Below are 46,655 nucleotides of genomic sequence, written 5' to 3' on the forward strand. Positions count from 1 at the left end.
CGCGCCACCCGCCCAGCCTGGCCACTCCCCGTCACCACCACCACATCCACAGCGTGATCACCCAAACACGGTTTCAGACGTAGTGCGCAGAGCCTGATATCTGACTGGGCCAGGCCGACGCGCATCCCGATCCCTGGCTGACTCGCCCCGGCGTACCGCTGTACCAGCCGGAAGAGGGAACCGATGTCCCTCATCTGCAGGCTCTCGGCGACCTGGGTCCGATCCCAGAATTCCGCCGGTATGACGAACGCGGACGGATCATGACGCACGTCGACTCACCCCGCCATCTGCCGCCATCTGTAGCTGATCGTAGTCGATGAGAGCCGGTCCAGGGCCGGAAAACGAGTGCTCGGCGCCATGCCTCGAAGCACTGCTCTTCGGGGACTGCGGCATGCCGCCGGGAACTGTCCTGCCGATCCCGTCCGGGTCATGATTACGGACATCGACACGACCTCCCCGATTTACCCACCGGACCATACGCCCGACCGGGGAGGCTCGCGAATCGATACCGGAATCAACGGAGAGCCCGAAAGGACAGTGAGCCATGCTCGCCACGAAACCCGAATACCCCGCAGCTTTCTCGGTGGAAATGAGCGAACCGTTCACGCCCACCTGGAACCGTCTCCCGGGCATCACGGTGAACGGGACCACGGTCACGGTCGAGCCGGACCGGTACTTCGTCCGTCGCAGTACCGCGCCGGTCTGGATGCTCGTCGACTGGGACCTGGTGACCGAGCGCCTGCTGTCGGAGGACGAGACCGAGGAGGCCGCTGTCGAACAGCAGACCTTGGAGTTCGTCCGTGCCTACGGTCAGCGGACGTCCGAGCCGGCGGACGTGCTGCGCACCGCCGACCGGGTCTACCACCACCTGTTCTCCGCCGAGCGGCTGGACGACCCCGACCTGTCCGACGTCACCGACGACGACCTGCGCATCCTGCGGGAGTCCGCGACGCTCGCGGCGCTGAACCGGGTCGAGCTGTCCGGGGAGATCGCCGACATCGGCCCGGCCTGGTTCTTCCCGGCCACCGCCCGCGTCGTCTACGACCTGGACGCGGACGGAGCCGAGCGGGTCGACGACCTGTACCACGGCGGCTTCTTCAACGAGTACCGCCGGGTGGAGGCGGTCAAGGCGCACGCTGCGCTCGGTTTCAGCCTCGCCCGTCCACATTACGATCTTGATCGATGCAGGATCAAGAGAGCCGTCACAGGCGCGGCCACAAGTGGACCACCGAGATCATAAAAGATTCACCTGCCGGTGGGTCGACAGCAACTCCTCGGGTTGCCACGCTGTGCAGCAGAGCCGACACGACGGTGCTGTGGGGGTGACCGGTGCGACTGGCGTCGTTCAACGTGGAAAACCTGTTCGAACGGATCCGGGCGATGGACCTGCCCACCTGGGACGAAGGCCAACCGGTCCTGGCCGCATTCGACCGATTCATCACCCTCGCCCAGCACGAGGTCTATACCGTTCAGAACAAGACCGACATGCTCGCCGACCTGGAAACGATGGAGATCCTGACCCGCACCAGCGAGGGTCGGCTGCAGCTCAACCGGGATCCACAGCCGCGGTGGGCCCGGCTTCGTGAGAACCGCGGGAACTTCCTCACCCAACCCCCCGGTAAGGACGCTGTGATCGACGCGACCGGGCGGCAGGATTGGATCGGCTGGGTCGAACTGGTCACCGGCCCCGTCGACGAGACCGCGATCCGCTCCACTGCCCAGGTCATCACGGACATCAACGCCGACGTTCTCGCCGTGATCGAAGCCGAAAACCGTCCGGCGCTGGTCCGGTTCAACACCAGTCTGCTCGCCGGCCTGTACGCCCACGTGATGCTCGTCGACGGCAACGACCCCCGCGGCATCGACGTCGGCCTGCTGGCCAAACCCGGCCACACGATCGGCTCGATCGTCAGCCACGTCGACGACCCCGACCCGGCCCGCCCCGACCGGCCGCTGTTCAGCCGCGACTGCCCCGCCTACGAACTGCACACCCCCGCCGGCAACACCATCTGGGTACTGCCGAACCATTTGAAAAGCCAGTCCTGGACCTCCGGAAACCCCGACCCGCTACGCCGCCGGCAGGCCCACCGGGTGGCGGAGATCTACACCGCGCTCCGCGACGCCGGCGCCCGGTACATCGCCGTCGTCGGTGACCTCAACAAGCCACCCCCGCCCGCGTTCCCCAGCCTCGAACCCCTCCTCGGCCCCGACAGTCCACTCGTCGACGCCGCCAGCCGGGCCGGATTCGACACCGGCCCCCGACCCGGTACCTTCCAGTCCTGCACCGCCCGTAACCGACTCGACTACATCCTGCTCTCCCCCGACCTCGCCGACCGGATGACCGGCGGGCAGATCGTCCGCACCGGCCTGTGGGGCGACCCCGACAACAAACACCCATCCGCCCAGTGGGTGATCCACCCCAAGATCACCCGAGCCGACCAGGCCGCCTCCGATCACGCCGCCCTTTACGTCGACCTCGATATCTAAAAACACCGCGGCATCTAGAACACCAGGCGACACTCTGTTGTGCCGCTGAGCGGACGCCTGCCCCGCCGCTCGATTTGACCCCGCCCCCGAACCATCCGAGGAATCGCCAGCAGAGGTGGGCGATGTCGTGGATGCGTTCGCCCGGTGCGGCGAGGTCCCAGTCGTCGCCGTGGTCGAACGGAACCACGAACCCGGCGCAGCCGTACTCTCGACCGATCCGGCGAGCGGCCCGGGTCGGCGACCGCGGCCGGGTCCGCTCCCACCCGCGGCCTCGACGACTGCCAGGTCCGCGACTACCGGGCCCGGTACGCGCACATCACCTTGTCCAGGCTCGCCTACCGATAGTCGCCCTACAGCACAGTTTATCACTCCAGCCAGCCGCTAGAGATCGCTGTCCGTACGACACGTCGGTGGATGCCACTCGTATCTTCCGAATACTAGACTTAAGTTATGAAAATAGCCCATAACGCCCCACTGTGAGATAGCCAACACCGTAGAGACTTCAACGGAGGTTGACGGTCACCGGAAGCGCTGGTCAGCCCGCTGCGGGCACAGATTACTTGCTATTAAGCAGCAGCATAATTTTTCTTCTCAACAACCAATGGCCCCTCCTTCCTCGTAGACCTCGCCAGTTGGTTGTGGTTAGACTGACGACCGAGCGATTCCAGGAGACGTTACAAGAACAGTAAGTCGCGGCTTCGCCTACTTGACGGCACGGATGCGACGCATGGCGACACGGGGGGTGCGACAACGTAGCGCTGGAGTGCGCAACGGCCGCTACTGTAACTACAGTAAGCGCGCCCAGGCCGCGCGCATGCCTGGAGAATCACGGCCGGCCCGGCCCTGTCGAATTCATCCACAGCTGATGATGATGATGATAATCAGAAAAACGATCATTGACGCGGGCATGCACGCCGTTCCACGGAATATCGACGGGCATCGCTGGCATATTTCTAATACCAAAAGGTCGTTGACAGCTCCTACCAGTGATCCGGCCGCATCGCCATGCGGACATTCCCTGCTGGAAAAGGAAGTAGATGACTGCGCAAACCGCACGACGGGTGCTTTTGACGGGGGCGTCGGGCGTGCTCGGTCAAGAGCTCCTGAGCCAGTTGAAAAGAGTTCCTGACATCGAGCCGGTGTGCCTGGTGCACCGCACCGTCCTGGCCGACCAGACGATTACCACCGTGCGCGGTGACATCGCTCGTCCACAACTCGGCCTGGATGGATCGGAGTACCGATCCCTGGTCGACAGCGTGGATGCGGTGGTGAATTCAGCCGCCGTGGTCGCATTCAACGGTACCGAGAGGACATTAAGGTCGATCAACGTCGAGGGAACTTCGCGGATAGCGCAGCTGGCCGCGGCGGCAGACGCACCCCTCTACCATGTGAGCACCGCCTACATTGGCGCCCGCAGCGACGGCGCCGGCGAGTCCGGTGCTCGCTACGCCAGCAGCAAGCGCGAGGCCGAGGACGTAGTGCGCGGCGCGGGGGTCCCCTATGCCATCCTCCGGCCCTCGATCATCGTCGGCCACTCCGATACCGGTGCCATAGCCAGCTTCCAAGGCTTCTACCAGATGGTGGCCAGATTCCTGCACGATAAACTACCGATAATACCCTTCTCCCCGGACTCTCGGATCGATCTGGTGCCCGTTGATTATGTAGCCGAGGCAGTTGTTGCCGCTGTACGTAAGGAGGCGCTGGGCAGCGAACTCTGGCTCGCTAATGGGCCGGCGGCACTGACCCTCACCGACGTCGTTGACATGGCGCTCGATATTGGCCGTGATTTTGGCTATCCGGCCAAGCCCCCGATGCTGATATCCGGTACTGTCCTGGATGAATCCGCCATCACGGATCCGGCACTATACGCGGGGATAATGAAGGCAGTAGCCTATTTCTCTGCATACGTCCGCTCAAGCCTGATACTGCCGACATCGGCTGATGAGCTCGCCGCCCTCGGCGTCCGGCCGCTCCCCGACGCCAGGACGGTCGCGGATCGGAGCATGCGCTACTGGGCGGCCCGCGACGCTCGGTCGAACCAGGGCACGACAAAGATCGACCGAGCGGCCGTTGCTGGGAGCAGCCGGCCGTGACCCGTAGCAGCAGCACAGGGGTCGCACAGACGCGATCCGTCGCGGAGCCCACTTTGGACGTGCTGACCCGGCACGCTCACAACCCATCTGCATACCTGGCGCTGAACGAAGGAAATCTGACGTTCGAGGTGGATGGAATCGACGGCGTCGTCATCTACCGGCCAAGCGGGAGGTTCCTGATCCAGTTCGGCGGAGTCTTCGCGCCGCCGGACCAGCAGGCTGAGCTGCTGACTGAGTTCGTCCGTTGGGCCAGGCAGAACCGCCGTCGGGTGATTAGCGTCCAGCTGATGCCCGAAGATACTGACATCTACCTGCGTGCCGGTTTTGGCGTGAACCAGCTCGGCGCCTCCTACGCCCGTTCACTGGACGGGTTCAGCATGTCGGGGAAACATTTCGTGAAGATCCGGAATAAGATCTCTCGAGCTAATCGGGACGGCGTCCGGGTACGCGAGGTGGCGGCGGTCCGTGAGCGGACGCCGCAGCTGATGGAGGCACTGAACGAGGTGGACTGGGTATGGTTGAAGGCAAAAGGTTTTGGCGTCGCCGAGATCGACTTTATGATCGGCCAACGGGGCGGTTGGGCCGAGCGCAGGCGCCGGTTGTTCGTTGCCGAGCACGCCGGCCGGCTGGTGGGCTACCAGGTATTCTCGCCGGTCTTCGGGCGGCACTCCGGTTGGCTGCATGACCTGAGCCGGCGGATACCGGACGCTCCCACCGGAGTCAGCGAGCTGATCCTGTCCACGGCCGTACGGCAGTTCGTCGGGGAGAAGACGCCGTACCTGCACTTTGGTCTCACTCCCTTCACTTCGCTCGATCCGAAACATCGACTTCCTGGACACAGCCCCTTCGTGGACCGTTTCGTGCGCTGGCTCGGCACTCGCGCCGAGTGGATCTACCCCGCCCAGTCCCAGGTGGCATACAAGCTGAAGTGGCAACCAGACCTGATCCAGCCGGAGTATGTCGCGTTCCAGGACGGCGTCTCGCTCTCCGCCGTCTGGCGGTTGATGCGGGTGACGAAGGCCGTCTCGCTGCGCCGGGGCAGGAAGAGCGTCACACGTCGCCCAGCGAGTCCCCATGAGTGATAAAATTCTTTCTCGCGATGCCGGAAATAAAGATCAAGTCCTTCGCTCCGCCCCGAACGCGGTCCCGAACGGGAGCGGGACGGCGAAGTCGGGGGTGACCGGGTCCGGTCGGGTCCCAGGCCGGCGGCTCCCGCGTTACGAAGCGCGGCCCGTGCTTGTCGCCTGCGTTGTGTTCGCCATCCTCGGAACGCTACGTATTGCCGGCGCGTTCGACGAGTGGCTCATGGTGTTCTCTATCGTGCTCACCCCGTTCGCGCTGTTCGTCGTGCCGCGGCGAATGTGGTCGGATGTCGGCGTGCAGGCCATATCCTCGCCACGGCAGTTGGCCCGCGGGATCGGGGTGGTGACCGCCGGCTACCTGCTGACCCTCGTCGCCTGCCTGACGCTGCTCGGGCGGGGTGAGGACAACTGGGCGGCCCTGCTGCCCGGCCTCTTCCGCGAGATGTTCCCGGGCTCTCCGGCGCTCGCCTATATCTCCTTGTTCCTCTGTATGGGTTTGCTCGTCCCGATCGCTGAGGAGGTCTTCTACCGAGGCGTGCTGCTGCACGCCGCCTCCCGGCGCATGGGGCTCTGGAGGTCCGTCGTCACGGTCAGTGCCGGCTGGGCACTCGTGCACCTCGGCGATTACGGACTCAATCCTTTCAACCCGCTGGTCCTGGCCGGGATGATCCCCTCGGTCTTCGTGATGGGCCTCGCCCTGGGTTATTGCCGGATGGTGACGGGATCGGTGGTCGGTACGACCATCGCGCAGGGTGTGGCCAACGTTCTGTTCACCATCTGGGCAATCTCGCTCTAACGTGATCGGAGAAGGCGAGATGGCTGCCAGCCAGGACGCGGTCGAGACGAACTCCACCGCGGTTCGCCACGACGTATTCAAGGTGACCGCCGCGACCTGTGGCGCGCTGTTCGTGGACAGCCTGCTCTACAGCATCGTGGTACCTGTCCTGCCGAACTACGCGGACCAGTTCGATGTGGGGTCGGCCGGGGTGAGCCTGCTGTACGCCGCGTACGCGGTCGCCCTGCTGGCGGGGACTCCCCTGATGGGCCGGGTCGGCGACCGGTTCGGGCATGAACGGCCATTCCAGGTCGGTGCCGCCGGTCTGCTGATCTCGACGGTCGGTTTCGCGCTGGCTCGTAGTTATCCCGAACTTCTGGCTGCCCGCACGCTCCAGGGAGTCGCCGCGGCGGCGCTGTGGACGAACGGAATCGCTCTGCTCGCCCAGCGGGTGCGGCCCCCCAGGGCCGGCGGCGCGATGGGAGCGGCGATGTCCAGTATGTCCGTCGGTATGGTCGCTGGCCCAGTGATCGGCGGGCTGCTGGCCGAACGCTTCGGCGACGCGGCGCCGTTCGTGGTGTGCACGGTGCTCACCGCGGTACTCGCCGCCGTCCTGCCGTGGCTGGTCCGCGGCGCCGCGCAGCCGGTACGTGAGCAGCAGCCATCCGGCTGGCGTTCGCTCCTGCCGACCCTGCTCGCTGTCGCCTTCGGAGCGGCGACGCTGAGCATGCTGGAACCGCTGCTCCCGCTGCACCTGGCCGACCGGTTCGGCAGCGGCCCGGCCACGCTGGGTCTGATCTTCGGGGCGGCGACGCTGGCGCACGGGCTCGCCGGGGTGCCGGTCGGCCTGCTTGGGGACCGGCGGCCGGATCTGCCGTTGATCCCGGGCGGGTTGCTGGGGATGAGCGCCGTCCTGCCGCTGCTCCCCAGGTTCGACGTTGGCTGGACGACGGTGCTGCTGGTGACGTTCGCCGTTTGCTTCTCCTTTGTCCTCATCCCTGCGCTGGGGATTCTCACCGCAGCGGCGGAACGGCGGGGGGTCGGGCATGGGGCCATCTTCGCGATGTTCAACATCGCCTATGCCGTGGGGATGATGAGCGGCCCTCTGCTCGGCGCGCTGGGTACCGGCTTCAGCAGCGTCACCACCGCGCTTACCGGCATGGCGGCGGTTCTCGTCCTGGGCGCCGTCCTGATCCTGACCGCGGCGCAGCGCCGCTCCGTCACCTGACGTCCGAGCCAGGATGCCCGGCTGCGGTCGGGCATCCACCTCACCGAAAAGACATCCCGTCCTTCTGCTCGCGATCCACTGGGAGTTGCTATGAGCCGAGCCGGTCTGGCGCTGCGCGCCGCCCGTCTCCTACTCACCCGCGCCGTTGCCGACACCACACCTGATTACGACATCGCCAGCAGCACCTATGACGAGGCGTTCACCGCCCTCATGGGCCCGAACTCGACGGCGATGCTGGACCTGGTGGGGATCGCCCCGGGGATGGACGTCATCGAGCTGGCATGCGGCACGGGTCACCTGTCCGAACAGATTCGGATCCGGCAGCAGGGCCTCGGTTCGCTGCGGGTGATCGAGAAGTCCCCGGGGATGCTGGCCGTCGCGAAGGCCAAGATGGAGACGCTCGGCCAAGCCTCCAAGGATGTCAGCTGGCAGCAGGGCGACATGCTGGAGTTCCTCAAGGCCCAGGCGACCAACAGCGCCGACGCGATCGTCTGCGGTTGGGCGATCTGCTATAGCAAGCCCTCCCAATTGTTCCGCGAGGCGCGGCGGGTGCTCCGCCCAGGAGGTCGGATCGGCATCATCGAGTCCCGCGCGGACGCATTGGCCTCGCTGCGCAAGGCTTTCGAAGACGTCGTCGCGGACGAGCCGACTCTGCTCACCGCGATGGTGCGGGTGGCCCTGCCGAAGGACGCCGAGACGGTGGCCAGGTGGATGCGCAAGGGCGAACTGCGGGTAATCAACCAGTATGAGGGTGAACAGCGCTGGCCGGTGGCCACCGCCGAGGAAGCCGTAGAGTGGGTGGAACGGTCCGGCGCCGGCGCCGGCTTCCGGGACTCGTTCGACATGTCCCGCGAAGACGACGTCAGAGGCAAACTGACAGAGGCGCTACGCAAGCAGGCCAGCCGGCCGGGGGGCCTCACACTCCTCCATCCGTTCGTCGTGGTCGTCGCCGAGACCACACCGGAGCCGGCAGCTCCCGTCCAGCCGGGCGTCACCAAGGCGAATGGGATCCAGTGAACTCTGGGACTGGCGGGATCGGATCGGAGTCGACGCCTTCCCCTTCCGCCCATCCGGTGCTGGGACGGATCGCCCGGGCCGTGGTCAGACACCCCGTGGTCGTCATCGTCCTCTGGCTCGTCGCTATCGGGGCCTGCGCGCCGTTCGCGCTCAAGCTCTCCGAGGTACAGTCCCGGCAGGGCAGCTCGAAGATCGTGCCCGGCTCGGTCGGCGACGCCGTAGCGCAACGGCTCGTACAGGCATTCCCGCATCACTCCGAGCGGGAAACCCTCATCGTGCTCAGTGCGCCCGATGTGACCGCCGCGAGTTCGCGGCGGCTGATGGGCATGCTGGACGCCTCGCTACAGCCACTCGTCCACGATGGCTCAGTCATGAGCACGACGTCGCCGTACACGCTGCACCGCGACGCTCTCCTGGCCGCGATGCGCCACGTGCTCGCGCCGGCGGGTACGCCGCCACCGAGCACCGAGGAGGCCATGGGCCGCCTGGCCCAGGCGCGGGCCACGGGTCAGGTGCCCGCGGCGCTGGTTCCACTCCTGCAACGGGCCGCACGTACCGACCAGGCGGAATGGCCGAAGCTGGCCGGCACGCTGGCCGAGGAGACGGACTGGGCGGACTTCCCCGTGCCGGTGGACGCCGCCAGCCTGATCTCCGATGACCACAGGGCGTCACTCGTTACCGTCGCCTACTCGAGGCATGGACCTGACCCGGACCTGACAGCGCTGCGCCGCACTGTGGCCGCGGACATAGCCCGGCTGGGCCCGGCCTCCCCGGTGCACGCCGCCGTCACCGGCGAACTGGCACTGATCAAGGACACGTACGACAAGGCCGAGGCCGACAACGCGAAGATGGAGTACGCGGCTTACATCATCATCATCATCGTTCTGCTGCTGTTCTTCCGTGCCGTCGTTCCGGCAGTCCTCACCCTGACGATGATCGGGCTCGCCATGACGATCAGCCAGGCATGGCTGTACGCCGTCGGCAGCCAGGTGGAACTAACCCAGTTCACCACGACAATCATGACCTTCGTCATGCTCGGTGCTGGCGTCGACTACAGCATGTTGCTGTCCTCCAGATATCGGCAGGAACGTCTGGCTGGCCGCGACCCGAAAGAAGCCGTCGTCAACGCCACCATCCACGCCGGTGAAAGCATTGCCCTCGCGGGAAGCACCGTCATCCTCGCGTTCGCCGCAACCCTGCTCTCACCGGTCGACTGGATCCCGCCGCTCGGCTATGGGGGGCTCGCGGGCATCCCGGTGATGCTGCTGGCCGCACTGACGATCACACCGGCGCTGCTGGTTCTGCTGGGCGACAAATTCTTCCTGCTCGGTGTCCGGCCGCTCACGGATATGGAGTCCAAGGGCTGGCTGACCAACCTGCTGCGACGGCTGGCCGTGCTGCCGCGACGGGCACCCGTCGCCGTCGTCGCGGTGTTCGTGCTGGCGACGATCCCCATCATTGTCCTCCTGGGATCCCACCGGCTGACCTCCGACCCGGTCGCGCTGAGCCCGGACACAGACGCCCGCCGCGGCTACAACCTTATCGCCGAACACTGGCAACCCGGCCTGCTGCAGCCGACGACCGTCGTCGGTGACATCGGCGACAACGGTCACCGAGGCGACACTCTCACCCTTGCCGGCTGGCAGCGACTGGACAGCCTAAGCGACGCGATCGCCCGCACTCCCGGCGTGGTCTCCGTTTCGAGCCTGTCCCGCCCCACGGGCACGAAGCTGTCCTGGGAGGACACGTCGGCGCTACCACAAAACGTCCGACAGGACTTTCTGGCCCCGGACGGCGCCCTGCGGCTGTCCATCGTGCTGGCTGGGGACCCACTGTCGGAGCAGGCGAGGTCGACGATCCGGACGCTGACCACGCTGGTCGCCGACAGTACCATCGACAACGCTCAGGTCGGTGGTGCCACCGTCATCGACCAAGAATACGATGCGGCGCTGACATCGTCCTTCTGGAAGATGATCGCCTTTGTGTGCGCCGGCGTCATAGTGCTGCTGACCTTCGCATTACGATCCATCCTGGTCCCGATCCGGCTGATCCTGACGATCGCGCTCAGCAACATTTGGGCACTCGGCGCCACGCTCGCGGTCTTCGCCGGCTGGCTCGATGAACCCGTCATCAACGACCTACCAATCTTCCTGGTGATCCTCATGATGGGTCTCGGCATGGACTACGAAATCTTTTTGATAACCCGGATCCGAGAAATAACCCGGCAGGGAAGCAGTGACGCCGACGCGGTGACGACAGCTATCGTGGACACCGGCCGGGTAATCACCGCTGCCGGCCTGGTTATGGCGGGAACACTGGGGACGATGATGCTCTCGTCAACGTTGATGCTGCGCGAGTATGGCTTCGGCCTCAGCGTCGCGGTGCTGCTCGACGCCACGCTGATCAGGCTCGTCCTGGCGCCCGCCACACTCCTGATAGCCGGGAAGTACAACTGGTGGCTGCCCTCCCTACGGCGCCGCGCCGCCGCCCCGGACGGGCCGGCGTGAGGTAGACGGCGCCATTCCATAACCATTCCGTATCCCGCATGACACCGCCGTATCCCGCATGACACTAAGATTTACCGGCCAGGCCAGGACACGCCCGACACGGCATACCGGAGTTGACACTTCCTTGCAGGATGCGCCATTATTGAAGAAATTTCAACAAGAGTGCGTTGACCCTTTCCGGCTGCTCTTCATGCGGTAGGTGGCCGGCATTTTCTATGGAGACGAAGCGGGCGTTTGGAAGCCTTGCCTCAAGATTCTGGCCAAATTTTATTGGTATGTAACGATCATCCTTGCCCCAGATCACAAGAGTCTCGTTGTGTACCTTTTCGAGATGCCGGTCGACTTCGCTCCAGTTCAAATTACGTTGCAGGATGTACTGAGCTTTGAGGTTGCGAGAATAAGTGATAGGAATATATATCTGGCGAATCTCCGCGTCAGATACGGCCGATGGGTTGCTGAAGAGATTTTCGTGTATATCCTTCCTGACGTTGCCAAAAGAAAAGAAGTGTACGAGCAACTCGCCTACCAGCGGATACGACAGGTACTTCCAGGAGCTCCCGTCGTGAGCCGCGATCTCCGCCGTCCCCGTAGCATCAATGAGCACTATCCTGCCGACCTCATCAGGGTAAACCTCGGCAAAATAAAGCGCCCAACCGCCACCCCATGAACTCCCAATAAAATCAGCCTGGACAATTCCTTGCTTTGCCAAAAAATCTTTCAGGAGCGTCGCGAATCCGGCCAAGGTGAGCGTAGCAGGATCCTGGTAGGTGGTGAAACCATGCCCGGGCATATCCAGGGCATACACAGTATGCTCCCGGGCAAGTTCATCGATGTTCTTCCGGAAAGAATACAGCCAGGTGCCACCGCCATGCAGGAGAATGACAGGTCTACCAGCGCCTTGCTTCAGATAGTGGAGCCGTGTATCACCTATGTCCATGTATCGAGTTGTACGTTCCTTCAGAAACGAGGGCGTCTCCTTGAGATTCCGCCCAGGCTCGACGCCGTAGGCAAAAAAGCTAACAGCTAGGAAGCCTAGCAAGAACAGGCTAATAATAGAAAGCATATATATCCTGGCTACAGCACAACTCATTCTTGGACTCCAACTAAAGTGCTAAGCCTGCTAGCTTGAAAAGTCCTGATTCCACACCAAGAAATCTATCCTTAATCTTCTTGCAGAATAGAACACCCTCGCCCACCGTAACACGGTCGGGAACATACTCTTCAGCTCCACCAAGCCCTATAGTGCCAAGGCGCGAGGAATCTCCCGGAAAAATGCCTGAACCGCCTCGGCGTGTCCGGCGGTGAGGCGTCCTCGGTTCTGTAGGATCGGCTTGCTGGATGGTGACCATCCAGCCTTGGCGGCTGGCCGGCAGACGAGGATGTAGCCGGGATGGTTACCGTCCCCGTCCCGTGCCACCGCCCTACCCACCGGTCGGTATGGGACGGGGACGGCGCGTCAGGAACTCCAGGAGGGAGAACTGCCGTGGCGTCGGCTCGACCGGTGACTCACCCCGCCAGGCCCGGTGCGACGCGGGTCGAGCCGGAGGTCGCCAGCCGCCAGGACGACCGGGCGTTCCCCACCACCACGGCGCAGCAGCGCCCGCAGTCGCGCCACCAGACTCCGGTCGTCATCCGCCACCAGGATGCGCATGTGCGGAACAGGGCCACCCTGCCGCTGAGCGCCAGCCGAATCCCTGCTGAATCTTCGCTCTGAAGGACGGGGCCCTGCGCGCTACGTTTCCCGGTCACGGGCCTCGAGTCGGTCCGCGGGAAGAAGAGCACGAGGAGGATCATGCGGCACGAACACCGGACCCCGGTCGACGTTCTTGCGCTACTGATACGGGACGGCCGCCTGCTCCTGACGAAACGCGCGGGAGGCATCTACGGAAGCGGCTGCTGGGCGCTGCCCAGCGGACGGATCGAGCCCGCCGAGGACGTCGTGACCGCGGTGATCCGGGAGCTCGACGAGGAGCTCGGTATCGGGGTCGAACCCGAGGATGTCGCTTTCGCGGGTATCACGCATGCCCTTCCGCCGGACAGCGACGCTCGTATCGGTTTCGGCTTCCTGGTGTCGCGGTGGAGCGGCGAGCCCACCAATCGGGAGCCAGCCACCTGCTCCGCCCTCGCCTGGCACCCACCGGACGATCTGCCGGCCGACACCCTGGCGTACAGCAGGGAGATCATCCGTCTGCATCTGCGGGCGGAACCGTTCTCCCGGTTCGGCTGGCCGCCGAGTCGGGGAGCGGGCGCACGATCGCGGCAGGCTTTCTCGGCTATCCGGTCCCGCGACCGGTCCACGGGTCCCCCGCCAGACCGAGCTGGCTGATCCAGGTCTGGTAACAGCGGCGGTCGGCGAGCCGGGTCCAGTCGCCGCCCCACCGCTCCATGGCCGTACGGACACCGCACCCGCAGAATGCGCATGGCGGCGACGTGGATGCAACATGCAACAAAACCTTCACGGTTGTCGACCGATAGCAATGGAGATGCTACTTTCAGTTCACACCTTGAGCGTGAGGGGAGAGGGTGACGATCATCGCCATCGCGCCGCATCGAACGCCCGTACGTACCGCCGTCGCGATGATCAGCATCCTCGCTCTCACCACCGTCCTGATCGGCGTCGGCCTGGCCGGATCCGCCGTGGCCGGCGCCTGCCCGACGGCCGGGTCCAGCGACGTGGGGAAGACGGGGAAGATCAGGAAAACCGAGAAAACCTGTCCCGATGGGGACGATGCGCCGCCGTTCGGCTTTCTCGATCTCGCCGACGCATCCCCCGCCGGCATCCGCGTCGCCGGCTGGACCATCGACCCGGGGGACCTCACCCACCCCCTGGCCGTAACGATCATTCTGGACGACGTCGCCACCGCCAGTGTCGTCGCCGACCGCTCCCGTCCCGACGTCGCCCGGGCCCACCCGGGCGCCGGCCCCGACCACGGCTTCGACACCACCGTGGCCGCCGCACCCGGCACCCACACCGTCTGCACCGCCGCGGTGAACATCGGCCCGCTCGGCTCCTTCCACCGGCGGAGCCTCGGCTGCGCCACCGCGACCGTGGACGCGCCCGCCGTCGACCACACGCCCCTCGGCTACCTCGACCTCGCGACGCCCAACCCGTGGATCACCGCCGGCTGGAGCAGCGTCCGCGTCGCCGGCTGGACCTACGACCCCGACGACCCCGCCGACCCCCTCATCGTCACGGTCACTCTCGACGCCACCACCGCCACCACCGCCACCGCGGACACCTCCCGACCGGACGTCGCCCGCTTCTACCCCGACGCCGGCCCCGACCACGGCTTCGAGACCACCGTCATCACGAGCGCCGTCCCGCACACGGTGTGCGCCTACGCCACGAACGCCGGGCCCGACGGCCCCATCCGGCATCAGCTCGGCTGCGCCACCGTCTCCTGGCTCCCCTGACCGCTGCTGGCCCCTGACCGCTGCTGGCCCCTGACCGCTGCTGGCCCCTGACCGCTGCTGGCCCCTCTGACCACCGCCGGCCGCGATGCGCAGGTCCCGCCCGGCGGTCGTCTCACTCGGTAGTCGTCTCACTCGGCGTCTGGAGCGGCGGCCGGAGCGAAGACCGTGGCGAGCGCGGGCAGCGCTCCGGGCACGAGTCGGTAGTAGGCCCACACGCCACGCTTCTCCCGGCTGATCAGGCCGGCGGCGACAAGAACCTTCAGGTGGTGGCTGACGGTCGGCTGGGTCAGCCCGAGCGGCTCGGTCAGTTCGCAGACGCACGCCTCACCACCCTCCCGCGCATAGATCATCGACAGCAGCCGCAGCCGGGCGGGAACGGCGATCGCTTTGAGCACACCGACGAGACGTTCGGCGTCCTCCGCGGACAGCGGGGTGCGAGCCAACGGCGTGCAGCAGGACGCGACGGTGCCCGCGAGCCCGCTCGGTGCGTCACTCTCGTCACCGTGATCACCGTGATCACGCGCGGTCAGGGGCACCAGGGTCGATGCGAGCGTCGTCGTCATGCACACCAGCATGCAGCGGTCGGGCCGGCCTCGCCCGAGAGCGATCATCCGAGTCGATGCGAGCGTCGTCGTCATGCACACCAGCATGCCCCACGGGACCGCACCCGGGCCCGTCCAGCCATCCTGGCGGCCCATAAAACTTGACAGGATTACATAGCGCTGTTTATCTCTACATGTTCGTGTGATGGAAGCCGGTGTGATTCCGGCATGGTCGCGCCACTGTGATCGGCCCGTCCGTCCTGGACGGTCTCGGAAGTCAGACCCATTGCCCGAACCCGTCCTACCCGTGGAACGCGTGATTCCAGTGGAGGTTCTCCTCATGGCGCACCCCGCCGTCTCCCCCGCACCGCTCGCCCAGCCGGCCCTGCCGGCCCTGCCGACCATCCCGATGCGTGAGCTGGTGCCCTTCCTGCTCTTCGGCGGGCTGCTGGCGCTGCTCGGGCTGTACTTCGTCGGCGCCGAGCAGGGCGCGCTGTCAATCTTCGGCGGGAACTACGTCCACGAGTTCGTGCACGACGCCCGCCACCTGCTCGGCTTCCCCTGCCACTAACGCCTCCTCCCGATCTGTTCCAGCGAGGAGACGCTGTGGCACGAACACTGTTGATCCGTGGCATGCTCGTCGGTCTGGTCGCCGCCGTGCTCGCCTTCATCGTCGCGAAGACCCTCGGCGAGAGCCAGATCGGTCACGCGATCACCTTCGAGTCGGCGGGCGAGAGTTCCACTCATGCGCACGAGGCGGTGGGTCTCGCCGCTCACGCGCACGAGGAGTCCGAGCCGGTGTCCCGGACCGTGCAGTCGACGCTCGGTCTGTTCACCGGTCTGCTGCTCTTCTCCGTCGCCATCGGCGGCATGTTCGCCCTGGCGTACGCGTGCGTGCAGGGCCGCCTGGGCACCCTCGGGCCCCGCGGGACGGCCGCCCTGGTCGCCCTCGCCGGGTTCACCGCGGTCTACCTCCTGCCCGATTTGAAGTACCCGGCGAATCCCCCCGCGATCGGCAATCCCGACACGATCGGCCGGCGGACCGTCCTGTACTTCCTCATGATCCTGATCTCGGTGATCGTCGTGGTCGGGACGGGTGTGGCCGCGCGGCGGCTCACCGGCCGGCTCGGCGGCTGGAACGCGACGATCGCCGCCGCCGTCGGCGGGCTGGTGGTCCTGGGCGTCGTCTACGCCGTTCTGCCCCACGTGCACGAGACGCCGGAGGGCTTCCCGGCCGACGTGCTGTGGCGGTTCCGGATCGCCTCGCTCGCCATCCAGGCGACCGTCTGGGCGGCCATCGGCCTGCTGTTCGGCACGTTGACCGAACGCGCGTTCCGACGTACCGCGGCCCCCACCAGCGCGATCGGTGCGATCGGTGCCGCCGGTGCGGCTGGCCCTGGTTAGTTGCGCGCCGACCGTGGCCCTGCGGGCCGCCCGGTTCCCTATCGACGAGCCTCTCGACGCCGACGGGCTGCACCGAGCCGCCGGCGCCGCCGAGGCGGTAGCGGCTGGCGCGCTTCCCGCGACGGGACGGGTGCTCTGCGACGGATCCGCGCGGGCCTGTCAGACCGCCGCCGCCCTGGGCCTCGGTGCCCGCAAGGGTGACGTCACCATCCCGCGGGCCCCGGGCCTACCCGTCGTCCCCGAGGTGGATCCGGCCCTGCGCGACCTGGACGTCGGGGCCTGGCGGGGGCGCAGCCTGGACGAGATTCCCCCGGACGAGCTGCGCCGGTGGCACAGCGATCCGGCGGTGGCCCCGCCGGGCGGCGAATCCCTACTGAGCTTGCTCAGCCGCGTCGAGAACTGGCTGGTCCGGCGAAGCACCGAACCGAGCCACATCATCGCGGTGACCCATCCGGCGGTCATCCGGGGCGTGCTCGTGGCCGCCCTGCGCTGCCCGGTCGAGATGTTCTGGCGGATCGACGTCGCCCCGTTGACGGCGACCCTCCTGCACCATCGGATCGGCGCGGGCGGTCATGACGGCACGACCGGCACGCAGCCGAAAACGGAGAGTGCCGCGACCGCGACCAGGACCGCGGCCGGAACCGGAACCGGAACCGGAACCGACTGGACCTTGACACACGTCTGCCGCCCGCTTTAGCGAGATCCGCCGGGTCCGGCGTCCATCGGCGCCGGCGCGCGGATGGGAAAGCTCATGGTCGCCCAGGGGCTCGGGGTGACCGTTCTGCCCGACTACAGCATCGTGGGCGACCCGCCCGAACGCAGCGGCGTCATCACCCACCGCTCGCTTGGAGGTCGAGTGAAAATCGCATCAGAATCGTCAGGTTCGACCGGTTTCCCGGCCCGGCCACGAGGCTGCCGCGGCCCCTTGACGCGCGGCACCGTCCGGATGGAATCATGGCCGTGGGTCCGAACCCCCAGGTGGCCCCAGGTGGCTAGATGACCCCGGGTGAGAGGCGGTCGGGTGGGTAAGCACGCGAAACCGGTAGCCTGCCCGACCTGCAACGGCAGCGGGAAGATCACCGTGACCAGCGACGGCAAGAACGAGACCGTCTCCTGCGGCGTGTGCAAGGGCTCAGGGAAGGCGTGAGCGTCCGCCGGGTGAACCGCGAGGATTTCATCCCGGATGAGATCTGGGTCCGGGACGAGGACGGGTTCTTCCTGGTCCCGCTCCGGCGCCAGGATGATCCACAGCGGTGGTCGGAGCTGTGCCGCGGCGACGACGGGATCACGACGCAGGTCGACGACGGGACGGGCAGGTACGACGGTAGGGGCGTCATACCGACCAGTTCCAGCAGCGCGCCGTGGGTCATGGCCCGGATGCTCGACCTCCTCGATGTGCGGGACGGGATGAACGTCCTCGAGATCGGTACCGGGACCGGCTATAACGCGGCGCTGCTCGCCGAGCGGACCCCGACCGGCCAGGTCACCACCATCGAGATCGATCCGGGAATCGCGGGGCACGCCCGCGCGGTCCTCGCCAGAATCGGCCGTCCGGTGACGGTGGTCGTCGGGGACGGCGCGGCGGGGTTTCCCGATCGGGCTCCCTACGACCGGATCATCGCCACGGCGTCGGTGGTTACCGTTCCCTACCCCTGGATCACGCAGACCCGGCCGGGCGGGCGGATCGTGCTGCCGTTCACGAGCGAGTTCGGTGGGGCGCTGCTGTCATTGACCGTCGCGGACGGCACCGCCTCGGGCCATTTTCATGATGATGCGGGTTTCATGCGGCTGCGCGGCCAACGGGCCGACAGACCCGTCTGGTGGCTCGGCGAGGACGACGCCGACGTCAGAACAACCTGCCGGTATCTGGATGAGCCCTTCGCGGACGCCGCGGCCGGATTCGCGGTCGGCCTGTGGCTGCCCGGCTGCACCACCGGGCAGATCGAGGAAGGCGGCCCGGCGAGAACACTTCTGCTGTCCCACGCGGCGTCACATTCGTGGGCGTCACTGACCGCCGGGTCGGACGGGCAGTCGGACGGGCACGAGGTCACCCAGTATGGGCCACGACGGTTGTGGGACGAACTCGAAATGGCCTACGACTGGTGGGTGAACGCAGGGCGGCCGTCCTGCGCCCGCTTCGGGCTCACCGTCACCCCCGACGGTCAGACATCCTGGCTGGACTACCCGGAGCGGGTCATCCCGGCCTCGTGACCCCCGCGGACGAACTGGCGCGACGGCGAACTGGCGCGACGGCGAACTGGCGCGACGGCGAACTGGCGCGACGGCGAACTGGCGCGACGGCGAACTGGCGCGACGGCGAATCGCCGAGGGTTGGTAACGGTCTCCGGTCTTGAAACCGCGCCTAACCCTCGGCAACTCTCTGTCATCAAACAGTCGACGTCATCAAACGGTCGACGTCGCCGACCATCGGTGCATCCGCGGGGTCAGCACCTCGGATCCCTGGATCCCGGATCCTGGGATCCAGGGCCCCGGGCGATCGGCGGCCCTTCACCGCTGCGGCACTACCGCGGCAGGCCGAGCCACCGGGCCCGCCGGCCGGCGGGCGGCGGTTGCTCGTCGGCAGGACCCGCGCCGACCGCGACCATGGGTGCGGGCACCCGCACCGGTGCGTCCCACCGGCGACGCGAGCCGGTCCCGATGACCGCCGTCGGCAACGCGTCCATCGGGTCGACGAACCGGCCGGTCGACTCCTCGAGCACCCAGATGCGCGCGTCGGCGATGTCGAAGTACAGGCCGACGAGTTCCAGCGTGCCGCGTGCCAGGGCACGGCGCACGGCCGGATGCGCGCGCAGGTTCTCCAACTGCTGCGCCACGTTGGCGCGGCCCAGCCTTTCCACCGGGGGCAGATCCTCCGTGCCGGCGGGGGGCGTCCGCTCAAGCGAGGCGGCGGCGTGCGACAGCCAGCCCGCCAGGGCCGAGTCGGGTGCGCCGTCGAGCGTGCCGGACAGCAACGCCTGCATGGCGCCACAGCCGGAGTGGCCGCACACCACGAGCGAGGGCACCCGCAGGACGTCGACGGCGTAGTCCAGCGCGGCGGTCACCGACAGGTCACCACTGCGCCGCAAGGGCGCGTCCGGGTCGGATCCGGCGGGGTCGTCCACCGGGACGATGTTCCCGACATTACGGATCGTGAACAGGTCGCCGGGACCGCTGCTGGTGATGATGTTGGGAACAATGCGGGAGTCGGCGCAGGTGAGGAACAGGGCGCCGGGCTGCTGTCCCCCGGCGAGCGCGTCGAAGGTGCCCCGCAGGAGCGGGGCGGCCCGCCGGTGGAACTCGTTCACCCCGAACAGCATCGTGCTGACGTGGTCGAATGTCCGGTCGGGGGAGGCCTGCGCCGGCACCGACGCCGCCGGGTCCGGGCCCTGGACTGGGTGGATCGCCGGCGGAGTGACGCCGGCGGGCTGGGAATCCGAAGACCGCGATCCCGACGAAGGGGAATCAGACGAAGGGGAATCAGACGATGACGAGGCGAGTTCCAGTTCCTGCCACTGCGACCAGGGCGCGAACCAGCGCGGGAGGTGCGGGACGACGGTGCGGCGCCGTTGCTCCGCGACCTCGGCCGGCCGGCGGAACCAGACCTGGCCGATCTCGTCGACGCTCACCGTCCCGCCGGACGCCTCGTGGTTCGCGCACCAGCCACGCAGATGCTCATAGGCGGCGTGATCAAGGTAGTCGACGATGAGTTCGATCGAGACGGGGGCACCGGCGGGGATACGGCCCAGGATCCGCGCGAGGCGGGGCAGGGACAGGAAGCTCAGCGTCCCCTCGACCTCCACCTGCCAGAGCTCGCCGGTGCGGACCAGCCGGACACTCGACCACAGCACCCGGCGCAGGACCAGGGCGAGCGCGGTGAGCAGACCCAGGGCGACGCCCTGCAGGAGGTCGAGGGCGACGACACCGACGATTGTCACCAGGTAGACGGGCAGCTCCCCGTGCCGGCGGACGTGGCGCAGATGCGCGACGTTGACCAGCCGCGCACCGACGACGACGAGCAGGCCGGCGAGGGCGGACAGCGGGACCCACTCCACCATGCGGCCCAGGAACACGGCGAACAGCAGCACCCAGACGCCGTGCAGGACGGCAGACTTCCGGGTACGCCCGCCGGAGGCGACGTTGGTGGAGCTGCGCACGATCACCCCGGTGATCGGCAACCCGCCGGCCAGGCCCGAGACGAGGTTCGCCGAGCCCTGCCCGAGCAGCTCGCGGTCGAGGTCGACGCGCGGCCCCCGCCAGCCTCGGGTGGTGGCAAGCTGGTCCACCGCGACGGCCGAGAGCAGGGACTCGACGCTGGCGACGATGGCCACGGTGACGACGCCCAGCGCGATGCCGGACCAGTCGCCGTGTGGGAGGCCCGGCAGGGCGACCGCGTCGAACAGGGACGAGGGCAGGTCGACCCTGGGCAGGTCGAAGCCCGCGACGGCAGCGAGCAGGGTGCCCGTCACGACCGCCGCGAGATAGGCGGGGATGGCTCGGACGGCGTTCGGCAGCCTCTTCGGCAACCGGGGCCAGAGCAGGATCGTGGCGATGGTGACGAAGCCGACGAGGGTCGCGAAACCGTGCGGATCGATGATCGCCTCGGGCACTGCCGCGACGTTCTCCCAGGCGTGACTCTCGGCCTGTCCGCCCAGCACCACGTGGAACTGGCCGAGGACGATCGTCAGCCCGATGCCGCCGAGCATCCCGTGGACGATGGCCGGCGAGACGGCCAGGGAGGCGCGGGCGACCCGGCAGAGCCCGAGCAGGATCTGCAGAATCCCGGCCCCTGCGGTGATCAGACAGGTAACGCGCCACCCGTAGGTGTGGACGAGGTCGGCGACGATGACGGTCAGCCCGGCGGCCGGCCCGCTCACCTGCAACGGCGCACCGCCGAGGGCGCCGGCGACGACGCCGCCGATCACCGCGGCGAGGAGACCCGCTGCGACCGGCGCCCCCGAGGCGACGGCGATGCCCAGCGACAGGGGCAACGCCACGACGAACACGACCAGGGAGGCCTGGAGATCGGGGCGCAGGGGGTTGTGGTCACCCCGGGTCCGGCGCACGTTCTTGGCGGTGGACCCGGACATGGGCGGCGAATGGCTGTGCCGGGACGGTGACGGCGGGGAAACCGAAGCGGTCATGGCATCCTCCTCGAGTTCGATGCGGCGGGACGGGTGTCTCGTCGGAGATCGGCCCCGAAGTGTGACCATTGGCGACGGTTTGCCGGCGCCCGTCGGACACCGCGGTCCGACCACATCCGACGCCCACCCTGGACCCGCAGAAACGGAAAGTGACTAATGATGCACAGATCTCAACGTGCGAGTCCACAGCCGAGTTTCCCTCTGTGACAGACGCCCCATTTATGCGTGACGCTGGACACCTTCTGTGGCATCTGCTCCTGGGCTCGGACCAGCGGCGCGACGGCGGCCCCGGGTCGCGGCCGGACGGGCGGGCATCACGTTCGGGCGGGCATCACGTTCGGGCGGGCATCACGTTCGGGCTCGATGCCCGGCGGCGGCACGATCGTGCCTGGAATCCGCATGGAAGAGGTGCACCGTGAGCACGGACAGCTTCGACGCGGTGATCGTCGGGGCCGGTCCAAACGGGCTGACCGCCGCCCTGACGCTGGCCGAGGCCGGCTGGCGGGTACTCGTCCGGGAGGCCGCGGGCACTCCCGGTGGTGGGCTGCGAACAGAAGAGCTGACGCTGTCCGGCTTCCGGCACGACGTGTGCGCAACCGTCCTGCCGCTCGCGCTCGCCTCCCCCGCACTGCGCGCCTTCGGCACAGGCCCGACGTCCTCCGCGAACCCGGCGTCCTACGCGGACCCGGCGTCCTTCGCGAACCCGACCCCCACCGCAGGCCCGACCCCGACCGAGGGGCTTCGGTGGGCGCATCCGCCGGTGCCGCTCGCCCACCCGCTCGACGACGGCCCGGCGGCGCTGCTGCGCCGCGACCTCGACGCCACCGCGGCGGGCCTCGCCGACCGGGACGGCGTCGATTCCGGCTGGCGCCGGCTGGTCGGCCCGCTGGCGTCCGACGGCTCGCGGCTGGCCGAGGGCGTGCTGGCACCGTTCGACCTGCCGCCCGCCGCGCCCCTGACCCTCGCCCGGTTCGGCGTGCGCGGGCTGTGGTCCGCGACCGCGCTCGCCCGCGCCGCGCTGCGCGGTGAGGCGGCGCGAGCGCTGTTCGCCGGGCTCGCCGCCCATTCCATGATCGATTTACATCGCCCGGTCACCGCAGGCTACGGGCTGTTCCTCGGGGTGCTCGCGCACCAGGTCGGCTGGCCGGTAGCCGTCGGTGGATCATCATCACTGGCGGAGGCCCTGGTCGCCCGGCTGCGCGAACTCGGCGGCGAACTGGTCACCGGCGCCCCGGTGACCAGCCTGTCGGAACTGCCGCCCGCGCGGGCCGTGCTGCTCGATCTCACCCCTCGCCAGGTGCTCGCGGTCGCCGACGCCGCGCTGCCCGGCCGCTACCGCGCCGCGCTCGGCCGATACCGGTACGGACCGGGAGTTTTCAAGATTGACTGGGCGCTCGACGGACCGGTGCCCTGGCGCGATCCGGCGGTCGCCGGGGCGGCGACCGTGCACCTGGGCGGCACGCTCGCCGAGATCGCCGCGGCCGAGCGGGCCGTCGCCCGCGGCCACCATCCAGACCGGCCGTTCGTACTGTTCGTTCAGGCGTGCGCCGCCGACCCGAGCCGCGCCCCGGCCGGCCGGCACACCGGGTGGGCCTACTGCCATGTCCCACTGGGCTCCAGCGTCGACATGACCGACGCGCTCGAGTCCCAGGTCGAACGCTTCGCCCCCGGATTCCGCGACCGGGTGCTCGCCCGCCACGTGATGGGACCGACGGCGCTGGAGGCGCACAACGCCAACGAGATCGGCGGCGACATCGGCGGTGGCACCGCCGACCTGCGCCAGTTGGTCGCCCGGCCGGTGCTCTCGCCACGCCCCTGGGCGACGCCGCTGCCCGGCGTCTACCTGTGTTCCGCCGCCACCCCTCCCGGCGCCGGGGTACACGGCATGGCCGGGCTGCACGCGGCGACCCTCGCCCTCAGCCGGGAGCGGCGAGCGGCCTGGCCCGTAGGTCGGCCGGGATGAGATCGTCGCCGACCCTGATCTCGCCGTAGGCGAGACACGCCGGGAAATGCGCGACATGCCGCCGCCTACGGACCTTGTATCCCGCCTGGAGACACTCCGGCGGTAACCGCCCGGGCGCCACGCCGACCATGAATCACCGCCTTTTCATGACCGTCCCTCCATGATGGGGGTCGGCCGCCGGCCCGCAGGCGGCCCGCATCACCGTTGGGTGACCGCAGACCAACCGATAGGTGAGCTCCCCCCGCCGCACCCGCCTGGCCAGACGGGAATGATATCGTTCAGCCGGATCTTTTCATCGCCGCGGAAATCGGGGAAATGTTATGCCGCTGGCAGGCTACGGCGTCTTGAAAGGCCGGCTACTCGACCGGCGCAGGGAGGGCGGGCACGACAGCCCGCACTACCAGATACACGTCGAGGGTGGTGGCTCTTTCCGAGTCGCCGTAAACGTTCTGTCCGCCCAGCCCCCGTCCGAACTGCTGTACATCGCGGTCGAGGAGTTCCACCATCCGATCCTCGACCGCCTCGTTGACCTGCCCGACGGGTTCACCCCCCTGAAGTCCAGGCCCGGCGGTCTCGCCCTGGACTTCGTCCGGGGCAACCTGTTCGATCGCACCGGGCTGCACGCGCTCCCCCCCGACCGCCCCGGCCCGGACAACGACCTCGCCGACCGCCTCGACCACCACGTCCAGCGTGCGACCGCCGATCCGACCAGCCACATTTACGCCTTCGGCCAGCGATGGGGGCCCGAGCCCACGAAACCAGACAAGATCTTTGGCTTCGTACCCGGCAACGGCGTGCATGACGTCCACATGAACCAGGGCAACAGCGGTCGCTTCATCGCCGACGACGGCAGCTGGCAGGACGGTGCCCTGCTCTTCCACTTCCCCACCGCGGGCCGCTGGACAGCACTGTTCCTGGCCTTCCAGAGCCAGGCCTGGCACACCGACGACACGACCGGCCACACCCTGCGCGCCGTTCCATCGGCCGGACCGGGCGGCCAACCAGCCCCCGGGGAACCCGACCGGCGCCTGCGCATCGTCGCCGCCCTGGTCAACCCCATCGGACCGGCACCGGAAGCCGAGTCCGTCACCCTGCTCAACACCACCCCAGGGCCCGTCGACCTCACCGGTTGGACGATCATCGACAGCGGTCGGCACCGTTTCCCCCTTCCGCCCACCAACCTGCCAGCCGGGGACACCGTGCGGATCCCGCTCGCACCCCCGGTCGGGCTGGGCAACCGGGGCGGCATCATCACCCTGCTTGATCAGGACGGTCTGAAAGTCGACGGCGTCGCCTACACCGCCACCGACGCATCCCGCGAAGGACACACCATCATCTTCTGACCTCGGATCACCTTTCGGCCCCGGATCACCTTTCGGCCCCGGATCACCTTTCGGCCCCGGGTCGCCTCCGCCTCGGATGGGTCTTCTCCACCGCGGGAACCCGCGCTTCGATGATGCTCCGGGCGGGACCCCGGTGGACCGGGTAGGCGAGCCGCAGCAGGTGGTGGCCACCTTCGACACCTACAGCGAGGCCGAGAGGGCCGTCGACCAACTTTCCGACCTTGGTTTCCCGGTGGAGAAGACCGCCATCGTCGGCCGCGGCCTGCGCACGGTCGAGCAGGTCACAGGTCGGCTGACCTGGACCTCCGCCGCCGGCCTGCCGGCTCCCAGGCTCATTCCTGGGCCTGGGCTACCGGCAGAAGCCCGGCCCTGCGCCGCTCGGTGTAGCGGACGAACGCAAAGGCGTCCCGAGCCGCCTCGATGCCGTCGTCCGCGAGCCGACCGGCGAACCGCTCCCGGATGGCCGTCTCGACCGCGATGATCGAAACGATTCCGGTCAACGCGGCAAAGCCACCGAGCAGAGCCGTGTTCGGTAGCGGATGCCCCAGCTCACGCTGGGCGATCTCGCTGGCGGGCATGCTGATCGTCCGCTCGGGCCGGTACCGGGTGAGCCTGGGCAGCCCGAAATCGTCAAGGTCGCGTGCCGAGTCGAGCAGGATGAACCCATCCGCCCCGAGTCCATGGAACACGTCGGAGACGTGCAGCAGCGCCGCGTCCCGGACGATGACCGCATCCGGGAACACGACCGGTTCCCACCCGGGCAATGGATCGTCGTCGATCCGGCAGCAGGCGACCGTAGGGTGGCCGATGTGTTCCGGCCCGCCGGCCATGGATGCCTGTCCGTAGCGACCCTCCGTAACTGCCGCGATGGTCAACAGCTCGGCGATGGTCAGCACGCCCTGACCGCCGAACCCGTGAATTCGTACCGCGAACATGACGGACCTCGTCTCTCCCGACCAGGCTGCTTCTCAATGCTGCTTCGCGACGCCCCGTCAGCTGCCAGGGTCCTCTCCGCGGCCCGACAGCGCGGTGAGTAGCCGGCGGCGGGGGCGACCAGTGGATCGCGGGCCAGGATCGCCATCGTGCGGTCGTCCCCGTCGACCCCGTGCGCATGGATGGCGAGCTGCGCGAAAAGGCGGTCAAGCAACGTGTCAGGCGAGTCGGTTCCGATCCGGCCGGCGGACAGGGATTCCGTCCCGAACTGTGTGCCGTGCGCGTCGCGCGCCTCGCTGATGCCGTCGGTGTACAGCAGTAGGCGGTCTCCGACGTCCATGGTCAGCGATCGGGACGACCAGATCTCGCTTCCGGCGAAAAGGTCAGACAGGATGGGCCCGGTCGGACCGAGCGACCGTGGCTCGCGGGCGCAGCTGCCGCCGCCAGCCGCGGACCCGGGCAGGTGCAGGGCGGGCGGATGCCCGGCGTTGACGTAGACCACCTGGCCTGACCGGGCATCGACGACGGCGAGAAAAGCGGTAGCAAACATTTCCCCGATATCGCCGGGTCCAGCGATATCGTTCATCGTGCGATGCATGGTCGCCTCGGGCTCCTCACCCGCGAGCAGGTGCCGGCGCATCGCCTCCCGAAACCGTCGCGCGAACCTCGCGGCCTGCTCGCCGTGTCCGGCCGCGTCGCCGACGCAGATGGCGAGCCGGCCGGCGCCGATATCGACCACCTCCACCCAGTCTCCGCTCGAACCGGGAGTCGCGGGATGCGACCGCCAGAATACCCCCAGACGATGGGCGTTCTCTCTCACGCCCCCGATCACACAGGCCGCGAGATCGGTCTCGTCCCAGGATTCTGCAGCCGGAAAGTTGCACACGGACGACCTCCAGAACGGCGCCTCGCGGGGAGAACTCAGTGGCCCTCGACATCTCAGACCCGTGCTCAGTCCTGCACCAATAACAGGTCATTCATTCGACTTCGGTCATCCGCCGAACATCAATATTGACGATCAGATCGGCCCAGCACGCATACTGGCCGACCGCACGCTCCTGCCGGGTCACCCGCAGGACTCGTGCCGGACGCTCGGGACCGGCCTTGACGACCGTCTCCTCGATGAGATGACCATCCGCTGTCATCCATTTCATGTGTCACCGCCTTCCTTGGCGTCGACGCGAGGCCATGGGACCTGATGACACAACCTGACAACCTGGCGGAATCAGCGACGACGGATCATTGTTCAGTCGTTCACGCGAACCCGACGGGTCAGCCGAACCGAGGGTCAGCGGTCCCGGCCGAACAGCGTGGCCGTGTCCTCGATCGGGTTCCCCTGCCGGTCGTAGACGGCGACGCCCAACGACCTCAGTGTCGACGCGCTGCACCGCAGGTGATGGGCGCACAACAGCACCTCGACCTCATGGGAACGCGTGTCACCGGGGACAAATATCGCCTGCGCCACCGGTTCGGAGGGGCAGCAGCAGGACCGACTGCCCGGTTCGATCGCCCGGTACGGTCGGTGCGTGCCCGCAGCCGCTGTGCCGTTCTCCGCGGCTGACGCCGGAGCTGGCATCGAGCGGGACAGGCGAAGGGCGGGGAGATTCACGGGAAGGTTCATGAGTCAACCATCCCGCGGCTGCCGCCTGGTCACATGGGCCGATCGTCCCCCCTCAGCGGACCAACGGTCTCCCCGCGCAGGGGCGCGGCCCAGTGTCACAGGGGCGCAGCCCAGTGTCACAGGGGCGCAGCCCAGTGTCACAGGGGCGCAGCCCAGTGTCACAGGGGCGCAGCCCAGTGTCACAGGGGCGCAGCCCAGTGCAGGTGGGTGCCCCCGCCTGCCGGTGTGGTGAGGGTGAAAGATCCGCCGAGCTGCTCGGCCCGGGTCCGGAGGTTGTCCAACCCGCTGCGCCGGCCGCCGGGACCTATGCCGACACCGTCGTCGATCACGTCGACGACCACCGACTCGCCGGCCACGCCGATACGGAGCTCGACGGTCCCGGCCTGCGAATGCCGCGCCGCATTGGTCAACGACTCCCGGGCGACAGCGATCACCTGGTCGGCGAGATCGTCACCGATCACGGTTTCGAGCGGTCCGGAGTAGCGGACGGTCGGCGTGAAGCCGAGGGCCGGACGCACGTCCTCGGCGATCCGGTCGATCGCGGCGTGCAGTCGGCTTCGCTTGGACGCGCCGCTGGCACGCAGCTCGAAGATCGACCGCCGAATGTCCTTGATCGTAACATCAAGGTCCTCGACGTACTGGTTGATGCGCTCGGCGTTCGATGGACGTTCGTACTGGGCGATGTCCTGCAAGCCGAGCGCAACGGCGAACATCCGCTGGATGACGTGGTCATGCAGGTCACGGGCGATGCGACCACGGTCGGCCAGGACCACCAACCGCTCCCGGTCGGCCTTGACCCGCGCCAGTTCCAGAGTGATCGCGACGTTGCCCGCGAAGCTCGCGGCACTGGCGAGATCGGTGTCGCTGAAGGGACGCTTCCCCCGGTTTCGACCGACAAGCAGCACTCCGGACACGTGGTCGGTGCCGGCGACCATCGGGAGGACGATCAGGGGGCCGGTGGCGGCGTCCCGTTCCTCGGGGAGGGCGTCAAGCTGCGCGTCCTCCACGCGCAACGGCTGCTGCTCGGCCATCACCCGACCGGTGAGGGTGCCGTCGAGAGGTATCCGCTGACCGGCGCCGGAAACGGTGTCCGCTCCGACGGTGACGGCGACGGCGACCCGCGCGCTGCCGGCCTCCTCGTCGCGCAGGACGATGGAGACGAACTCCGCGTCGGCGACCGTGCGGACGCGTTCCGCAACAGACTCGAGGGCGCCGTCGGCATCGGCCATGATCTGGCGGGTCACGTCGGCGGACGCGCTCATCCACCGGTGCCGCTGCTGGGTGTCGTGGAACAGCCGGGCGTTCTCGATCGCGACACCGGCGCTGGCGGCCAAGGCGAGCGCGAGTTCCTCGTCCTCGGCGGTAAAGGCCGTGCCGCCGCGTTTCTCGGTCAGATAGAGGTTGCCGAACACCTCGCCGCGCACGGTGATAGGTACGCCGAGGAAGGTCCTCATCGGCGGATGGCCGGGGGGGAAGCCATACGCACTCGGGTCACGGGAGATGTCGTCGAGGCGACGCGGCCGAGGATCATCGATCAGTAGACCGAGCACCCCGTGGCCGGTGGGCAGATGACCGATTCGGTCGACGTCCCGCGGGTCCATGCCGGCGTGGACGAACTCCTCCAGGGTGCGGTCCGGCGCGACGACGCCCAGCGCCCCGTACCGGGCGTCCAGCAGCTCGCACGCCGCCTCCACGATGTGCCTGAGCAGCACCGGCAGCCGCAGGTCCGTGGCGATGGCCCGACTCGCCGCCAGCAGCCCGCGCAACCGGCTCTGCGTGGCCAGCACATCCTGGGCCCGGTCAACCAGCTGCGTCAGCAGTTCATCGAGTTCGAGCCGCGCGACGAGCGGGAAAGTCAGGTTCTCGCTCGTCGGTGAGCCCGTCGAAGAGACCGACGAAGAGACCGACGAAGGGTCCGTTCCCGCCCGCTTCTGGCTGGCTGCGGACCCAGTTTCCATGCCCACGCCCGAACAGTACTAGAACCGGTTCGGTTGCCGCGGACGCATTGGCGATCCCCATCAGCTGTCGATGCGTTACCCGCGCTCGGCGGTGGCCGCTCCCGGGCCATCCGGTCTTCCCCGAAACACCCAGAGCACCCGAAACACCCAGAGCACCCAGAGCACTGCGGAACATCGCTTCGCGTGCCGATCAGGCCGCGGCGCGGCGGGCGTTGTGCAGCGACTCGGCGATGGCCACCGCCGTATCGATGATCTTGGCTTCCGGCCAGGGTTCGATCCGGGAGACGGTGTCGGCGAGACGGCCAAGGCCGACGGACCCTGTGGCGCTGGTTGCCGCGGTGGTTGCCGGGGAACGCCGGTCGGTACGGGTTGCCGCGAGATCGGGCGGGGCCGTGCAGCGCAGTTGCACCAGGTCCGCGAAGGCACGGCGAGCGACATCGGCCGCTTGCGCGCGCTGGCTGTGCCGGTTCCACGGTGCGTCGACCACGACGGACTCGCCGCGGCGCAGCGCTGTGCCGGCCTGGCGCAGCAGTTCCTGGTGGACCGCGTCGACGTCGTCGGCCGGTACCCATCCCCCCGCATCTGCCCATCCCCCCGCCGCGAGATCGTGACGGTTGGCCGAGGCCGCCAGGTCCGCCGCGGCGTCGTCGAAGCGGAGCACGGTCCACCGCTCCGTGCCGGCGAGCCCGCCGGCGAGCGTGGACTTCCCGGTGCCGCGCTGGCCGCCGACCAGCACGAGTCGGACCCGGCCCCAGCGCAACCGGGCCAGTGCCAGGTCAGCGAAGGCCCGCGCCTCCGCCGCCGCGTTCTCGCCGGCCGCGACACGCTGGCACGCCGCCTGGCAGCGCCCCAGCGCGGCCAGCGCCCAGTAGAAATCCTCGAGCGACCGAGGATGGGTCTCACCAGCCATCTCACGGTAGTGATCGAGGAAGAGCCGGGCGAGATCGCGGCGTCCGAGCCACTCGAGGTCGGCTGCCAGGGCGCAGGCGTCCGCGAGGACGTCGGCCGCCCGCAGCCCGGGTTCGAACTCCAGGCAGTCGAGCACCCTGGGCCCGTCGTCGAGGCAGAAGATGTCCGCGGCGGACAGATCGCCGTGCCCGTCGCGGATCCGCCCGGCCTCGCGCCGCTCCCGCAGGAGCTCGTCGCGGCCGTCGAGGTACCGCACGGCGAGACGGTTCACATGGTCGAGGATGCTGGCGCTCACCGCCGCGCCATGGTCACGCTGTACCCGGGCGAAGCAGGCGTCCCACCGCCCACGCAGACGGTCCAGGCCACCTGCCTCGGCGATCCGGGACGAGGTCTCACACCGGGCGTGGAAGTCGACCAGCACCCGGGTGAGGGCGTGGATCTCCGCCCTGACCTCGGTGCCACCTTCGGCAAGCGTCGACAGCCGGCGCGCCTCGGGTAGTCGCCGCATCACGACCATGTGGTCGCAGGGCTCCCCGTCCGGTCCGATGACATCGGCGACGCCGAGGTAGACGTCGGGCGCGAGGCGACGATTGAGTCTCACCTCGGCCTCGCAGGCGGCCAACCGCGCCTGCCTGCCGCGGAAATCCACGGCACCGAGGTCGACCGGCTTCTTGACCTTGAAGACACGATCTCCAAGGAAGACGAGCACGGACCGCGCCGTCTCGACGACCCTGGCAGGAGGCCCCGACGCCACCGTCGGCGCCACCGCTGGCGCCGAGGCCGAGGCGCCTCGCTCCGCCGGGAGCGGGTTCACCGTGGTCTCCAGACTCATGGCACGAGCCTGCCCGCGTCCCGGCGGCCGCGGCAGCATGCTCGGGTCGTGCATGGAGGGAACGGAGGTCCATCCTACCTGGGACCAACGTCCCCACCGTCCCCCGCCTCCGACGCGCCGCCGACGCGCCGCCGCGGTGGCTGGCAGACACCCGTCGACGCCGGGCCAAGGACCGGTCCAAGGGCCGAAGGTCCCGAACCCGGCATCCATTTCACAGCGTGGCGGCTCCGAGGACGGCACCGTATCCTCCTCCGCATGAAGACGATCCGGGTATTCATTCTCGACGACCACGAAATCGTGCGTAACGGTCTACGGCAGACCCTCGATCGCCACGACGACATCGAGGTGGTCGGCGAGGCCGGACTCGCCGCCGAGGCGATCCGCAGAATCCCGGCGCTCCTGCCCAACGTGGCCGTCCTCGATGGCCGGCTCCCCGACGGAAGCGGCATCGACGTGTGCCGCGACATCCGCTCCGCCCATCCAGACGTCGCCTGCCTCATTCTCACGTCCTATGACGACGACGAGGCCCTGTTCTCCGCCATCATGGCCGGTGCCGCCGGCTACGTCCTGAAGGAGATCCGCGGCAACGACCTGGTGAGCGCCATCCGCACCGTGGCCGCCGGCGGGTCGCTGCTCTCGCCATCGGTCACCCGCCGCGTCCTCGACAGAATGCGCCAAGGGCCCAGGGAAGACCCGACGCTGGCCTCCCTCAGCGCCCGGGAACGCGAAATCCTCCAGCACATCGCCGAAGGTCTCACCAACCGGCAGATAGGTACCCGGATACACCTCTCCGAGAAGACCGTGAAGAACTACGTCTCCAGCATCCTCGAAAAACTCGGCATGACCAGCCGGACCCAGGCCGCCGTCTACGCCCTGAAGAAGACGAGTGAGGACTGAACACCCACACCCGACCATCGACACACCCGACCATCGACACACCGGAGCATCGCTGTGCCTGAACCGGGTCGAAGGACCCACCCTGGTGGGAGCCAGGTCCCGGATCCAAGCACCGCGGGTCGGATGTCGCATACGCGGGCGAAGGGCACGCTCATCGCTGTCGGCAGGACGCCGACGAGGAGGTAGCGATGAGGAAAGCGGAGGAAAGCGACCTCACCGCCGAGGCCCGAGGCGCCACCGAATAGGATCATGCCGTGCCGACAGCACGAACACGCCCCGAGGTTCTGCTCGACGATCTGGTCGACCTCTTTCTGGCCGAGGGATTCCGCACTTTCACGCTCGCGCAGCTCGCCGCGCGGCTGCGCTGTTCCAAGACGACGTTGTATGCCCTCGGGCAGTCCAAGGAGCAGCTTACGGTCAACGCGGTGAGGCACTACTTCCGCCGGGCCACCGCGCAGGTCGAGACCGAGACCGCCGAAGCCGCGTCCTCGGCCGACCGGCTCGTGGCCTACCTGGCGGCGATCGGTCGCGCGCTGCGTCCGGCATCGCCCGCGTTCAGGCTCGACCTCGCCGCGCACCACGTCGCCCGGGAGGTGTATGAGCACAACATCGCCGCGGCCGCCGCGCGTGTCCGTCAGCTCATCGGCGACGGCGTCGCTGCGGGAGAATTCCGCGATGTTCACGCGGCGTTCATCGCCGACACGATCGCCGCGACGATGGAGCGCATCCAGACCGGTCGCGTCCTTGCCGCCACCGGCTTACACGACGCCGATGCCTACGAGGAGCTTGCCTCGCTTGTGCTCGACGGCATTCGCAGCGTCACCGCAGCCGGAACCTAGCCGTCGCCGACACGCCCTAGCCGTCGCCGAAACGCGGAGCCGGTTGCGGATGGCGGACACCGTCCAGCTCACGGAACACGCCACGGGCGACGTTGTGCTCGTCGGCGGCCGCCTCGGCCAGTGACAGGACCGGCGCCACGCAGCACTCGGTGTCCCTGAAGAGGACGTGCCACTCGTCGCGCGGACGCTTGGCGAAGGTCTCGGTGAGCCTCGCCCGTATCGCGGGCCACCGAGCCCGATCCAGGTGGTCGCCGTGGAATGCCGGATCGTCTTCGAGGCCAAGCCGCTGGACCAGCGCACGAAAGAACTTCCGCTCCAACGCGCCGACCGCGACATACCCGCCGTCCTGACAGACGTAGGTGTCATAGAACGGGGCGCCGCCGTCCAGCAGGTTGACACCCCTGTCGTCCCGCCATGACCCCTCCGCCAGGAACCCGTGCACCATGCCCGTCAACAGCGCCGCGCCGTCGACTATCGAGGCGTCCACGACCTGACCGCGGCCGGTGCGTCGCGCGTGGAACACGCCCGCCAGTACCCCGAAGGCGAGCAGCATGCCGCCCCCGCCGAAGTCACCGAGCATGTTGACCGGCGGCACGGGCCGCTCCCCCGCACGGCCGATGGCGTGCAGCGCGCCGCTGACGGCCAGGTACGTGATGTCGTGGCCGGCGGTGTGGGCGTATGGCCCGTTCTGCCCCCACCCCGTCATCCGACCGTAGACCAGCCGCGGGTTGCGGGCCAGGCACTCGCGCGGCCCCAGGCCCAGCCGTTCGGCCACGCCGGGCCGAAAGCCCTCGAGGAACACGTCCGCGTCGGCTACCAGGTCGAGCGCCTGGGCGACCTGGCCGGCGTCCTTGAGGTCGAGCGTCACGGTGCGCCGGCCGCGGTCGAGGACCGGCGACCGCCCCCACGCGTCGGCCGGCCCGCCCGGCCGCTCGACTCTCAGCACGTCCGCGCCAAGGTCGGCGAGCATCATGCCGCAGAACGGCGCAGGCCCGATCGCGGCGAGCTCCACCACGCGGAGTCCGTCCAGCGGCATCATCAAGCCTCCAGGGTGACAGCGTCGCCCTGGCCGCCGCCCGAGCAGAGTGCCGCGCAGCCGAGGCCGCCACCGAGCTTGCCGGTGGGCGTGCGGGCGGCGCCGAGGGTAACGGTTCTGGGCATGCGGCGATAGTACCGTGGCGGTAGTACCGCGTAGAGTACCTCGGTACTCTACGCGGTACTTAACTAAGTATCCTGTCGGAGGGTGGCGAAGCGTCACCGATCAGCAACGGCCTCGCCACGCAGGGTGGCGACCACGCCGGCCCGGCCGGGATCACTCCGCTATGGGCACCGCGACGGGTAGGGGATCTGCGGGGCGTGCCGCTCCCACTCGGCCTCGCTCATCACGGCTGTCGGATCGGTGCAGGCACGTTTGGCGATATGGGCCGGGTCGATGTCCCACAACCGGGCGGTGTTGTCGTCGCCGGAGGTGGCGGCCAGTGTGCCGTCCGGGCTGAACTGGACGCGCCGCACCGTCGCCGTGTGTCCGAGCAGGCCGCCGACCGGGCGGGGATTGCGCGGGTCGGAGATGTCCCACAGCCGGGCGGCCTTCCGCGCGGTCGTGCCCATCAGGTGCAGGTCGACGCGGAAGGCAACGCTACTCACCCAGTCCGATCGGTCGGTGAAGGTGTATAGCATTTTCGGTTCCGTCGGCGTGGCGATGTCCCATAGCCGGGCGGACCGGTCCGCCGACGTCGATCCGAGGATCCTGCCGTCGGGCCGGAAGGCGAGCCCGAGCACCGCGTTCTCGTGCCCGTTGAGGATCGCGAGCGGCGTGGGCCGGGTCGGGGTCGACACGTCCCAGAGCCGGATGGTCCGGTCGTGGCTGCCGGTCGCGAGCATTCTCCCGTCCGGGCTGAACGCCACGGTGTTGACCCAGTCGGTGTGTCCCACGAGGGTGGCCGCCAGCCGCGGCTGGTGGGGATCGGTGATGTCCCACAACTTGGCGGTGTTGTCGGTGCCGGCGGTAGCCATGGTCTTTCCGCCGACCGCGAAGGCGACGCTGTTGTTGACGTCCCGCAGCACCGCCAGCGACCTGGGCCGCTCGGGCACGGAGATGTCCCAGAGCCGGACAATGTGGTCGTCGGTGGACGTCGACAGCAGCCGCCCGTCCGCGCTGAAGCCGCCCTGCAGGAAGGTGCCGCTGTCCCCCGGGATGACCGCGAGCGGTCTGGTGGCCATGGGGTTGCTGATGTCCCAGAGCCGGACGGTGCTGTCGTCGCTTCCCGTCACCAGCATTCTGCCGTTGGGGCTGAACCGTACTCCGATCACCCGCTCGGTGTGGCCAACCAGCGTATTGATCTCTACCCCGCCGAAGTTCTCAATCAGGCTGCGCTGGGCCTCCTCGGTGGGCTCGACGCGGTAGGCCGCCAGCGCAAGTTGGCGGGCCAGCTGCGGTTGTGTCGTGCTAGCCGCCGCCGCCTCGCTCGCCAGCCGGCGCGACACCTCGATGCTCTCGGGGACCGAAGCGGGGTCCTTGTGGGTGACGAACATGAGGGTGGCCGTCACCGCTACCGCGACGGCGCAGAGACTGGCCACCAGCGACACCACCGTGCGCCGCTGCCACCGGCCGCGCCGCTGCCGCTGCTGCTGCTTCGGCTCGCCACCCTCGGGGTAGCCGCGGCCGGGTGCCGGACGGTCCAGTGGCGACAGGTCCAGTGGTGACAGGATGTCGTCGCTCGGCGGTGGCATCGCCGGGTTGGCGGAACCCACGGAACCCACGGAACCCACGGAGTCGGACGGTGTCCGCGAGGCTCCGGCGTCCATGCGCGCCGGCGGCTTGACCGGCGGATCCGTGACCACGGTGACGGCGGTTGGGCCAGCTTCGCCTCGCACCGCCTCGTCAACGTTGGACAAGCCGAGGAGGGACTGGTAGAGATCGCTGGCGGTCGGCCGGTCCGCCGGCTCCTTGGACATCGTTTTCGCCACGATCGAACGGAGTCCGTCGGGCAGGCCGTCGATCTTGGGCGCCTCGTGCACCGCTCGATACAGCAGGACCGGGGTCGTCGCCTTGCCGAACGGGCCGATCCCGGTGCCCGCGAACGTCACCACCCCGCCCCAGGCGAAGATGTCCGCGGCCGCCGTGACCAGCGCGCCGCGCGCCTGTTCGGGAGCCATGAAAGCGGGGGTGCCGATCAGGCCGGTGGAGGTCGTCAGCGAGGTCGTGGAATCCATCGCGCGCGCGATGCCGAAGTCGATGACCCGCGGACCGAGCCGCGACAGCAGGACGTTCGACGGCTTCAGGTCACGGTGGATCATTCCCGCGGCGTGGATGGCGGTGAGCGCCGCCGCGACCGAGATGGCGAGGCGTTCGAGGTCGGCCTCCGCCATGGGACCGTTGGCGGCGATCGCGTCCGCGAGCGTGGGACCGTCGATGAACTCCGTCACCAGGTACGGGCGATCGGCCTCGACGTCGACCTCAAGCACCTCCGCGGTGCAGAATCTGGCGACCCGCTGGGCGACTTCGGCCTCACGACGGAACCTGGCCAGGAACTCGGGCTGCCGCGCGAGGTCGGTACGGACCACCTTGACGGCCACGGGCCGCCCGTCCCGGCTCCTGCCGAGGTAGACGATTCCCATCCCGCCTTGGCCCAGCCTCGCCACGAGCTGGTACGTCCCGACAGTCACGGGGTCACTGTCGAGCAGCGGTGTCGCGCGGGAGTTTGCCACGTCCCACGGAACTGACCCGTCAGGCGTCGTCACGGCAACCGTCGCCGCGCGGTCTGCGAACCCACGGCCGCCCCCTCCCGCCGGAACCTGACCTTCACGCGCACTCATTGCGCACCGCGGCGCCGCACGCATGAGTGCCTACCGTCTCCGTTAGCAGCCGTGGTTCTGACAACCGGCTCACGACGGAATTTGTGCCTGGATTCTAGAGGTGCCTGAAGGCGCGTTCACGGCGCGGCCCACCCCCGAGAGCCCGACGTAGCGCATCGTAATTGCGCGACAACTTCCCGTTGGCGGTATCAGTCGCGGTAGCCCTGGCGACGCCGGGGCCACCGGGTCGCAACGGCCCACATGGGCTACCATCAGCATTGATCAAAGGGTACCGGGGCTATCGCTCGTAACGGTCGCTCGTAACGGTCCCCATAAGACCCCATAGACTACCATCAACCTTGATCACAGGGTACCGGGGGGACCGTGGAGGTCGATCTTGGCGAGGAGTTCCTTGCCGCCGAGCTGGGCGAACAAAGGAGAGACTCTTCCGCCGCGGCCTCGGTGATGCCCCCCAGGGAATATGCGGCGGATCGGATTGCGCCAAGGAACGGTGCCGTCGACGGAGCGCCGGTCCCAGAAGCGCCGGTCCCAGAAGCTCGGAACGAGTCGCTGCCAAGCCCGCCGTCGGACCGACTGGTGTACGCCTACCTCGGCCGACAGCGGCGCTGGGTACTACTGTGCATGACCGCGTCGTTCACCCTTGCCTCGTTCAGCCTGGTCAAGTTCGCGCTGCTGGCGTCGGCGTTGTGGGTGTTTCTCCTGCTACTCGGGCTCAACGCGATTTGTTCGGCCTTCACGATTGTGGCCACCCAGCACCGGCGGCGCGTAACGAGACAGAGCCATGAGGGCCTGGTCAGCGGCTGGCGGCCGATCTACTGCCCCAGCGTCGACATCTTTCTTCCCAGCGCGGGTGAACCTCTCCCGGTGTTGCTCAACACCTATTCACACATCGCCCGGGTCAGGTGGCCGGGGCAGCTACGGGCGTACGTCCTCGACGACAGCGGCCGCCCGGAGGTCGCCGCCGCGGCCGCCGCCCACGGCTTCAGCTACCTGAGCCGGCCGGACCGGGGCCGGATGAAGAAGGCCGGTAACATCCAGTTCGGGTTCGAGCACTCGCGCGGCGACTACATCGCCATCTTCGACGCCGACTTCTGCCCGCGGCCGGACTACCTCTTTCACCTGGCACCGTACCTCGACGACCCGAGCGTCGGTATCGTGCAGAGCCCGCAGCACTTCGATACGAAACGGTCGATGGGCTGGCTGCAGCGGACCGCCGGCGCCACCCAGGAGCTCTTCTATCGCTGGGTGCAGCCGTCCCGCGATGCCGTCGGCGTCCCGATCTGCGTCGGAACCAATGCGATCTACCGGCGCGGCAGCTTGCGGAAGGCAGGCGGCTTCGCCCAGATCGAACACAGCGAGGACGTCTTCACCGGTGTCAAGCTGCTGGCGGCGGGCTACACCACCCGCTATGTACCGGTGGTGCTGGCGACTGGCCTGTGCCCGGCTGACCTGGCCGGTTTCATCAACCAGCAGTACCGCTGGTGCAGCGGCTCCATGGCCCTGCTGCGGACCCGTCAGCTACGCCACATCAGACTCGACTGGAAACAGCGGGTCTGCTTCTGGAGCGGGTTCCTCTACTATATTTCCACCGCGATCAACGTCTTTACCATTAACATTCCTGGCCTGTTGATGGTGTACGTCTACCCGGAGCTGGTGCGGCCCTATAATTTCCTGCCCTTCCTGGCCGCCGCCTGGGTGTGGCTGGTCCTGCTCCCGGCCACCAGCCGCGGTCGATGGCGTTTCGAAGTGCTGCGGGTGCAACTTGTGTACAGCTTCTGCCACGCTGTCGCGATCCTGCACATGGTGCGTGGTCGCACGGCATCCTGGGTGGCGACCGGCTCCGTGCGCAAAAGGGGGAACCCGATGGTCCGCGGCGTGGTTCGGACCGCCTTCTGCTGGCTACTGCTGACGACGTGCGCGACATGGACCGGCATCGGTCTCGACGTCTGGAGGTTCGGCTGGGGAAACTTTTGGCTCGTGATTCTGTTTCAGCTCGGCCACAGCTATCTGAGCGTCCCGCTCCTGTTCGACCTGAGCCGCCTGCTCGTGGGACGCGGCGACCGGCCGGCACGCAGCCGGCACCGCGCCAGGCAGTCTCAGCCCGACTCCGTGGTCCGGGCATGGACCGGCGGTCCGCCGGCTCACAGCGCGCCGGCTCACAGCGCTCCGGCTCACAGCGCTCCGGTCTCGCCCTCGCACGGCGCTCCACCCGCCAGCGCGGCCCTGCGCCAGGGGTGAAGCGACGTGGAACGTCACGACGACGATCTGGACTTCCCGGCCTCCGAGCACCTGCGCTGGCCCGACGGGCTGGCGATCACCGTCGGCCTGGCGGTCATCGCGTTGCTGGCCACCGGCTGGGTCGACCCGACCGTGCTATGGCACTGATCAGGCCGGGCGGACCGTGGGAACGGTCGGCCTGAGGAGCATGAGGACCATGAGGACGACGGACGGCGCGGTCACCGTGCCGCTGCGGCGACCCCACCCGGGTCTGGTGCGGATCGAGGAACGGCTCGGCTTCCGCCCCGACATCGAAGGGCTACGCGCCCTGGCTGTGCTGCCCGTGCTGTGTTACCACGGTCAGGTCCCCCACGCCGCTGGCGGGTTCGTCGGGGTCGACGTGTTCTTCGTCGTCTCGGGGTTCCTCATCACCAGCCTGCTCGTGCGGGAGGCCGAGGTCACCGGTCGGATAAGCCTGGCGGGATTCTACGCGCGCCGGGCCAGGCGCATCCTGCCGGCGGCCTGCGTCGTCCTGGTGTTCGTCACCGTGGCGAGCTGGCTGACGATGCCGCCGCTGCGCCAGGCGGAGACGGTGCACGACGTCGCGGCGGCCTCGGTCTACCTGGTCAACTGGCGGTTCATCTCGAACCAGACCGACTACCTCGCCAGCGGTCGGGATCCCAGTCCGGTGCTGCACTTCTGGTCGCTCAGCGTGGAGGAGCAGTTCTACCTCGTCTGGCCGCTGCTCCTGCTGCTCGTCGTGCTGTTCGCCCGGCGCGTCACGATGTCGCTGGCCGCCGTCGCGGTCCCGGTCACGCTCGGGCTCGTCGCCCTGTCGTTGACGCTGTCGCTGCACTGGACCCTGGTGGAGACGCCGGTCGCCTACCTGAGCTCGCCGACCCGGGCGTGGCAGTTCGGCGTCGGTGCGCTGGTCGCCTTCGCCACGCCGGCGCTCGCCAGACTCGACCGCGGCCGCACCGTCACCGGGTTAAGGATCGTGCTCGGCTGGGCGGGGTGCGTGGCGGTGGTGACCGCCGTCGTCAGCTACGACAGCGTGACGGTCTACCCGGGCACGGCGGCCTTGTTGCCCACCTTCGGCGCGGCAGCGGTCATCGCGGCGGGTACCGGCGTCCGCCCGGGACACCGCAGCCTCCGGGCGGGTGCGGGCCGGTTGTTGGGGACCAGGGTGCTGACCGTCATCGGAAGCCGGTCGTACAGCCTGTACCTGTGGCACTGGGCCGTGCTCGTCCTGGTCGAGGCGCGGGTGGGAGACCTGAGCTGGCAGACGCGCACGGCAGTGGTCGCGGCCTGTGCAGTGCCGGCCGAGCTGTCGGCGCGGCTGGTCGAGCGTCCGGTGCGGCTCTCGGCGGTCGCGGCGTCGGGCTGGCGTCGTGGCCTCGCGATCGCCGTCACCGCGACGTTGCTGCCGGCCGCCACCGGCATGCTGGTCGGCACCGATGCGTTGCAGCGGATGCGGGGCGGTGACCGGGACGCGGTGGCGGTGCTGCCACACCTGCCCGCGGCCACGGTGGTGCGTGACCCGTTCGACCAACCCGGCGGCCTGTTGAGCGGCCCGGTGACGCCCGCCCCCTGGTCCGCGTACGACGACCTGCCGCGGCTTCCGGAGGGCTGCATGGCAAGTCCCCGCCAGACCACGAGCCCGCCCTGCCAGCTGAACACCGACGGCGCCACCGGCCGGGTGGTCCTGTTGGGGGACTCGCACGCCGCCCAGTGGTTCGGGGCGGTCTACCACGTGGCCCGCGGCAGCGACTGGTCGGTGGAGGTGCTGACCAAGGTCGGCTGTCCGTTACCCGCCATCTCGGTCCGCAGCGAGCAGCTCGGCCGGGAGTTCACCGAGTGCGACACCTGGCGGGAGAACACGTTTCGCCGGCTCGCCGCGGAACCAAAGCCAGACGCGATCTTCCTGAGTACGTACAACCGGTACACCGGCGACGAAGAAAAGGTTGTGGCGGGATGGCGGAACACGATCGCACGGCTCGCGTCCCTGGGTGCTCCGCTGGTCTACATCGTCGACACCCCGAATCCACCGGGAGACATTCCGGCGTGTATTTCCGGCGCAATCGACAACTGGCGGTCGTGCTCGTTCCCGCGGGATTCCGGACTGCCCCGCGACCCGCTGCTGCAGGCGGTCGTCGAGGGCCGCGAACCAGCGGTCAGCGCGGTCGACCTGAACGTCATCCTGTGCCCGGGGACCGGGCCCTGCCCGGCCGTACGGGGCAGCGTGCTGCTGTACCGCGACGACTCCCACATCACGAACACGGCAGCGGTCATGCTCGGGCCGGCGCTCGAACACGCGCTGGTCACCAAGGTACAGCTGCCGTTGCGGGGACCGCGGCTCCAGTCAAGCCAGACCGCGGGCACACCGCGTTCCTGACTTCGGTCCCGGTGGAATCCGGGCACCGGGTAGCCTCGCGAACGAGATGCGCCATGGCCGTATTTCAGGACTTCTGTACACTTTTCAGTCATTGTTTGGCGGACGTACCAGCCAGACGGCCGAGGTACCTGGTGGGGAGGCGCTGATGCGACGGCGGTCTGCCGTCTGCCTGATGATGGCGGCGAGCGTACTGGTTTTCGCCTGCAGCTCCCCCGGCGACGGCCCGTCGCTGAAACCCGCATCCCCGAGCGGCGCCGCCCGCGGCGGCTCGGCTCCGCCGCGGGCGGCCGTCGAAACCGTGTTCAGGACCCGTCCGCAGTTCGGCGTCACGGTGCCCGGCATCAGCCAGGCGTCGCTGGGCGAGGTTGCACGCACGACGGCCTGCCCGCCGGCGATGGCCCAGTTCTTCGTCTCCGTGACCCACGGCCTGGACCCGACGGTACTCGGCGCGGTGCCGGTGACACCGATCGTGACGGTCGAGCCGTGGAACCCGGACAAGGGGGTCAACCAGAGCGACTTCACGCTCGACAAGACCATCGAGGGCCGGTGGGATGACCACTACCGGGCCATCGCGATGGTAGTGAAGAAGTACGGACGCCCCGTCCTGATCCGGTTCGCCCACGAGATGAACGGCTACTGGTACCCGTGGGCGTCGGTCGGCTCGAACACCCCGGCGCTGTTCGTGGCGGCGTGGCAGCACGTGGTCGGCATCTTCCGAGACGCCGGCGTCACGAACGCGCTGTGGGTGTGGTCGCCGAACGTGCTCCGCGGGACGTCGGGAACGCCGCTGGCCGAGTACTACCCCGGCGACAAGTGGGTCGACCTGATGGGTCTGACAGGGTACGGCGTGCAGGAGAGCTCCGCCGCGCAGACGTACGACCCGTCCATGGCCCAACTGGCCGCGCTGTCGACCAAGCCGGTCCTGCTGACCGAGGTGGGCGCCCAGCGGGACCAGTACAAGACCAGCTGGATCGCCTCGTTCGGCAGTTGGCTGCAGAGCCACCCCCAGGTGGTGGGGTTCGTCTGGACGGCGATGAACATCAAGGACGGCGTGAAGGGTGACTGGCGGTACGACGACTCGGAGGCCGACCTCGCCGCCTTCCGGGCGAGCCTGCTCGCCGGGAGGGTCGCCTGCTGACCGCCGCGAGGAGCGTTCCGGAGTCGGCCGGCCAGCCGGGTCCGGCGGCCCGTCACCGTCGCGGCAGCCGTCGCACCATGGTCGTTCTCGCCGTGGGCGCAGCCGTCGTCGCCTGTGCCCTGGTCCACGCGGTGAACCTCGACGGCTGGCCCGGCCGGTTCAACGAGGACGAGGGCACCTATGCCGCGCAGGCCTACGCCCTGCGGTACTGGGGCCGACTGGCGCACTACACCTACTGGTATGATCATCCTTTCGGCGGCTGGGCCCAGATCGCGGCGTACGCCTGGGTGACCGACGCCTTCGGCCGCGGCGCTACCGGCGTGAGCGCCGCGCGCGAGTTCATGCTCTGGGTGCACGTCGCGAGCTGTGTCCTGGTCTACTTGTTCGCCCGCCGGCTGGACGTGCGCCGACCGTACGCGGTGACGGCCGTCGCGCTGTTCTCGCTGTCACCGCTGGCGCTCTGGTTCCAGCGGATGGTGTTCCTCGACAACATCATGGTGATGTGGCTGTTAGCGGCGTTGGTCATGGCTGCGGCGCCCAGACGGCGAGTGCGGACTGCCGTACTGGCGGGACTCGCGGTAAGCGTCGCGTTCTGGTCCAAGGAATCCGCTCTGGTGTTCCTGCCCGGTGTCTACCTGATGGTGTGGATCAATCACCGGCGGCGCAACCTACGCGCCGCGAGCCTCGGATTCGCCGCCGCGGCCGTGGCGGGCCCCGGGGCGTTCGTGGTGTTCGCAGCCGCTCGTGGCGAGCTGCACCAGTTGCGCCGGGCGGTCGAGTTCCAGCTGTTCACCCGGCAGTCCAGCGGCAGTGTGCTCGACCGCGGCAGTTCGGCGTGGAACCTAGTCGGCTTCTGGCTCGGGCTCGATGCGATCCTGCTCGCCGCCGGCCTCGTGGCGGCGATCGCCGGGCTGCTGGTGCCTCGGCTTCGGGTGCCGAGCGTGCTGCTGGTGAGCCAGGCACTGCTCCTGCTCCGGGAGGGGTACCTGCCGTACCCGTACGTCGTCGGGATGCTGCCGTTCGCCGCACTCTGCGTAGCGGGGTTGGCCGACCACCTTCATCCCCGGCCCGGGCCTGCCACCACAACCGCCCGTCTTCGCCTCGCGGCGGTGGCCTCGGTGGTCGTGGCCGGGCTGGCGGTGCTGTCGTGGCAGTGGGGACCGGTCCTGGTCGACGCGACCTCCCGGGACGACAGTCTCCCGAGCCGGGAGGCGTCCGCCTGGTACCTCGGCCACGTCCCCCCTGGCCGAGTGACGATCACGAACGATTACGCGTGGCTCGACCTGCTACGCGGAGGTACCAGGCCGATCTGGCACTGGAAGATCAACGACCAGGCCGTACGGGCGAGCCTCCCGAACGGCTGGCGCGACGTCGACTACGTCATCCTCGACGCCTGGATGGCCGAACCGGCGACGTTGCACCGGCTCCCGTTGCTGGCCGACGCGCTGGCCCATGGCGTCAAGGTGGCTTCGTTCGGCGCCGGTCCGACCAAGGTGACGATCTACCGGGTCGACCGGGTCGTCGAGGCGCCGGGTGGCGCGGCGCGTGCGGGCCGAGTGGGGATGCGCCACTGACAGGCCTGGAGTTGAGGTCACTGGGACGAACACTGAGGTCACGGAGCCATCCCCCTCGGTAGCCCCTACCTGCTGTTGCTCCGCGACGCCCCGGACCGGTGACCTTCCGCACGCCCCTTGACCGTCACCAACGTTGTTGGCTAGCGTCGGCTAACGGCGTTAGCAACCACCGACGACAACCAGGTCGAACGACCGAGGGAGCGGGTATGACATCGAATCTGCTCTACCGCGGGCCCGGCATCGCCGAGCTTCACGAAGAATATGCCAAGAAGCGCGTGCTCGACGAAAAGGCGCCGGTAAAGGCCGCGGCGGAGATCTCCGTGGCCGCGCCGACCGAGAAGGTATGGCGGCTGATCAGCGAGATAGACCGGTGGCCGGCGTGGAACCCCGCCGTCCGGGACGTGCAGGTTCACGGCGGGGTGGCCGTCGACACATCCTTCATCTGGGTCAACGGGAAGTCACGGGTCCGCTCGACCCTGGCGGTCGTCGATCCACTCCACGAGATCACCTGGAGTGGGGTCTCCGCCGGCATCAAGGCCGTTCACCGCAACGTTCTCGAACGGACACCGGACGGTACGGTGCGAGTCACGAGCATGGAATCGATGTCTATGCCCTTCCTCGGCCTCATCTTCAGCAGCACGAAACTCCGCAGCGGGCTGAATGACTGGCTCACGGCGCTTAGGCAGGCCGCCGAAAAGGCGTGACCTTCACCGCGCCTGGGTTCGGCTGTCGATGCGGTGACCACCGGCCGTCGCGGCGATCGCTGTGACCGCGAACACCACTGCCCAGACGCGATGCCCAGCCAGCGCCGTGGCGATCGCGGTCAGACAGAACAGGAGGATCTTCACCATCAGCAGCGCCGGCCCGCGAAGCCGACGTCGTGACGCGGGGGCGAGCCACACTCCCCAGACGACGGCCGCCATCAGCGGCAGCAGGACCGCCAAGGCAACACCGGCGACGGCTGACGAGGCGAGATCGAGTCCGGCACCCGCCAAAGTGCCCAGCATCGCGAGTTCGGACAAGAAAGCGAGAAACATGATCGACCCGCCCACCACGCCGCTGCGCGGGGTACCGCCATCTGCGCCAGACGAACCCATGAGAGGGAACATAGTGGAACTTCCCGGGGAGTGAATTGTGATTCTGGGAACTACTGCCGCATCAGGCACCGTTCGCCTGCCTGACAACCTGACGAGTGGAATCAAATGGTCAAAGCGACGCGTGACTTTCTAGCAGCTCGTTGAAAACTTCTATCGGCTTCAACCAGCCAAGCGTCTGCCGTGGCCTTCCATTCAGCTGGGCGGCCAGCTTATTAAGCTCGTCCTGTGTGTGCAAGGACGGGTCGGTGCCCTTCGGGAAGTACTGGTGTAACAGACCGTTGGTGTTCTCGTTGGAACCGCGCTGCCAGGGCGAGTGCGGGTCACAAAAATACACGGGGATACCGGTCCGGACCGTGAACTCCGCGTGGCGGGCCATCTCCTTCCCCTGGTCCCACGTCACGCTGTTGCGAAGGAACTCAGGGAGGGTTCCCATCTTCTTCGCGAGCAGGTAAGCGACACGTTCGGCGGTGCGGTCAGAGGGGATACGCACCAGCATCACGAACCGGGTGGTACGCTCGACGAGCGTGGCGATCTGGGACCTGTTCCCCTTACCGATGATCAGGTCACCCTCCCAGAAGCCGGGCACGGCTCGATCCTCGGCCTCCTTCGGCCGCTCGCTGATGTCGACCATGTCCGGGATCTTTCCCCTGGTCACGGTCTGCGCGATCGGTTCACCCGCCTCGTCCGGCCCTTGCGCAAAGCAATCTTCAGCTCGGTCCGAAGCTCGCCGCGGGCCTGGAGGTATAGGCACTCGTAGATCGTCTCGTGCGACACGCGCATGCCCTCGTCGTCAGGGAAGTCCTTCTTCAGCCTCTCACTGATCTACTTCGGAGACCATTTCTCGGCCAGGCCGGCATTGACCGCGTCGTGCAGCGCGGCCGACGCGACGAGTTTGCGTTCCTTCGGACGTGCTCGCAGCGCGTCGCACCGCGCCTGCGCATCCACCGCTCGGTAAGCCCGTACTCCGCACGTTCGTGTGGTGTGCTGACCGTGTGATTTCTTGATCCGCCAGGATGATGATTTCCCTGGTGCGTGGTGTGTCCGGCCTGGGACGGTTCGGAGGGTGCTGGCGACCGCCGTCCGGGTGGGCTATGGGCCCCCGCGCCTGGAGAAGCTGCTCGGTGCTCTGCCGGTGGCCCGGGACCTGATGGTCCGCCTCGATCTGGTCGCGACGATCGAGACGGCTCTGCCCGATCCAGGAGAGCAAGGCCCGGCTCACCCATCAATGACCTCCGGAGGGGACTGTCGCCTTCAGGCGACAGGGGAATCCGGCACGGACCGCAACGGTTATACCGGCCACGCTGGTATAATCAACGGCATGTCCCGGACGGTGCAGGTCGGCGCGGGTGGCGCCTATGACCTCGGTTACCACGTCGTGTGGTGCCCGAAGTACCGCCGTGCTGTCCTCGTCGGTCCGGTCCGAGACCGGCTTG

Annotated in this window: 39 protein-coding genes and 4 pseudogenes; 28 read left to right on the top strand and 15 right to left on the bottom strand. The window is 68.3% G+C overall.

The window, feature by feature from the left end; translation table 11 throughout:
• Positions 1–544 precede the first annotated feature (544 nt).
• The 8 genes from BMG523DRAFT_RS15510 to BMG523DRAFT_RS15545 all read left to right on the top strand — a co-directional run bounded on the left by BMG523DRAFT_RS15510 (position 545) and on the right by BMG523DRAFT_RS15545 (position 11,189).
• Positions 545–1,240, top strand: coding sequence for a hypothetical protein (locus BMG523DRAFT_RS15510; protein WP_011437612.1), 696 nt, complete (start codon positions 545–547; stop codon positions 1,238–1,240).
• An 89-nt stretch (positions 1,241–1,329) separates the two neighbouring features.
• A complete protein-coding gene (locus BMG523DRAFT_RS15515) occupies positions 1,330–2,487 on the top strand; it encodes an endonuclease/exonuclease/phosphatase family protein (RefSeq protein ID WP_011437613.1) in 1,158 nt (385 codons plus the stop codon).
• Between the two features lie 1,037 nt (positions 2,488–3,524).
• Positions 3,525–4,580 (top strand): SDR family oxidoreductase, encoded by a 1,056-nt coding sequence (locus BMG523DRAFT_RS15520; RefSeq protein ID WP_011437614.1) that lies wholly within the window; start codon positions 3,525–3,527, stop codon positions 4,578–4,580.
• Positions 4,577–5,662, top strand: coding sequence for a bifunctional lysylphosphatidylglycerol flippase/synthetase MprF (locus BMG523DRAFT_RS15525; protein WP_011437615.1), 1,086 nt, complete (start codon positions 4,577–4,579; stop codon positions 5,660–5,662). The genes BMG523DRAFT_RS15520 and BMG523DRAFT_RS15525 overlap by 4 nt, the downstream gene beginning before the upstream one ends.
• 151 nt (positions 5,663–5,813) lie before the next feature.
• Positions 5,814–6,458 (top strand): CPBP family intramembrane glutamic endopeptidase, encoded by a 645-nt coding sequence (locus tag BMG523DRAFT_RS15530; protein WP_157858588.1) that lies wholly within the window; start codon positions 5,814–5,816, stop codon positions 6,456–6,458.
• A 19-nt stretch (positions 6,459–6,477) separates the two neighbouring features.
• Positions 6,478–7,665: an MFS transporter gene (locus BMG523DRAFT_RS15535; protein WP_011437617.1), complete on the top strand. Its 1,188-nt coding sequence runs from the start codon at positions 6,478–6,480 to the stop codon at positions 7,663–7,665.
• A gap of 90 nt (positions 7,666–7,755) precedes the next feature.
• Positions 7,756–8,682 (top strand): class I SAM-dependent methyltransferase, encoded by a 927-nt coding sequence (locus tag BMG523DRAFT_RS15540; protein ID WP_011437618.1) that lies wholly within the window; start codon positions 7,756–7,758, stop codon positions 8,680–8,682.
• A gap of 80 nt (positions 8,683–8,762) precedes the next feature.
• A complete protein-coding gene (locus BMG523DRAFT_RS15545; RefSeq protein WP_200923117.1) occupies positions 8,763–11,189 on the top strand; it encodes an MMPL family transporter in 2,427 nt (808 codons plus the stop codon).
• Between the two features lie 139 nt (positions 11,190–11,328).
• On the opposite strand, the gene BMG523DRAFT_RS23295 is transcribed toward BMG523DRAFT_RS15545, so the two are convergent.
• Both BMG523DRAFT_RS23295 and BMG523DRAFT_RS24655 read right to left on the bottom strand, forming a co-directional pair.
• A complete protein-coding gene (locus BMG523DRAFT_RS23295; RefSeq protein ID WP_023841938.1) occupies positions 11,329–12,252 on the bottom strand; it encodes an alpha/beta fold hydrolase in 924 nt (307 codons plus the stop codon).
• A gap of 382 nt (positions 12,253–12,634) precedes the next feature.
• A pseudogene (locus tag BMG523DRAFT_RS24655) lies at positions 12,635–12,807 on the bottom strand (response regulator transcription factor); the annotation flags it as partial.
• 174 nt (positions 12,808–12,981) lie between these two features.
• On the opposite strand from BMG523DRAFT_RS24655, the gene BMG523DRAFT_RS15555 reads away from it, so the two are divergent.
• Positions 12,982–13,515 (top strand): NUDIX domain-containing protein, encoded by a 534-nt coding sequence (locus BMG523DRAFT_RS15555; protein ID WP_011437622.1) that lies wholly within the window; start codon positions 12,982–12,984, stop codon positions 13,513–13,515.
• A gap of 197 nt (positions 13,516–13,712) precedes the next feature.
• A complete protein-coding gene (locus BMG523DRAFT_RS15560; protein WP_011437623.1) occupies positions 13,713–14,603 on the top strand; it encodes a hypothetical protein in 891 nt (296 codons plus the stop codon).
• A 128-nt stretch (positions 14,604–14,731) separates the two neighbouring features.
• On the opposite strand, the gene BMG523DRAFT_RS15565 is transcribed toward BMG523DRAFT_RS15560, so the two are convergent.
• Entirely contained in the window at positions 14,732–15,166 is a 435-nt protein-coding gene (locus BMG523DRAFT_RS15565; RefSeq protein ID WP_043591457.1) for a helix-turn-helix transcriptional regulator, read from the bottom strand.
• Between the two features lie 319 nt (positions 15,167–15,485).
• Between BMG523DRAFT_RS15565 and BMG523DRAFT_RS15570 the strand changes: the two genes are divergently transcribed.
• The 6 genes and pseudogenes from BMG523DRAFT_RS15570 to BMG523DRAFT_RS15585 all read left to right on the top strand — a co-directional run bounded on the left by BMG523DRAFT_RS15570 (position 15,486) and on the right by BMG523DRAFT_RS15585 (position 18,760).
• A complete protein-coding gene (locus tag BMG523DRAFT_RS15570; RefSeq protein WP_011437626.1) occupies positions 15,486–15,716 on the top strand; it encodes a CbtB-domain containing protein in 231 nt (76 codons plus the stop codon).
• Positions 15,717–15,751: 35 nt separating this feature from the next.
• Positions 15,752–16,549, top strand: coding sequence for a CbtA family protein (locus BMG523DRAFT_RS15575; protein WP_011437627.1), 798 nt, complete (start codon positions 15,752–15,754; stop codon positions 16,547–16,549).
• The gene (locus tag BMG523DRAFT_RS15580; protein ID WP_043591454.1) at positions 16,521–17,246 is read left to right on the top strand and encodes a histidine phosphatase family protein; all 726 of its coding nucleotides are present in this window, start codon (positions 16,521–16,523) and stop codon (positions 17,244–17,246) included. The genes BMG523DRAFT_RS15575 and BMG523DRAFT_RS15580 overlap by 29 nt, the downstream gene beginning before the upstream one ends.
• A 33-nt stretch (positions 17,247–17,279) precedes the next feature.
• Positions 17,280–17,396, top strand: a pseudogene (locus BMG523DRAFT_RS27410) (LysR family transcriptional regulator); the annotation flags it as partial.
• Positions 17,397–17,570: 174 nt separating this feature from the next.
• A complete protein-coding gene (locus BMG523DRAFT_RS27015; RefSeq protein ID WP_023842045.1) occupies positions 17,571–17,696 on the top strand; it encodes a hypothetical protein in 126 nt (41 codons plus the stop codon).
• A gap of 11 nt (positions 17,697–17,707) precedes the next feature.
• The gene (locus BMG523DRAFT_RS15585) at positions 17,708–18,760 is read left to right on the top strand and encodes a methyltransferase domain-containing protein (protein WP_232235241.1); all 1,053 of its coding nucleotides are present in this window, start codon (positions 17,708–17,710) and stop codon (positions 18,758–18,760) included.
• Positions 18,761–19,071: 311 nt separating this feature from the next.
• Here BMG523DRAFT_RS15585 and BMG523DRAFT_RS15590 read toward each other — a convergent pair whose 3' ends face one another.
• On the bottom strand, positions 19,072–21,690 hold the full coding sequence (locus BMG523DRAFT_RS15590) for a bifunctional SulP family inorganic anion transporter/carbonic anhydrase (protein WP_023842047.1): 2,619 nt from the start codon (positions 21,688–21,690) through the stop codon (positions 19,072–19,074).
• Positions 21,691–22,105: 415 nt separating this feature from the next.
• Between BMG523DRAFT_RS15590 and BMG523DRAFT_RS15595 the strand changes: the two genes are divergently transcribed.
• The 3 genes and pseudogenes from BMG523DRAFT_RS15595 to BMG523DRAFT_RS27415 all read left to right on the top strand — a co-directional run.
• A complete protein-coding gene (locus BMG523DRAFT_RS15595; RefSeq protein ID WP_043591455.1) occupies positions 22,106–23,653 on the top strand; it encodes an NAD(P)/FAD-dependent oxidoreductase in 1,548 nt (515 codons plus the stop codon).
• Positions 23,654–23,973: 320 nt separating this feature from the next.
• Complete coding sequence (locus BMG523DRAFT_RS15600; protein ID WP_011437632.1) at positions 23,974–24,996, top strand: DUF2278 family protein; 1,023 nt, start codon at positions 23,974–23,976, stop codon at positions 24,994–24,996.
• A gap of 160 nt (positions 24,997–25,156) precedes the next feature.
• Positions 25,157–25,297, top strand: a pseudogene (locus tag BMG523DRAFT_RS27415) (general stress protein); the annotation flags it as partial.
• 31 nt (positions 25,298–25,328) lie between these two features.
• Here the strand turns inward: BMG523DRAFT_RS27415 and BMG523DRAFT_RS15605 are convergent.
• From BMG523DRAFT_RS15605 to BMG523DRAFT_RS15625, 6 genes are all read right to left on the bottom strand, one after another.
• Positions 25,329–25,931, bottom strand: a complete 603-nt coding sequence (locus BMG523DRAFT_RS15605; RefSeq protein WP_011437633.1) for a 2-oxoacid:acceptor oxidoreductase family protein — start codon at positions 25,929–25,931, stop codon at positions 25,329–25,331.
• On the bottom strand, positions 25,886–26,674 hold the full coding sequence (locus BMG523DRAFT_RS15610) for a PP2C family protein-serine/threonine phosphatase (protein ID WP_232235242.1): 789 nt from the start codon (positions 26,672–26,674) through the stop codon (positions 25,886–25,888). The genes BMG523DRAFT_RS15605 and BMG523DRAFT_RS15610 overlap by 46 nt, the downstream gene beginning before the upstream one ends.
• A gap of 232 nt (positions 26,675–26,906) precedes the next feature.
• A complete protein-coding gene (locus tag BMG523DRAFT_RS25390; RefSeq protein WP_023842049.1) occupies positions 26,907–27,083 on the bottom strand; it encodes a hypothetical protein in 177 nt (58 codons plus the stop codon).
• A gap of 134 nt (positions 27,084–27,217) precedes the next feature.
• A complete protein-coding gene (locus tag BMG523DRAFT_RS15615) occupies positions 27,218–27,550 on the bottom strand; it encodes a hypothetical protein (RefSeq protein ID WP_011437635.1) in 333 nt (110 codons plus the stop codon).
• A gap of 179 nt (positions 27,551–27,729) precedes the next feature.
• Positions 27,730–29,508, bottom strand: coding sequence for a GAF domain-containing protein (locus BMG523DRAFT_RS15620; RefSeq protein ID WP_035734433.1), 1,779 nt, complete (start codon positions 29,506–29,508; stop codon positions 27,730–27,732).
• A gap of 190 nt (positions 29,509–29,698) precedes the next feature.
• A complete protein-coding gene (locus BMG523DRAFT_RS15625) occupies positions 29,699–31,249 on the bottom strand; it encodes an AAA family ATPase (protein ID WP_023842051.1) in 1,551 nt (516 codons plus the stop codon).
• Between the two features lie 255 nt (positions 31,250–31,504).
• On the opposite strand from BMG523DRAFT_RS15625, the gene BMG523DRAFT_RS15630 reads away from it, so the two are divergent.
• Together BMG523DRAFT_RS15630 and BMG523DRAFT_RS15635 are read left to right on the top strand one after the other, a co-directional pair.
• On the top strand, positions 31,505–32,146 hold the full coding sequence (locus BMG523DRAFT_RS15630) for a response regulator transcription factor (protein ID WP_011437638.1): 642 nt from the start codon (positions 31,505–31,507) through the stop codon (positions 32,144–32,146).
• A gap of 254 nt (positions 32,147–32,400) precedes the next feature.
• Positions 32,401–32,985, top strand: coding sequence for a TetR/AcrR family transcriptional regulator (locus BMG523DRAFT_RS15635; protein WP_011437639.1), 585 nt, complete (start codon positions 32,401–32,403; stop codon positions 32,983–32,985).
• A 16-nt stretch (positions 32,986–33,001) separates the two neighbouring features.
• Here the strand turns inward: BMG523DRAFT_RS15635 and BMG523DRAFT_RS15640 are convergent, their stop codons facing one another.
• The 3 genes from BMG523DRAFT_RS15640 to BMG523DRAFT_RS15645 form a co-directional block, all read right to left on the bottom strand.
• Positions 33,002–34,024, bottom strand: coding sequence for a CaiB/BaiF CoA-transferase family protein (locus BMG523DRAFT_RS15640; RefSeq protein WP_011437640.1), 1,023 nt, complete (start codon positions 34,022–34,024; stop codon positions 33,002–33,004).
• Positions 34,024–34,146 carry a hypothetical protein gene (locus BMG523DRAFT_RS27020; RefSeq protein WP_255353884.1) on the bottom strand — a complete coding sequence of 41 codons (123 nt, stop codon included), beginning with the start codon at positions 34,144–34,146 and terminating at the stop codon, positions 34,024–34,026. The genes BMG523DRAFT_RS15640 and BMG523DRAFT_RS27020 overlap by 1 nt, the downstream gene beginning before the upstream one ends.
• A 159-nt stretch (positions 34,147–34,305) precedes the next feature.
• Positions 34,306–36,651: a WD40 repeat domain-containing serine/threonine protein kinase gene (locus tag BMG523DRAFT_RS15645; protein ID WP_235463176.1), complete on the bottom strand. Its 2,346-nt coding sequence runs from the start codon at positions 36,649–36,651 to the stop codon at positions 34,306–34,308.
• A gap of 726 nt (positions 36,652–37,377) precedes the next feature.
• On the opposite strand from BMG523DRAFT_RS15645, the gene BMG523DRAFT_RS15650 reads away from it, so the two are divergent.
• The 6 genes from BMG523DRAFT_RS15650 (at position 37,378) to BMG523DRAFT_RS15670 (ending at position 44,829) form a co-directional block, all read left to right on the top strand.
• A complete protein-coding gene (locus tag BMG523DRAFT_RS15650; RefSeq protein ID WP_200923118.1) occupies positions 37,378–39,039 on the top strand; it encodes a glycosyltransferase in 1,662 nt (553 codons plus the stop codon).
• Between the two features lie 6 nt (positions 39,040–39,045).
• Positions 39,046–39,186, top strand: coding sequence for a hypothetical protein (locus BMG523DRAFT_RS25395; RefSeq protein WP_023842071.1), 141 nt, complete (start codon positions 39,046–39,048; stop codon positions 39,184–39,186).
• Between the two features lie 49 nt (positions 39,187–39,235).
• Positions 39,236–41,413 carry an acyltransferase family protein gene (locus BMG523DRAFT_RS15655; RefSeq protein WP_011437643.1) on the top strand — a complete coding sequence of 726 codons (2,178 nt, stop codon included), beginning with the start codon at positions 39,236–39,238 and terminating at the stop codon, positions 41,411–41,413.
• A 145-nt stretch (positions 41,414–41,558) separates the two neighbouring features.
• A complete protein-coding gene (locus BMG523DRAFT_RS15660; RefSeq protein ID WP_023842072.1) occupies positions 41,559–42,551 on the top strand; it encodes a glycoside hydrolase family 26 protein in 993 nt (330 codons plus the stop codon).
• A gap of 77 nt (positions 42,552–42,628) precedes the next feature.
• Positions 42,629–44,125: a glycosyltransferase family 39 protein gene (locus tag BMG523DRAFT_RS15665; RefSeq protein ID WP_011437645.1), complete on the top strand. Its 1,497-nt coding sequence runs from the start codon at positions 42,629–42,631 to the stop codon at positions 44,123–44,125.
• 206 nt (positions 44,126–44,331) lie between these two features.
• Positions 44,332–44,829 (top strand): SRPBCC family protein, encoded by a 498-nt coding sequence (locus BMG523DRAFT_RS15670; RefSeq protein ID WP_011437646.1) that lies wholly within the window; start codon positions 44,332–44,334, stop codon positions 44,827–44,829.
• A 3-nt stretch (positions 44,830–44,832) separates the two neighbouring features.
• On the opposite strand, the gene BMG523DRAFT_RS15675 is transcribed toward BMG523DRAFT_RS15670, so the two are convergent.
• Together BMG523DRAFT_RS15675 and BMG523DRAFT_RS15680 are read right to left on the bottom strand one after the other, a co-directional pair.
• On the bottom strand, positions 44,833–45,162 hold the full coding sequence (locus BMG523DRAFT_RS15675) for a YrdB family protein (protein WP_023842073.1): 330 nt from the start codon (positions 45,160–45,162) through the stop codon (positions 44,833–44,835).
• Between the two features lie 169 nt (positions 45,163–45,331).
• Positions 45,332–46,062 (bottom strand): annotated as a pseudogene (locus BMG523DRAFT_RS15680) (IS30 family transposase); the annotation flags it as partial.
• Positions 46,063–46,540: 478 nt separating this feature from the next.
• Here BMG523DRAFT_RS15680 and BMG523DRAFT_RS23310 point away from each other — a divergent pair.
• Positions 46,541–46,655: transposase (locus tag BMG523DRAFT_RS23310; RefSeq protein WP_200923119.1), on the top strand; the 115-nt coding region annotated here is incomplete at its 3' end.

It is taken from the genome of Frankia sp. BMG5.23 (assembly GCF_000685765.2).
In the GTDB taxonomy this organism is placed as follows: domain Bacteria; phylum Actinomycetota; class Actinomycetes; order Frankiales; family Frankiaceae; genus Frankia; species Frankia casuarinae.

Excerpts from the sequence above, each read along its gene's own strand:
- BMG523DRAFT_RS15510 (WP_011437612.1), top strand. The coding sequence starts at position 545 with ATGCTCGCCACGAAACCCGAATACCCCGCAGCTTTCTCGGTGGAAATG.
- BMG523DRAFT_RS15520 (WP_011437614.1), top strand. The coding sequence starts at position 3,525 with ATGACTGCGCAAACCGCACGACGGGTGCTTTTGACGGGGGCGTCGGGC.
- BMG523DRAFT_RS15535 (WP_011437617.1), top strand. The coding sequence starts at position 6,478 with ATGGCTGCCAGCCAGGACGCGGTCGAGACGAACTCCACCGCGGTTCGC.
- BMG523DRAFT_RS15540 (WP_011437618.1), top strand. The coding sequence starts at position 7,756 with ATGAGCCGAGCCGGTCTGGCGCTGCGCGCCGCCCGTCTCCTACTCACC.
- BMG523DRAFT_RS23295 (WP_023841938.1), bottom strand. The coding sequence starts at position 12,252 with ATGCTTTCTATTATTAGCCTGTTCTTGCTAGGCTTCCTAGCTGTTAGC.
- BMG523DRAFT_RS15555 (WP_011437622.1), top strand. The coding sequence starts at position 12,982 with ATGCGGCACGAACACCGGACCCCGGTCGACGTTCTTGCGCTACTGATA.
- BMG523DRAFT_RS15565 (WP_043591457.1), bottom strand. The coding sequence starts at position 15,166 with ATGACGACGACGCTCGCATCGACCCTGGTGCCCCTGACCGCGCGTGAT.
- BMG523DRAFT_RS15570 (WP_011437626.1), top strand. The coding sequence starts at position 15,486 with ATGGCGCACCCCGCCGTCTCCCCCGCACCGCTCGCCCAGCCGGCCCTG.
- BMG523DRAFT_RS15590 (WP_023842047.1), bottom strand. The coding sequence starts at position 21,690 with ATGACCGCTTCGGTTTCCCCGCCGTCACCGTCCCGGCACAGCCATTCG.
- BMG523DRAFT_RS15600 (WP_011437632.1), top strand. The coding sequence starts at position 23,974 with ATGCCGCTGGCAGGCTACGGCGTCTTGAAAGGCCGGCTACTCGACCGG.
- BMG523DRAFT_RS15605 (WP_011437633.1), bottom strand. The coding sequence starts at position 25,931 with ATGTTCGCGGTACGAATTCACGGGTTCGGCGGTCAGGGCGTGCTGACC.
- BMG523DRAFT_RS25390 (WP_023842049.1), bottom strand. The coding sequence starts at position 27,083 with ATGAAATGGATGACAGCGGATGGTCATCTCATCGAGGAGACGGTCGTC.
- BMG523DRAFT_RS15615 (WP_011437635.1), bottom strand. The coding sequence starts at position 27,550 with ATGAACCTTCCCGTGAATCTCCCCGCCCTTCGCCTGTCCCGCTCGATG.
- BMG523DRAFT_RS15620 (WP_035734433.1), bottom strand. The coding sequence starts at position 29,508 with ATGGAAACTGGGTCCGCAGCCAGCCAGAAGCGGGCGGGAACGGACCCT.
- BMG523DRAFT_RS15625 (WP_023842051.1), bottom strand. The coding sequence starts at position 31,249 with ATGAGTCTGGAGACCACGGTGAACCCGCTCCCGGCGGAGCGAGGCGCC.
- BMG523DRAFT_RS15630 (WP_011437638.1), top strand. The coding sequence starts at position 31,505 with ATGAAGACGATCCGGGTATTCATTCTCGACGACCACGAAATCGTGCGT.
- BMG523DRAFT_RS15640 (WP_011437640.1), bottom strand. The coding sequence starts at position 34,024 with ATGATGCCGCTGGACGGACTCCGCGTGGTGGAGCTCGCCGCGATCGGG.
- BMG523DRAFT_RS27020 (WP_255353884.1), bottom strand. The coding sequence starts at position 34,146 with ATGCCCAGAACCGTTACCCTCGGCGCCGCCCGCACGCCCACCGGCAAG.
- BMG523DRAFT_RS15655 (WP_011437643.1), top strand. The coding sequence starts at position 39,236 with ATGAGGACGACGGACGGCGCGGTCACCGTGCCGCTGCGGCGACCCCAC.
- BMG523DRAFT_RS15660 (WP_023842072.1), top strand. The coding sequence starts at position 41,559 with ATGCGACGGCGGTCTGCCGTCTGCCTGATGATGGCGGCGAGCGTACTG.
- BMG523DRAFT_RS15665 (WP_011437645.1), top strand. The coding sequence starts at position 42,629 with ATGGTCGTTCTCGCCGTGGGCGCAGCCGTCGTCGCCTGTGCCCTGGTC.
- BMG523DRAFT_RS15670 (WP_011437646.1), top strand. The coding sequence starts at position 44,332 with ATGACATCGAATCTGCTCTACCGCGGGCCCGGCATCGCCGAGCTTCAC.
- BMG523DRAFT_RS15675 (WP_023842073.1), bottom strand. The coding sequence starts at position 45,162 with ATGTTTCTCGCTTTCTTGTCCGAACTCGCGATGCTGGGCACTTTGGCG.